The sequence below is a fragment of the Pseudomonas sp. LS2P72 genome (assembly GCF_054897865.1).
This window is the reverse complement of record NZ_CM142708.1, coordinates 5418872-5476542: the sequence shown is the minus strand read 5'-3', so window position 1 is coordinate 5476542 and position 57671 is coordinate 5418872. Positions and strand designations below refer to the sequence as shown.

Below are 57671 nucleotides of genomic sequence, written 5' to 3'. Positions count from 1 at the left end.
ATGCGCGCGCAAAACGGGCTTGAGCCTTTCGCACTTCGTTGTCGCGTTTATTACGAGGACACCGATGCGGGCGGCATCGTGTATTACGTTAATTACCTCAAGTTTATGGAACGGGCTCGAACCGAGCGGCTCCGGGAGCTGGGCTTTGCCCAGTCCCAGCTTGCAGGCGAGGACCTGTTGTTCGTCGTGCATTCCAGCGAAGCGCGCTACCACGCGCCGGCGCGACTGGATGACGAACTGCTGGTAAGCGCTGAAGTAATCGAATTGAACCGTGTCAGCCTGCGCTTCAAGCAGCAGGTCAGGCGAGCCACGGATAATGCGCTGCTCTGCGAAGGGCAGTTTCTGGTGGCCTGTGTGCGCACTGAAAGTTTAAAACCCCGGGCCATTCCCGAAGCTCTACGTGCGGCCTTTGCCGACGTGAGCGGCGCGGGTACACACTCAAAGCAGGAGATAAAGCGTGGAAGCTAACGTCGTCGACCATTCCTCCATGTGGAGCCTGGTCAGCAATGCCAGTATCGTGGTGCAACTGGTAATGCTGATCCTGGTAGCCGCATCGGTGACCTCATGGATCATGATCTTTCAGCGCAGCAACCTGCTGCGCGCCGGTCGACGCGCCCTGGAGAGCTTTGAAGAGCGCTTCTGGTCGGGTATCGACCTGTCCAAACTCTACCGTCAGGCCGGCAGCAACCCTGATCCGGATTCGGGCGTAGAGCAGATCTTCCGTGCCGGTTTCAAGGAATTCTCCCGTCTGCGCCAGCAGCCAGGCGTTGACCCGGAAGCGGTCATGGAAGGCGTGGCCCGTGCCATGCGCGTCGCCATTTCCCGCGAAGAAGAAAAGCTCGAGCAGAGCCTGCCGTTCCTCGCGACCGTAGGTTCCGTCAGCCCGTACATCGGTCTGTTCGGTACCGTCTGGGGGATCATGAACTCCTTCCGTGGTCTGGCCACTGCCCAGCAAGCAACCCTGGCCACTGTGGCTCCAGGTATCGCCGAGGCACTGATTGCAACCGCGATCGGTCTGTTCGCCGCCATCCCGGCCGTTATCGCTTACAACCGTTTTGCTGCTCGCAGTGAAACCCTGCTGGGCCGTTACTACACCTTCGCCGATGAATTCCAGGCGATCCTGCACCGCAAAGTGCACACCAGCGAAGAATAAGCAGGTAATTTCCAATGGCTTTAATCGCTCGAGCTCGCAAAAAGCGCAAGCCGGTTGCCGAGATGAACGTGGTGCCTTACATCGACGTGATGTTGGTACTGCTGGTCATCTTCATGGTGACCGCGCCGATGCTCAATCAGGGCGTGAAAGTTGATCTGCCCAAGGTTTCCAGCGAAGCCTTGCCGCAGGACAACAACACCCAGGTCCTGACCATTTCGATCAAGGCTGACAAGACCTACTACTGGAACCTTGGCAGCGAAGTCGACACTGAAAAGCAACAGGACAAGGCCATGACCTTGCCGCAGATGACTGACGCCGTGACCAAGATCATTCGCGCCGGCACTGAAGGTGGCAAGCGTACCCAGGTGTTCATCCGCGGCGACAAGACCGTCGACTACGGTTCCGTCATGGGCGCCATGGGCGGGTTGCAGAAAGCCGGGGTCGGTAATGTTGGCTTGATTACCGAGGCACCCTGATGCAGCAAATGCGAGAGCCGTCCGCCTCGGAAAGCTACTTCTGGCCTAGTGTCTGGGCGCTTGTCTTGCACGTGCTGGTTTTCGGCATGCTGTTTGTCAGTTTTGCCTTCACGCCCGAACTGCCGCCGGCCAAGCCGATTGTCCAGGCGACCCTGTACCAACTGAAATCGAAAAGTCAGGCGACCACCCAGACCAATCAGAAGATTGCGGGTGAGGCGAAGAAATCCGCCGCGCGCCAGACCGAAGTCGAACAGATGGAACAGAAAAAGATCGAACAGGAAGCGATCAAAGCCGCGGAACAAAAGAAGGAAGATGCGGCTCAAAAAGCCGAAGAATCCAAAAAGGCCGACGAGACGAAGAAAGCGGAAGAGGCTAAAAAGGCTGATGAAGCCAAGAAAGCCGATGAAGCGAAGAAGACCGCCGAAGCTAAAAAGGCCGAAGAGAAACAATTGGCTGATATAGCCAAGAAGAAGTCTGAAGAAGAAGCCAAGAAAGCAGCTGAAGAAGAGGCCAAGAAAGCGGCCGCTGAAGAAGCGAAGAAAAAGATCGTCGAAGACGCGAAGAAGAAAGCCGCGGAAGACGCCAAGAAGAAATCTGAAGCTGAAGACGCGAAGAAGAAAGTCGCGGAAGACGCGAAGAAGAAAGCTGCTGCCGATGCTGCGAAGAAAAAATCGCAGGAAGCAGCACGTAAATCCGCCGAAGAGAAAAAGGCTCAGGCCTTGGCAGATTTGCTTTCCGACACGCCGCAGCGTCAGCAGGCCTTGGCGGATGAGCAGGGTGACGAAGTCGCCGGTAGTTTCGATGATCTGATCCGTGCTCGTGCAGCGGAAGGCTGGGCTCGTCCACCTTCGGCCCGTAAAGGCATGACAGTCGTTTTGCAAATCGGCATGTTGCCGGACGGTACGTTGACTTCGGTCAGTGTGGCCAAGTCCAGTGGCGATGGTCCGTTTGACGCTTCGGCAGTAGCAGCAGTGAAGAATATTGGACGTTTGACAGAAATGCAGGGAATGAAGCCGAGCGATTTCGCTCCGTATCGTTCATTCAAGATGACATTCACACCTGAGGATCTAGCCTTGTGAGAAACCTTCTTCGAGGAATGCTTGTCGTTATCTGCTGCATGGCAGGCATAGCGGCAGCAGATGAAAAAAACATTCTGGTCACCAGCGGCAGTGATCGGGCCACCCCGATCGCAGTCGTTCCGTTTGGCAACCAGGGCGGCAGCGTGCTGCCGGATGACATGGCCGAAATCATCGGTAACGACCTGCGCAACTCGGGTTACTACTCGCCGATTCCAAAACAGAACATGATCAGCCAGCCAAGCCAGGCCAGCGAAATCATCTTCCGTGACTTCAAGGCGCTGGGCGCCCAGTACGTCATGGTCGGCAGCATTGCTCCTGCGGGCGGTCGCCTGCAGGTTCAATACGCACTGTTCAACGTCGCCACCGAGCAGCAAGTGCTGACCGGCAGCGTGTCGGGCAGCGTCGATCAACTGCGCGACATGTCGCACTACATCGCGGACCAGTCGTTCGAAAAACTCACCGGTATCAAAGGTGCGTTCTCGACTCGTCTGCTGTACGTGACGGCCGAGCGTTTCTCCGAGAAGAACACTCGCTACACGCTGCAACGTTCGGACTATGACGGTGCCCGTGCCGTGACCCTGCTGCAATCGCGCGAGCCGATCCTGTCGCCGCGTTTCGCACCGGACGGCAAGCGTATCGCTTATGTGTCGTTCGAGCAGAAGCGTCCGCGTATCTTCATGCAGAACATCGACACCGGTCGCCGTGAGCAGATCACCAACTTCGAAGGCCTGAATGGCGCGCCAGCCTGGTCGCCTGATGGCAATCGTCTGGCATTCGTACTGTCGAAAGATGGCAACCCGGACATCTACGTGATGAACCTGGGTTCGCGTCAGATCACTCGCGTCACCAACGGTCCTGGCATCAACACCGAACCGTTCTGGGGCAAGGATGGTTCGACCATCTACTTCACCTCGGACCGTGGCGGCAAGCCGCAGATCTACAAAACCAGCGCAGGCGGTGGTGGTGCGGAACGTGTGACCTTTATCGGTAACTACAACGCCAACCCTAAGCTTTCGGCCGATGAAAAGACCCTGGTGATGATCCATCGTCAGGAAGGCTTCACTAATTTCAAGGTGGCGGCCCAGGATTTGCAGCGCGGTAGTGTAAAGATCCTCACTGATAGCACTCTGGACGAGTCGCCTACTGTCGCGCCCAACGGCACCATGGTAATCTACGCCACCCGCCAGCAGGGCCGGGGAGTCTTGATGCTCGTGTCCATTAATGGACGCGTAAGGCTCCCGCTTCCTACCGCTCAAGGCGAAGTCAGAGAACCTTCCTGGTCCCCTTACCTGAACTGACGCGGCGCTACACGTTGTACTTAACACATTGGGGTTCATTAGGAGTTTTACGATGGAAATGCTGAAGTTTGGTAAATTTGCTGCGCTGGCTCTGGCCATGGCTGTAGCTGTAGGTTGCTCGTCCAAAGGCGGCGACAATGCCGGTGAAGGCGCTGTAGATCCAAACGCTGGTTACGGCGCAAACACTGGTGCAGTTGACGGCTCCCTGAGCGAAGAAGCTGCACTGCGCGCAATCACCACTTTCTACTTCGAATACGACAGTTCGGACCTGAAGCCAGAAGCCATGCGCGCTCTGGACGTTCACGCCAAGGACCTGAAAGCAAACGGCGCTCGCGTTGTTCTGGAAGGCAACACCGACGAACGTGGTACTCGTGAGTACAACATGGCACTGGGCGAGCGTCGTGCGAAAGCCGTTCAGCGTTACCTGGTACTGCAAGGTGTTTCCCCAGCTCAGCTGGAACTGGTTTCCTACGGCGAAGAGCGTGCAGTTGCTACCGGCAACGACGAGCAGTCCTGGGCTCAAAACCGTCGCGTCGAACTGCGTAAGTAATTCGTCATGCGAACGTGCCGTCGTGCTGTAACTGTTTTGGCTCTCAGCCTCGCACCGCTTGCGGTGTGGGCTGCGGTTCCTGTGGTCGATAACGACTCCGGCTATACCAATAGCGGGACTAGTAATCCGCCTGCAGGTTACGGTACGAACGGCGCCTATGCCGGGGGAGGGGTTTCGGCCCCTGTCTCGGCACAGGGCGAGCTGTTCAACCAACTGCAATCAATGCAGGAGCAGATCTCGCGCCAACAAGGCATCATCGAAGTTCTGCAAAATGATGTAGCGCGCATGAAGCAAGAGAACCTGGAGCGATATCAGGATCTTGATCGGCGCATAGGAACCGGCGTTGCACCAGCCGCGACTCCTGAGAATTCTTCCTCCGGTGGCAGTTTGAATGCCCCCGGTGCAGCAGCGGGGGCAGCCGCAGGAGCGGCAGCCGCTCAAGCACCCGCCGCGGGTGGCGAGCCGGCTGATCCGGCGAAGGAAAAACTGTATTACGATGCAGCCTTCGACCTGATCAAAGCCAAGGATTTCGACAAGGCCAGCCAGGCTTTTGCCGCTTTCCTGCGCAAATACCCGAACAGCCAGTATGCGGGTAATGCCCAGTACTGGTTGGGCGAAGTGAACCTGGCCAAAGGCGATCTGCAAGGTGCAGGTCAGGCGTTTGCCAAGGTTTCGCAACTGTATCCCAAGCATCCAAAAGTACCTGATTCGCTGTACAAGCTGGCTGATGTAGAGCGTCGCCTTGGTCATCCCGACAAGGTCAAAGGCATTCTGCAACAGGTCGTGTCCCAGTACCCGGGCACTTCCGCCGCTCAGTTGGCCCAGCGTGATCTGCAAAAGATGTAAGGTTGCTTGACCTGTTTCGAAGAAACCCGCGCTTGTCGCGGGTTTTTTCGTTAGAATTCACGCCCTTTTTATGAAACACGCTTTTCGGGATCTGCGCGTTGGCGGGGTTCCTTGAAGTGCCTGACGGAGGCGGACAGCCTGTTTAGCTGTTATGCCCGTGGCGACTATGCAAGACACATTGAGAATCACCGAAGTTTTCTACTCGTTGCAGGGTGAAACGCGGACTGCCGGGCTGCCCACTGTTTTTGTGCGCTTGACCGGTTGCCCATTGCGTTGCCAATATTGCGACAGCGCTTATGCTTTCACTGGCGGCACCATTCGCACGCTCGACGACATCCTCGAGCAAGTGGCCGGTTTTCGTCCGCGTTATGTCTGTGTCACCGGCGGCGAACCGCTGGCACAACCCAACGCTATCCCATTGCTCAAGCAGTTGTGTGACGCCGGTTATGAGGTCTCGCTGGAAACCAGCGGTGCCTTGGATATCTCGGCGATCGATCCACGGGTCAGTCGCGTCGTCGACCTGAAAACCCCGGGTTCGAAAGAAGCCCACCGCAACCGCTACGAGAACATCGAACTGCTCACGCGCAACGATCAGGTGAAGTTCGTCATCTGCTCGCGGGAAGACTACGACTGGGCTGTATCCAAGCTGATTCAGTACGGTCTGGATCAACGTGCGGGTGAAGTCCTGTTCTCGCCAAGTCACCATGACCTTAATGCTCGGGATCTGGCTGACTGGGTGGTGGCGGACAACCTGCCAGTGCGCCTGCAACTGCAGCTGCATAAATATCTTTGGAATGACGAGCCGGGGCGCTGAAATGACTGAACAACTGAACACTACCGAAAAACGTGCAGTCATTCTGCTGTCCGGCGGCCTCGACTCCGCAACCGTTGTGGCCATGGCTCGCGCTGAAGGCTACAGCTGCTACACCATGAGCTTCGATTACGGTCAGCGGTCTCACGCCGAATTGCACGCCGCCGAACGTGTTGCGCGCGACCTGGGTGTAATCGAACACAAGGTGATCGGTCTGAACCTGAACGGTATGGGCGGCTCGGCACTGACTGACAGCAGCATCGACATTCCGGAGGAGCTGGGGGAGGGCATTCCAGTCACTTACGTGCCGGCGCGCAACACGGTATTTTTGTCGCTGGCGTTAGGCTGGGCTGAAGTACTCGGTGCCCGCGACATCTTCATCGGTGTCAACGCGGTGGATTACTCCGGTTACCCGGATTGCCGTCCCGAGTTCATTGAGTCCTTCGAGCGCATGGCCAATTTGGCGACCAAGGCCGGTGTAGAGGGGAATGGTTTCCGCATTCAGGCGCCATTGCAGAACCTGAGCAAGGCGCAGATCGTCCAGGCGGGCGTGAAGCTGGGCGTCGATTATGGTCTGACTGTTTCCTGCTATCAGGCCGACGATAATGGCCGTGCATGCGGCAAATGCGACAGCTGCCGACTGCGTGCAGAAGGCTTCGCGGCGGCCGGAATCAGCGACCCAACACCTTATTTTTGATTTATTTCAAATTAGGTGTTGAATAGTCCTTAAAAATCAGTATTATACGCGCCACCACACAGCGGGTCGTTAGCTCAGTTGGTAGAGCAGTTGGCTTTTAACCAATTGGTCGTAGGTTCGAATCCCACACGACCCACCATTTTTGTAGCAGTTTTAAAAGTCTGGAAGGCCCACGCAAGTGAGGATTTCCGGATTTTTTTTTGCCCGCGATTTGAGCTCGCCCAGTTCCGGGCTGCAACCCGTGACGCAGGTCAGAATCATCTTTTGCATCCACGGGATATTCTGTAGCCTTGCGCAGCTTCAACGTTGTCCGTGCCTGATGATACTCACTCTCCCGGCGGTACCCTGAAGGGTCCAGAGCCGGGTGTATACTCGACTTTCGCGCGAAAGCGCCTGCAGGTCTTGCGAACATGACGCAGATTTCCGAACGCCTTCTGGTTCAAGCCCACCTCGACGCCAAACAGCCCAAACCGCTGACTGCCGAGGAGGAGGCCTATTACCGTACCGCCATCGCTGCCGAGCTCAAGGCTCAGGACGCGGTGCTGGTTGCTCACTTCTATTGCGATCCGGTCATTCAGGCCCTGGCCGAAGAAACCGGTGGTTGCGTCTCCGACTCGCTGGAGATGGCTCGCTTCGGCAGTGCTCACCCGGCCAAAACCGTGGTGGTCGCCGGTGTGAAGTTCATGGGCGAGACCGCCAAAATCCTCAACCCTGAAAAACGCATCCTGATGCCGACCCTGGAAGCGACCTGCTCGCTGGACCTGGGTTGCCCGGTGGACGAGTTCTCGGCGTTCTGCGATCAGCACCCGGAACGTACCGTGGTGGTGTATGCCAACACCTCGGCGGCGGTCAAAGCCCGGGCGGATTGGGTGGTGACGTCAAGCTGCGCGCTGGAGATCGTCGAAAGCCTGATGGATAACGGCGAAACCATTATCTGGGGCCCGGACAAACACCTGGGCACTTACATCCAGCGCCAGACTGGCGCAGACATGCTGCTGTGGGACGGTGCCTGCATCGTTCACGAAGAGTTCAAGTCCAAGCAGCTCGAAGACATGAAAGCGCTGTACCCGGACGCAGCAATTCTGGTGCATCCGGAATCGCCGACGTCGGTGATCGAGTTGGCGGATGCCGTCGGCTCCACCAGTCAGTTGATTGCGGCAGCGCAAAGTCTGCCAAACAAGACCTTTATCGTCGCCACTGATCGCGGCATCTTCTACAAGATGCAGCAGCTGTGCCCGGACAAGGTCTTCATCGAAGCGCCAACGGCCGGTAACGGCGCAGCCTGCCGCAGTTGCGCACATTGCCCGTGGATGGCGATGAATACCCTTGAGCGCACGCTCAAGAGCTTGAAGGAAGGGACTAACGAGATCTTTGTCGATCCTGCGTTGATTCCACAGGCGATTCGGCCGCTCAAGCGCATGCTCGATTTCACACAGGCAGCGCGAATGAAATTGGCCGGCAACGCCTGAGATCTTTCAGATAAGTCACAGAACCTGTGGGAGCGAGCCTGCTCGCGAATAGGGAGTATCAGTCGACATTAATGTTTACTGATACACCGCATTCGCGAGCAGGCTCACTCCCACAGTGGTTTTCGTATGGCTGAACTACTTGGTCTTCTTTGGAATGCGAACAAGCTGAGTATTGGAGTAGATGTCATGCCAGCTGCGTTTCTGTTTGTCGAACAGCGACCAGAAGAAACCCAGCCCGACGCACAGCAAGGACGCGATCGACACCACAAAGCGCAGCAACGCCTGCCACAGGCTGATGGATGAGCCGTCGGCGTTTTGCACGCGTATGCACCAGACCTGCATGCCCAGGGTCTGGCCGGACCAAGTCCAGAACTTGGCGAAGAAGCCGAACAGCACAAACAGCAGCACCGTTGAGAGCAATGGATCGCCGTCCAGCGCGCCGGCTTCGGTCAGGGTGCGCATTTTGTTTTCGCCGAGGATCGCCATCTGGATCATCTTGTAAATGCCGCTGGTGACGATCAGCAGGGCGGTACACAACAAGAAGTCGTAGAACATCGCTGCCAGGCGACGACCCAGGGTGGCGGCGGGAAAGTCGCCCTGGGGTTGGAGCAGGTGTTTCGACATGGCAGCCTCTGGACGGAAAAAAGAAGCCATTTTACGGATTTACGCGCACAAAAAAGCCCCTGATATCAGCATCAGGGGCTTTTTCGTTACAGAAGATCAGGCTTCTGCTTGTACTTCGTCAGCCTGCATGCCTTTCTGGCCTTGCACAGCAACGAAAGTCACTTTCTGGCCTTCTTTCAGGCTCTTGAAGCCGTTGCCCTGAATAGCGCGGAAATGCACGAACAGATCCGGACCGCTTTCTGGAGTGATAAAACCAAAACCTTTCTCGTCGTTAAACCACTTGACGGTACCGCTCTGACGTGTGGACATTTCTTATTCCTTTGACGCAAAAAATTAATGACAGCCTCCTTCTTATGAAAGAGTACTGGGGCTGGTTGCAGGAAAGTAAGAAGACGTCGAACGGGATGTAGCTAACTTGTAGGCTACTGCCCAGGTCACGATTCCAAGCGACCCATGCAAACACAGTGAACAAACTCTACGCCAACTACGGGAGAAAAAACAAGCCCCGTGGAGGGCCCGGATTTGCTCGTGTTGATGCCGTTCGGCGGCAACTAGCGTTGGCTTATGCGATAGAAGTGTTCAATTGTTTTCGATCGTTATAAGTCAAGTTCGTAATCGAAGGCCTGCACTGTTTTATGGCGGTTGCGTTACATTAGTGCGCTGTTAACGCAACCGCGTTACTTATAGAAACAGTCAATCAGCCGCGGTAGTAGCGTTGTGGAACAAATGGCATTTTGCTTACAAGCAAAGGCACCTTTTTCCCACGAACAATCGCCCATACGGGCGTATCGAGCGCGATGTAAGCACTGTCGACGTAACCCATCGCCAAAGGACCACCCAGGGTCGGACCGAAACCACCGCTGCAAACCGCACCAATGATGTCGCCTGCTTCATTGACGATCTCTGCGCCTTCGCGCACCGGCGTGCGTTCCTGAGGCAACAGGCCAACGCGTTTGCGGCTGACCCCGGCTTGTTGCTGTCCGAACACGGTTTCAGCGCCTGGGAAGCCGCCGGCACGTGCGCCATCAGCGCGACGAGGCTTGGAGATGGCCCACAGCAGGCTCGCTTCGATCGGGGTGGTCTCGGTGTTCATGTCATGGCCGTAGAGGCACAGACCGGCTTCCAGGCGCAGGGAGTCGCGAGCGCCAAGGCCGATGGCCGCCACTTCAGGTTCGGCCAGCAGGGCGCGAGCCAGGGCTTCGGCGTTGGCGGCCGGCACGGAGATTTCGTAACCGTCTTCACCGGTGTAGCCCGAACGGCTGACAAAGCAATCCACACCCAGCAGTTTTACGCGGGCGAATTGCATGAAGGTCATCTTCGCCACTTCAGGTGCCAGGCGCGCGAGTACGGTGACGGCAGCCGGACCTTGCAGCGCCAGCAGGGCGCGTTCTTCGAACAGCGGCTCGATGGTGCACTGGTCGCCGATGTGCTTGCGCAGATGCGCCAGGTCCTGGTCCTTGCAGGCGGCGTTGACCACCAGGAACAGTTCGTCGTTACCCAGGTTGGCGACCATCAGGTCGTCGAGGATGCCGCCGGTCTCGTTGGTGAACATCGCGTAACGCTGCATGCCCACCGGCAGGTCGATGATGTCCACCGGCACCAGGCTTTCCAGCGCCTTGGCGGCATTGGCGCCGGTCAAGCGGATCTGGCCCATGTGCGAGACATCGAACAGCCCGGCCTGATCACGGGTGTGCTGGTGTTCTTTCATCACGCCCAGCGGGTATTGCACCGGCATGTCGTAGCCGGCAAACGGCACCATGCGGGCGCCGAGTTCGATGTGCAGTGCGTGCAGCGGGGTTTTCGACAACTGTTCGGTGGACATATTCAGCTCCTGAAAAAGTGTGCGGATGGGTGTAAACATCAGCACTCGATAATGTTGACCGCCAAACCGCCACGGGCGGTTTCCTTGTATTTGCTTTTCATGTCAGCGCCGGTCTGGCGCATGGTGCGGATGACTTTGTCGAGGGAGACGAAGTGCTGACCGTCGCCGCGCAGGGCCATGCGCACCGCATTGATTGCCTTCACCGAGCCCATGGCGTTGCGCTCGATGCAAGGCACTTGCACCAGCCCGCCAATCGGGTCGCAGGTCAGGCCGAGGTTGTGTTCCATGCCGATTTCGGCGGCGTTTTCCACTTGCTGCACGGTGCCGCCGAGGACTTCGCACAAGGCACCGGCGGCCATGGAACAGGCCACGCCGACTTCACCCTGACAGCCGACTTCAGCTCCGGAGATCGAGGCGTTTTCTTTATAGAGAATGCCGATCGCGGCCGCGGTCAGCAGAAAACGTACGACGCCGTCTTCGTTGGCGCCGGGGATGAAGCGCATGTAGTAATGCAAAACAGCCGGGACGATCCCTGCCGCACCGTTAGTGGGAGCCGTCACCACGCGCCCGCCGTTGGCGTTTTCTTCGTTGACAGCCAGTGCGTAGAGGTTGACCCAGTCGAGCACCGACAGCGGATCGCGCAGGGACGATTCCGGATTCTTGCACAGTTGCCGATGCAGCGCGGCCGCCCGACGTTTGACCTTCAAACCACCGGGCAAGATCCCTTCGTTGCGGCAACCGGCGGCGACGCAGTCTTGCATCACTTGCCAGATGTTCAGCAGGCCGGCGCGGGTTTCCGCTTCCGGGCGCCAGGCGCTTTCGTTGGTCAGCATCACCTGGCTGATAGACAAGCCGTAGGTGGCGCAGTGACTGAGCAAGTCCTTGGCGCTTTTGAACGGGAAGGTCAGTGGCGTGGCGTCTTCGACGATGCGGTCGGCGCCGGCGGCGTCTTCATCGACCACAAAACCACCGCCGACCGAGTAGTACTCGCGGCTGCGGATTTGTATGCCTGCCGCATCGAAGGCGCGAAATATCATGCCGTTGGGGTGATAGGCCAACGGTTTGCGGATCATCGCCAAATGTTCTTTCTCATTGAACGCAATGCTGTGTTCGCCGAGCAGGTTCAAGCGACCATTGCCACGAATCTCTTGCAGACGGGCGGCGACGGTTTCTGTGTTCACGGTGTCCGGGTGTTCGCCTTCCAGGCCCAGCAACACAGCCTTGTCGCTGCCGTGGCCTTTACCGGTGGCGCCGAGTGATCCGTAGAGCTCGACTTTGACGCAGGTGGTCGCGGCCAGCAGCCCTTCACGGCGCAAACCTTCGGCGAAACGTGCCGCAGCACGCATCGGGCCGACGGTGTGGGAACTGGAGGGGCCGATGCCAATCTTGAACAGGTCGAACACGCTTAAAGACATGGTTGTTCTCCGGTTTCTTGTTATAGGTGCAACGCGAACCCGTAGGAGCAAAGCTTGCTCGCGATAGCCGTTACGCGGTCTATCTGATGAACCGCGTCATCGTTCATCGCGAGCAAGCTTTGCTCCTACAGGTGTATGCGGTGTTCTTGAAAGAGGGGGCGAGTAAACCGCCCCCTTATTCGTTTAAGCGTAGCTTTCGATCGACGGGCAGGCGCAGATCAGGTTGCGGTCGCCGAACACGTTGTCGACGCGACCGACCGGTGGCCAGTACTTGCCTTCGATCAGCGACGCAACCGGATACACCGCTTGCTCACGACTGTACGGATGCGTCCACTCGCCGACGATTTCCGCCGCGGTGTGCGGGGCGTTTTTCAGCGGGTTGTCGTCCTTGTCCAGGCTGCCGTTTTCCACCGCGCGGATTTCTTCGCGGATGCGGATCATGGCGTCGCAGAAGCGGTCCAGTTCTTCCTTGGATTCGCTTTCGGTCGGCTCGATCATCAGCGTGCCGGCGACCGGGAACGACATGGTTGGGGCGTGGAAGCCGAAGTCGATCAAGCGCTTGGCGACGTCATCGACGCTGATGCCGCTGCTGTCTTTCAATGGGCGCAGATCGAGGATGCATTCGTGCGCCACCAGGCCGTTGCTGCCGGTGTACAGCACCGGGTAGTGCTCTTCGAGGCGACGGGAAATGTAGTTGGCATTGAGGATCGCCAGTTGCGAAGCGCGCTTCAGACCGGCGCCACCCATCATCCGAATGTACATCCAGGTGATCGGCAAAATGCTTGCGCTGCCGAACGGTGCCGCGCAGACCGCGCCTTCCTTGCGCTCCATTTGCGCGTGGCCCGGAAGGAATGGCGTCAGGTGCGACTTGACGCCAATCGGGCCGACGCCCGGGCCGCCACCGCCGTGGGGGATGCAGAAGGTTTTGTGCAGGTTCAGGTGCGACACGTCGCCGCCGAACTTGCCTGGGGCGCAGAGGCCGACCATCGCGTTCATGTTGGCGCCGTCGATGTACACCTGGCCGCCGTGGTCGTGAATGATGCCGCAGATTTCGCGGATGCCTTCTTCGAACACGCCGTGGGTCGACGGGTAGGTGATCATCAATGCCGCGAGGTGTTCGCGGTGCTCGATGGCCTTGGCCCGCAGGTCTTCGATGTCGACGTTGCCGCGGGCATCGCACGCGGTGACGACCACGCGCATGCCGGCCATGTTGGCGGTGGCCGGGTTGGTGCCGTGGGCCGAGGACGGGATCAGGCAGATGTCGCGACGGTCTTCGCCACGGCTCTGGTGGTAGGCGCGAATCGCCAGCAGGCCGGCGTATTCACCCTGGGAACCGGCGTTCGGTTGCAGCGAGATCGCGTCGTACCCGGTGGCGGCGCAGAGCATCGCTTCCAGTTCATCGGTCAGCTGCTGGTACCCGGCGCTTTGCTCGGCCGGGGCGAACGGGTGCAGGGCACCGAACTCGGCCCAGGTCACCGGGATCATTTCGCTGGCGGCGTTGAGTTTCATGGTGCAGGAACCCAGCGGGATCATGGTGCGATCCAGCGCCAGGTCCTTGTCGGCGAGCTTGCGCAGGTAGCGCATCAGCTCGGTTTCCGAATGATAACGGTTGAACACCGGGTGGCTGAGGATCGGCGACTGGCGCACCAATTCGGCCGGGATCGTGCTTTGAACGGTGGCCGCCAATGCGGCGAAGTCCGGCAGGGTTTGGCCGTCGGCCAGCAGGGCCCACAGGGTTTCCACGTCGGCTGGCGAGGTGGTTTCGTCGAGGGACAGGCCCAGACGTTCAGCATCGACGACGCGCAGGTTGATCTGTTGGGCGCGCGCCTTCTCGTGTAATGCGGCGGTTTGCGCGCCGGTCTTGATCGTCAACGTGTCGAAAAAGCTGGTTTGTTCAACTTGCAAACCAAGGGCGCTCAAGCCTTGAGCCAGAATCGCGGTCAGGTGATGCACGCGATTGGCGATCTGGGTCAGGCCTTTCGGGCCGTGGTACACGGCGTACATGCTGGCGATGTTGGCCAGCAAGACCTGCGCGGTGCAGATGTTGCTGGTGGCCTTCTCGCGACGGATATGTTGCTCGCGGGTCTGCATCGCCAGGCGCAGGGCCGGCTTGCCGAAACGGTCCACGGAGACGCCGACCAGACGGCCCGGCATGTCGCGCTTGAACGCATCCTTGGTGGAGAAATACGCCGCATGCGGGCCACCGAAGCCCAGCGGCACGCCGAAACGTTGTGCGCTGCCGATGGCCACGTCGGCGCCGAACTCGCCCGGCGGGGTCAGCACGGTCAGGGCCAGCAGGTCGGCGGCGACCGCCACCAAGGCGTTGGCGGCGTGGAAGCGTTCGGTCAGTGCGCGGTAGTCGAACACGTCACCGTTGCTCGCCGGATATTGCAGCAGGGCGCCGAAGAACGGCGTCACGTCGCTCAGTTCACGCTCGTCGCCCACCACCACGTCGATGCCCAGCGGCTCGGCCCGGGTGCGCAGCACGTCGAGGGTTTGCGGGTGGCAATGCACCGAGGCGAAGAACGCGTGGCTGCCCTTGTTCTTGCTCAGGCGTTTGCAGAAGGTCATGGCTTCGGCGGCGGCAGTGGCTTCGTCCAGCAGCGAGGCGTTGGCGATCGGCAGGCCGGTCAGGTCACTGATCAGGGTCTGGAAGTTCAGCAGCGCTTCGAGACGGCCCTGGGAAATTTCCGGTTGGTACGGGGTGTAGGCGGTGTACCAGGCCGGGTTTTCCAGCAGGTTGCGCAGGATCGGCGACGGCGTGTGGGTGCCGTAGTAGCCCTGGCCGATGTAGGTCTTGAACAGCTGGTTTTTGCCGGCGATGGACTTGATCAAGGCCAGGGCATCGGCTTCGCTCAGGCCGTCTTCGAGGCCGAGGACGCTGGTGCCCTTGATGCTGTCGGGAATGACGCTGGCGCTCAGGGCTTCCAGGGAATCGAAGCCCAGGCTGTTGAGCATGGCTTGCTCGTCGCCGGCACGCGGGCCGATGTGGCGGGCGATGAATTCGTTGGCAGTGGTCAGGCTTACTTGGGTCATGTCAGCGCTCCTCAGGCTTCGGCGTTGGCTTTGATCAGACGGTCGTAGGCGTCTTGATCCAGCAGTTTGGCGACAGCCGATGCATCGGTTGGCTGGAAGCGGAAGAACCAGCCTTCGCCCAGCGGATCTTCGTTGACCAGTTCAGGGCTGCTGTCCAGCGCCGGGTTCACTTCCAGCACTTCACCGTCCAGCGGCATGTACACGCCGCTCGCGGCTTTTACCGATTCCACGGTGGCGGCTTCAGCGCCTTTGTCGTAGGACTGCAGCTCAGGCAGTTGTACGAAAACCACGTCGCCCAGGGCGTTCTGTGCGAAAGCGGTGATGCCGACTGTGACAGTGCCGTCAGTTTCGGTACGCAGCCATTCGTGATCTTCAGTAAAACGCAACTCGCTCATGGAAACTCCTAAGGGGGCCAGACTCGTCTGGTGGACGCGATTGAATGCTTGGGCAAAAGCCCTGCTTTATGAGCGGTTACTAAGCAAAATCGCGGCCAATGTTTTTTTATTGTTAAAAATCAACAATTTATATGTTTATTCGAGGTGCGAGGATTTGCTGGCTGTAGCGAAATCGCTACAGCACGAGGTGGAGAAAAAAGCCTAAGTGGATCAAAGCCTTGCACAGCGGTGATCGGGAAGGGGTGTAGCGATATCGTTCCGCTGTAGCGCTTTCAGTACAGATGGAGGTCGTTTTTGAGCGCGGTTTAACGTTCAACATAGAATCCTGTAGGAGCCGAGCTTGCTCGCGATGGCGGTATGTCAGTCAACATTGATTTCGACTGATACCCCGCCATCGCGAGCAAGCTCGGCTCCTACAGGGTTCTATGGTGTTAGGTGGATTGTGTTTCAGCCGCAAGGCTCACGGCTTATTGGGAATGCCGTACTTGCGCAACCGATGGGCAATCGCCGTGTGAGAGGTTTGCAGGCGGCTGGCCAGTTGGCGGGTCGAGGGGTAGCTGACGTAGAGTTTTTCCAGCAGGGTTTTTTCGAACTCTTCCATTGCCTGTTCGAGGCTATCGACGTCGCTGTCACTCTGACGCGCCACGGAGGTGCCTGCGATATCGAGGTCGCCAATGTCCACCAGGCTGCTTTCGCAAATGGCGGCGGCGCGGAAAATCACGTTCTGCAGTTGCCGCACATTGCCTGGCCAGCGATTGCCCAGCAGGGCCGGATAGGTGCCGGGCGCCAGACGGCAGACCGGGCGCTGAATCTGCGCGCAGGCCTGCTGCATGAAGTAGCGGGCCAGCAGCAAGATGTCCTGGCCGCGTTCGCGCAGGGGCGGGACTTCGACGTTGAGGACGTTGAGGCGATAGAAGAGGTCTTCACGGAACGAGCCTTCGCTGACCATTTTTTCCAGATCGCGGTGCGTGGCGCTGAGGATCCGCACGTTGACCTTCACCTCACGATCCCCGCCCACCCGGCGGAAGCTGCCGTCGTTCAAGAAGCGCAGCAATTTTGCCTGCAAGTACGGCGACATCTCGCCGATCTCATCGAGAAACACCGTGCCCTGGTTGGCCAGTTCCATCAGCCCCGGTTTGCCGCCCCGTTGTGCGCCGGTGAAGGCGCCGGGGGCGTAGCCGAACAGTTCGCTTTCGGCGAGGTTCTCCGGCAATGCCGCGCAGTTCAGCGCCAAAAATGGCGAACTGTGCCGAGCGCTGATGGCGTGGCAGGCACGGGCCACCAGTTCTTTGCCAGTGCCGGTCTCGCCCTGGATCAACAACGGCGCATCAAGGGCCGCAACACGTTGGGCGCGGGCCTTGAGGGTACGAATCGCCGGGGACTCACCGAGCATCGCATCGAAACCTTCGGCATGGTCGTGGTGCAGCGCCGACAGGCGTTCGCCGATGCGGTTGGGTTGATACAGGGTCAGCAGGGCGCCGGCATCGGTAATCGGTGTGGCGTCCAGCAGCAACGTCTGGCCGTTGACGGTGACTTCCCGCAGCGGCAGGCGGAAGCCGTTTTCCAGCAGGGCTTCGAGCAGTGCGGGGTCGGCGAACAGGTCGGCGATGCTTTCGCCGTCAGGTTCGCGACCATACAACGCAATCAGTGCCGGGTTGGCCAGCAGCACCTTGCCGGCACTGTCCAGCGCCAAAACCGGGTCGGTCATGGCCGCGAGCAACGCATCAAGCTGCAGGTGCCGACGCTGGCCGGGAAGAATGTCGACCACCGTCACCGCTTGCACACCGCGCACGCTGAACAACGCATCGCGCAGCTCTTCGAGGACTTCCGGGCTCAGGGTCGGGGCGTCGATGTAGACGTTGGGCGGAACCATTTCCACCGCATCCAGATTGAGATTGCGCCCACCGAGCAGGGCCAGGACTTCCTGGGTAATGCCGACGCGGTCGATGAAGCTGACGTGGATACGCATGGGGCGTTTTTTGGGTTCTGGAGTGCGGAGGGTGGCAAGTATGCCTTGGAGGAGGGCTGGGGTGAAATATTGAGATTTATGGTGGATTTGAAAGGCACCCCTCACCCCAGCCCTCTCCCCAGTGGGGAGAGGGGGAAAAGGGGGCAGATTGGGGGCTTTTCAAAACCTGCGTTCGACTTGATATCTCAGGTCGATGTAACTCGAAAGAACAACTCGGTCAGTCCACTCGCCCCCTTGGGGCGGTCCGACGTTTCGGGAGGGTTAGGTGAGGGGGGCTCAGATTCGATCCAGATGTTCAGGTTTGACCGGGTCGCCGGATTTGACGTCGAGCTGCGCCCGCACATCTTCAAACATGGCGTCGTACTCCTTGTGTATCGAGCCGATACTGGCCTCTTTGGGCATCCCGTACTTCTGCGCGATGCGCGTGGCATGGCGGGCGAAGTCGAAGGCCTGATCCTTGGGCAGGAAGAATTCTTCCTTCAGATCCTTGTCCCCAACCGTGCCATGCATCTTGAACAGCATGCCTTCGCCTTCCTTGGGATCCTGGCTGAGTGCATATTCGATGTGCAGGTTGTAACCGTAATCGTCCTTGGTCAGCGCGTGGCGCTCGATGTGCAGGTGACCGGGCTCGAACATAGCCATTTAGCGTTTCTCCTTCAAAAAGGTATTGAATCAGGGCAGACCTCAGGCCTGCCCTCGGAGTTTCTTTTATTGATAGCTTATCCGGGTGTCGTCGTGTCCGAGAGTGGACCGATCACCGCGACTTTTCCAGTCTGTAATCGGAGGCGTTATGAAGGTGCTGCTGGAGTACTCACCGCCCTATGACTGGTCGGCGATGCTGGGGTTCTTGTCGGCGCGGGCGATTGTCGGAATCGAGGTTGTGGTTGATGGCGTTTACTCGCGCAGCATCGGGTTGAATGGTGTTCACGGCACGTTTTCGATCAAGCCCGCAGCGCCGGATGCACTTGAAGTGACACTGGATTTTCCTGATTCAACGGCGGTGCCAGAGATCATCGCGCGGCTGCGGCGGATGTTTGATGTGGATGCGGACCTGGCAACGATTCATCGGCAACTGGCAGTTGATCCCTTGATGGCGCGTTTGATTGCCGAACGTCCGGGGTTGCGGGTGCCGGGGGCGTGGGATGGTCTGGAGTTGGCGATTCGTGCGGTGTTGGGACAGCAGATCAGCGTGGGCGCGGCGATTAAACTGGCGGGGAAACTGGTGGCGCAGCATGGCGAGCCGTTGGCTTCGTCGTTGCCCGGCGTGACCCATGTGTTTCCTCAGGCTGCCGCTCTGGCGTTGGTGGATCTGTCAACGTTGGGGATGCCGAAAAGCCGTGGTCGAACCCTGTCGGGTGTGGCTCAGGCGTTGCTCGATGATCCTTTATTGTTTGAGCCAGATCGGGAGGACGGCGTTGCGCGGCTGCTGGCGTTGCACGGAATCGGTGACTGGACGGCGCAATACATTGCTTTGCGGCAGTTGCGCGATCCGGATGCGTTTCCAAGCGGGGATGTGGGGTTGATCAATGCGCTGAAGGCGCTAGAAGGTGAGGCGGTGACGGCTCGGCAATTGTTGCAGCGTGCTGAAGCGTGGCGACCTTATCGAGGCTATGCGGCGCAGGTGCTTTGGACTTCTTTGAATAGGGTTGATTGATGAGGATGTGATCGGCTTGAAATCGACCCCTCACCCCAGCCCTCTCCCCACGGGGGAGAGGGGAAAGGGAGCCGATCTTCATGCTTTTCAAAACCTGAGTTCGACTTGATTTCTCAGGTCGATGTACCTCCAAAAACACGTCGGTCAGTCCCCTCTCCCCACGGGGGAGAGGGGGAAAGGGAGCCGATCTTCATGCTTTTCAAACCTGAGTTCGACTCGATTTCTCAGGTCGATGTACCTCCAGGAACAACTCGGTCAGTCCCCTCTACCCCCTGGGGAGAGGGTTAGGGTGAGGGGTGGATCCACTGCGCACGATGCGCTCCCAATTCAGAAGCCGGAAGTGTCCACTGCAAAGGCGTCCCCGTAATCTTCAGTGGCACATGAAGTCGATGCGCCGGTCCCCAGGGCGTCTGCTCAACCAACAGCCCTTGATCGTTGGCATCCTCCGTCCGCAACGGCTCATCTGCTCCCGGGCCGTTTTCAATCAGCAACTTCGCCGTACGCGCCAACGACAGCCGCGCCGATCCGCTACGCCCCAACAATCGAATCGCACTGGCCGCCATCAAATACCCGGTGGCATGATCGAGCGCTTGCAAGGGCAATGGCGTCGGTTTGTCCGCGCGTTTTCGCTGCATACCGGCGTCGGCGATTCCGCTGCTCATTTGCACCAGGCTGTCGAAGCCGCGGCGGTTCTGCCACGGGCCGCTCCAACCGTAGGCATTGAGGCTGACGTCGATCAGGCCGGGCGCCAGTTTCTGGCGTTCGGCGACGCCGTAACCCAGGCGTTCCAGTGCGTCGGCGCGGTAGCCGTGGAGCAGGATGTCAGCGTCCTTGAGCAGGCTTTCGAACACTGCGCGATCAGTCTTGTCGTGAAGGTCCAGGCGCGCGCAGCGTTTGCCCAAGGTGACTTCCGGCACCACGCCGGGTTCGTTCCAGGTCGGTGGGTCGATGCGCAAGACGTCGGCGCCGAGGCCTGCCAGGAAACGGCTGGCGATCGGTCCGGCGAGCACTCGAGTCAAATCCAGCACCTTGATTCCGGCCAACGGTTGCGCCACCGAGCCTCGCCATGGTTTCGCGTTCTGGCGGCTGTTTTCAGCAAACTGAATCAGTGGCTCGGCGTTCACAGCCTGACCTTGAGGGTGCGCCTGCCATTGCGCCCAGCTACGCATCTCGGCAGCGCAGCCACCGGCATCAACCACGGCTTGCTCCAGATCACTTTTGGTCCATTGAGCAACCTTGCTCGCCATCGCTGCACGGTCGGCACAGGTGCCCAGAACAGTTTCGGCAGCGGCGCGGTGATGGGGCGCGTTGGTGTGCAGGCGGATCCATCCGTCTTTGGCCGCGTAGTCACCGGCGACGGGGTCCCAGAGCGGTGGGACGCTCCAGCCTATCGGGCGGATAGAAGTGGCGAACCAAAAGGAGGCCAGGCGCCGGTCGACCTCAAGGCTGGGTAAGCGACCGGTTTGTTGCTGCAACCATTCGCTGACAGCCTGGCCGGCAGCGGCAATGCTGGCGCACGCCAGGTCGGTGACGGCAAACGCCGAGGGCAGGGCGCCGCTCGAGGTGAACTTGACCTGGGTGTGAGGCAAGCCGAGTGCGGCTTGAATGGACGTGAGTAAATCAGTCATCGAAGGCCCTCCGGAACGAGAGCCCGAGCATAGATCAAATTAGATGACAGGTCGGATGAAACCTGTGGGAGCGACGGTGCGACGATTCGACCTGCTCGCGAAGGCGGTGTGTCAGGCAACATCTCTGTTGGATGTGACATCGCCTTCGCGAGCAGGCTCGCTCCCACAGGGGATTTAAGGTGCTTTTTTACACCCGAAACTGATCCATCAATTTCATCTGGTGGGTGGTCAGCGAGTTGAGATGGCTGCTGATCTGCGCCGATTCGGTGGCCTGGCCGGTCAGGGTTTCGGTGACGGTGCGGATCGCCGAGACGTTGCGGTTGACCTCTTCGGCCACGGCGCTTTGCTGTTCGGCGGCGCTGGCGATTTGCAGGTTCATGTCGCTGATGACCGTCACCGCGTCGCTGATTTTGCTCAAGGCCTGCACCGCTTGCTGAATCTGCCCGGCGTTGCTGTGGGCCTGGGTCTGGCTCGAATGCATGGTCGCCACCACGCCGCGAGTACCGGTCTGGATGCGCTCGATCACGATGCGGATTTCTTCGACCGAATCTTGCGTACGTTTGGCCAGGTTGCGTACTTCATCGGCGACCACTGCAAACCCGCGTCCGCTCTCGCCGGCACGCGCCGCTTCAATCGCCGCGTTGAGCGCCAGCAGGTTGGTTTGTTCGGCGATGCTGCGAATTACTTCCAGCACCGAGCCGATCTGCTCGCTGTTGACCGCCAGTGCTTCGACTTCGGTCACTGCCTTACTGACTTCGTCGGCCAATTGATTGATGTCGCGGGTGCTGCGTTCGATGATCTGCATGCCGTCGCGGGCCGACTGATCGGCACCCTTGGCCGCGTTAGCCGCGTTCGACGCACTGTTGGCGACGTCGTGGGCGGTGGCGCTCATTTCGTTGGACGCGGTGGCGACCTGGTCGATTTCGCGGAACTGCACCTGCATGCCTTCGCTGGTCTGGCGGGCGATTTCCGAAGACTGGTCGGCGGTGCCGCGTGCGTCGGTGATGCTCTGCTTGATCTGCGCGATGGTCGGTTGCAGCTTGTCGAGGAAACGGTTGAACCAGCTCACCAGTTCGCCCAGCTCGTCTTTCTTGCTGTAGTGCAGACGCTGCGTCAGGTCGCCGTCGCCGCTGGCAATTGCCTTGAGCATCTCGGCCACGCTGTTGATCGGCCGGGTCACGCCGGACGCCGTGAGCCAGATCAGCAACAGCCCGACCAGGCCGGCAATCACCGCCACCAACACGGCTTTGATCGTGCCGCTTTGCTGGGCGTCGTCGAGTACGGTTTGCAGCTTCACCGAGTCGGCCAGCAGCACTTGTTTAGGAAGGTCGATCACCACGCCCCAGGCCTTGGACTCGGCAATCGGACTGACCGGGTACACCGCACGGATCAGGTCGCCCTGTTCGAGAATCTTTGGCGTGCCAGCGCTGAGCAATTGCAGAACGTCCTTGCCGTCTGCGCCCAGGGTGTCGCCGATGCTTTTGCCGACCTTACTCGCGTCCACGCTGTAACCGGCGAGTACGCCGCTGCCGGAGACGATCAGCATGTGCCCGGCGCTGTTGAACAGGGCACGTTGGGAGTCGACCGCCGCGGCTTGCAGCGCGTCGAGGGCGATGTCCACACCGACCACGCCGATGGATTTGCCATCCACCAGCAGCGGTACGGAAATGGTGGTCATCAGCATTTCCTTGCCGGCGACGGTATCGGCATACGGGTCGAGCAGGCAGGTGCGCTTGCTGTCGCGAGGGCAGGTGTACCAGCTGTTATAGGGGGTGCCGCTGACGCTCAAGGTGGTTTTGGTCATGTCGTCTTCGACCATGATCGTGTTGATCCCGACACCGCCGGCACGGCTCCAGTAGCTGGCGAAACGACCGGCTTCGTTGGACTGGCGAGCCGCATCGTTGGCGAATTCGCTGTCCTTGCCGTCGAGGCCATTGGGCTCGAATGCCAGCCAGATGCCGAGCACTTTGCTGTTGCGTTCGAAGGCGGTTTTCAGGCTCTGGTTCAACTCTTCACGCAGGGCACCGGCATCAAGGGAGCGCGTGCTCGCCATGTTGCGCATGTCCTTGATCTGATCGGCCAGGGCGGTCACCACCAACAGGCTTTCACCGAAGGTTTTCTGCACCCGCACCGCTTGCTCGGCGGCCTTGGCCTGGAGCAGGTTCTGCACGCTGGCAGTGAGCATCTTGCTGCTGGAAGCGCTGACCAGTTCATCGTTCTGATCGGTCTGGTAGATGTTCATGCCGACGATCAGGACGACCACGCCCAGCAGGCACAGACCGGACAGCAGGACGATTTTCAGGCGGATGGAGAGAGAGTCGAACATAGGACGAGCTCGCGAATGGATGAGGTGTTGGCTGTGAGTCGGGATCGACCCAGTTCGCCAAGTCCATTCAGCGCCATTTAATACACATCGGCGTGGGCGGAGGTTGCATGAATGCGAAGCCGACGAACGGTAGCAGGTGAACGTTTGCGCAGGAAAATGCCCTGAAAAGGGCAGAAATTCAGCAGATTGTCGGCAACGATTCCGGCCGCGACCAGATCCACAGATTGCCCATGGTCATGCCGGCAATCGCCAGATAGATCGGCCAGCCATGATCGAGCATCACCAGCATCAACCCGGCGCACAGCACCATGCTGACGGTGGCGCTGACTTTGGCTCGGCGGGCGATGATTTTGCCGTTGCGCCAGTTGCGCAGGATGGAACCGAACAGCCGATGGTTTTCCAGCCAGGCGCTCAGGCGCGGCGAACTTTTAGTCGCGGCCCAGGCGGCCAGCAGGATGAACTCGGTGGTCGGCAGGCCCGGTACGACGATGGCGATCAGACCGATGCCCAGGCTGATGTAGGCCAGGAGACCGAAGAGGATTCGGGCGAGTTTTGAGGAGGAAAGGTGAGGCATTGGGCTCAAGTTGCGCGACTAAGGCTTGTTCGGGATCGTGGAGGCGCACTCGGTCCCTTGTAGGAGTGAGCCTGCTCGCGATAGCGGTGGGTCGGGCGGCAATGATGTCCACTGACACTCCGTCATCGCGAGCAGGCTCACTCCTACAGGGGGGATGTGTTACTTCAGGCGAGTTCGGGGGTGGAGGCGTAGGCCTGTTCCAGCAGCACGGTGAAGCGGTTGAACGCGTCGATAGCGCCTTTATCCAGCTCGGCTTCTTCTTGTGCGTTGAGTTTCAGCCCGTCGAGGGTTTTGACGAAGCGCTTCCAGCCTTCAGCGCGGCCACCGGCCGGTTCACCGAGATGACGAGCGCCGAAGGTTTCGCTTAACCCAAGACCCACGGCTCGCTTGATCAGGAACGCCGCGCCAAGTTTCGAACCTTCCGAAACGAACAGCCAACCCAGCGCCTCTGCTTTGGTTGGGTTCTTCACCGCACCGGCGACGGGTGCTGGAACTTCAGTTGCCAGGTCAGCCAGGTCAGCTTTGGCCGCTTCAGCACGGCAGCGATCTGGCAGGTCCGGGACAATGGCGGTCAATTCGGCATCGTTGTACAGCGACACCAGTTCCGACTGAAACAAATACTGAGCCACCACGAAACGCGCGAAGTTGGCCTGGGTTTCGAACGGTGCGTGGGCTTTGACCAAGGCATCCAGCTTGGTGTGAGGCTCGTTTGTGATCTGGTTCAAACGTTGCGAACGCAGAGCTACGAGTTGAGCAGTGTCCTGAGTGGTCATGAGAAGTCCTTGAGTAAAAGAGGCGCTTGGTAACGAGACGAATAAGAAGGCGCCTGACAGTAAAAAAACCTCACTGCGCCACTTCTATAAAGCAGCGCAGTGAGGTGGCAGGGTCAGATATCCCAGACCAGATTGATCGCGAAGTTGCGACCCGGTTGGGTCAGGCGATCGAGGTTGGCCGGTTGGGTGACCGAGGCTTCGCCGACGCTGTCGTAACCGCGCACGTCATCCCACTGCCAGTACTTCTTGTTGGTCAGGTTGTACAAACCGGCGTTGACGGTTACGTCGTCGGTCACCTTGTAGAATCCGGCCAGGTCGAGCACGCCATAGCCCGGGGTCTTGAACTGGGTGCTGGTGCCGTCCGGAGTTTTGAAGCTGGTGCTGTCGACGCGGGTTTTGCGCTTGACCACTGTCCAGCTCAACAGGGCGCCGTAGTTGTCCTGGTCGTAACCCAGACCGAACACGCCAGTCAGCGGGTTGATGCTGTTCAGCGGCTGGCCGTTGTCATCGTTACGGCCATACAGGTAGGCCACCGAGCCTTGGGTGTAGAGACCGGTCGGGGCGCCGAAGCTGTCGAGGTTCAGGCGACCCTTCAGCTCCAGGCCTTTGATGGTGGCGTGCGCGATGTTGTTGCTCTGGAAGGTGGTCTCGGTGTAGCCGGGCGTGATGGCGTTCTCGTCGATGAAGTCGCGGTATTTGTTGTAGAACACCGCCACATCGAAAGTGCCTGCCTCGAACTGGCCGCGCAGGCCGGTTTCATAGCTCTTGCTCTTTTCCGGTTCCAGGTCGGGATTTGGCGCGACCTGATAACCGCCGGCCAGGTTTTCAAAGCGACCGTACAGCGCCTTGGCGGTCGGCGTGCGGAAGCCTTCTGCGTACTGGCCATACCAGGTGTAGTGGTCGTTGAAACTATAGGTGGTGCCGAATTTTGGCGACAGACGATGCCAGGTCTTCGTCTTGTCACTCACCACGCCGTTGCCGCTCTGGTCGGCGGTGACCAGGAACTCGTCTGTGATGTGCGGCTTGAGTTCGGTGTAGTCGTAGCGTGCGCCGGGCAGGAACGTCCAGTTGCCCCAGCTGATCTGATCCTGGGCGAACAGGCTGTAGCTGTTGATGGTCGGGTCCGGGAAGTCGCTGGCGGGTTTCAGGGTATCGGCGGCGCTGGCGGCACCGATGACCCGGCAAGCGCCGGCCACGGTCAGGCAGGTGCCGCTACCGGTGCGCAGGCCGGTGACTTTGTCCTGTTTAATGGTGGTGCCATAGGTGACGCGATGGTCGGTGTCGGCGATGGCAAACGACTTGTCAGCCTGGGCATCGAACACCCATTGGCGATCCTTGTAGGTGGTATCGCGGTTGCGCAGCACCGTGCGCGACGGCGCGTAGATTTCTTCGGTGCTCTGGTCGGTCTTGGCGATCTGGTAATTCAGCGTCCACTTGATGTTGTCAGCCAGGACGCTGTCCAGGCCGAAGCTGTGTTCCAGGCCGAAGCGTTCGCGGGTGACGGTGTCGTTGCCGGTACGGGATTTATAGAAGCCGAAACCGCGTCCTGCGTTGAACGGACCGCCCACTGCGCTCAGTTGGTTGGTGTCGCGGTCATCCTTGTAGTGCTCGTAAGTCAGGCCGAAGCGCGCATCGTCGGCGTAATCCCAGCCCAGTTTGGCCAGCACGTTGGTGGTGCGCACGTCCTCGGGGTTGGCCTCGGTGCGGTTCAGGCCGGTGCCGCCGGTTTCGCCGTAGGACTCTGTTTCATGACCATTGCGCTGACTCAAGTGCAACAGGCCGTCGAAGTCGCCGGTGCGACCGGCCACCGTGCCGGAGGTCAACCAGCTGTCGTCGGCCGAGCTGTAGCCGGTTTTCAGGCGTGCGCCGACATCCTTGCCCGGTTTGATGATGTCGTCCGGGTCCAGCGTGTAGTAGCTGACCGCGCCGCCGATGGCGTTGCTGCCGTAAAGCACGGATGCCGGGCCGCGCAGAATCTCGACGCGCTTGACGATTTCGGGGTCGACGTAGTTGCGGTTGGTCTGCGCGTAAGGGCCGTTGAAGAAGCTGTCGGGCACCTGCACGCCGTCGATCTGGGTCAGTACGCGGTCGCCGTCGATACCGCGGATGTTGTAGCCCGTGAGACCGGCGCGTTGACCGGCGCCGCCCACCGAAACACCGGGCTCGTAGCGCACCAGATCCTTGATGGTATTGACGTTGTTGCGGTCCAGCTCTTCGCGGGTGTGGACGGTGACAGTGCTCGGCACGCTGTTCACGTCCTGTTCCTGGCGGGTGGCGCTAATGGTCACTTGGTCCAGGTTGAGCGCGTTACTGTTGCTGCGCTTCTCCAGCACGATGTTGTTGGTGCTCAGTTTGCGATAGCTCAGGTTGGTCCCCACCAACAGGCGATCGAGGGCTTTCTCTGGCGGCAGCGAACCCCGTACGCCCGGCGAGGCCACGCCTTCCGCCAGTTCTGCCGGCAAGCCGACTTGCCATCCGGTCACGGCGGTAAAGGCATTGAGCGCCGAGACCAGCGACTGCTGAGGGATGGCGAACGCGTAATCGCCCATGTTACGGGTCGGTTGCTCTGCAGCGGTGGCGGCGCAGAGCTGCGCGCTGCCGGCCATCAGGATGGCAGCGGTCAGCAGCGACAGCACGCGAGAAGGTGAAGAAGGTTGGCGGGTAAGGCGAGAGGACATCGATAGCGCTCCGTGTCGCACGAATCTTTATAGGTGCTGATCCGAATCAGTAGATGCGAATCAATTGCATTGGCTATAACGAGACGTACGGGGGGTAGCTATCGAGTAAAAATAATTCTCATTTAGTTCAAAATCACCAGCGCCGGGAATTCCTGGAGCCGCGCCGAGGTGATGTGGGCCAGAGAACGGACCACGTCCAACGGCTGGTCGAGGCGGTAATTGCCGGTGACGGCGATGTCGGCCAACTGCTCGTTGTTGTTGATGATCCAGCCTGGGTAGTAACGACGCAGCTCTGCCAGCACCTGGCTTAGCGGGCAGTTTTCAAACACCAGGCGACCCTGGACCCACGCCAGGTCAGTCGCGGCATCGAGTTTGGCGGGGCGATCGAAACCGTTGGGGCCGATGCGAATGCTTTCTCCGGCGGACAAACGAATTCGCGCGTCATCGCGGGTTGCTCGCAAGTCGACATCCCCACGCTGCACCTGAACCTGTGCCACACCGTCCAGATAACGCACCGCAAACGCGGTGTTCCGAACGCTGGCCTTGACCGGCCCGGCGTCGATTTCCAGCGGCTGGCCGCGATTGGCCGCGACCTCGAAAAACGCCTCGCCCTGATACAAGCGGGCCACGCGCTGTTGATCATTGATGGTGCTGGAGAACGCCGAATTGGTATTGAGCAGGACCTTCGAGCCGTCCTCCAGTTGCAGGCGCTGGCGTTCACCGACCACGGTCAGGTGATCAGCCTGCAGGCGAATCGGCAGATTGCTGAAGCTGAACAAACCGAGGATCAGCACGGCGGCGGTGGCCAAGGGTTTCCAGTGCGGGCGCAGGCGCGACAGGACGGTCACTTTCGGCGGCCGGGCGGCCAGGCTTTGCGCGCATTGCACGACTTGCGGGCCCTCCCAGATCGCCTGAGCCTTGGCGAACGCCTCGGCATGCAACGGATGGACGGCCAGCCAGGCGTGAAACTGTCGGGTTTGTTCCTCGCTCGGACTGTCCAGCACGATCAGCCAGTCCAGGGCCTGTTCCATCGCGCTAGCTGGGTCCCGCGCCGGGGAGGGCGGAAGGGAACGGTGGATGTCCGTCACGGTGTTTCCTCGGCAGTGTCTTGGCACCGCTGTTTTTTTAGTGAAGCTTGAAAGTGGGGCAAGGGTAGCAAAGCCCGATAGTCAGTGCAGGTCATCCTCATACATAGAGAATTAACCTACAGATTCAGTCGCCGTTTAACCGTTCGGCCACGCCGATGCAGATCGCCATGATCAATTTCAGCTCCTTTTGCACGGTGCTCAATGACACGCCAAGCTTCTCGGCGATCTCCAGATAGCTGTGCCCGTGCAGACGACTGAGGATGAAAATCTGCTGCTGACGGGCGCTGAGTTCATTGAGGCTCACGTTCAAGCGCTCGAGCAATTGTTCGGCATGGGCGGCGTCCTCGGCACTGCTGGCAGGGGCGGCGATGCTTTCCACCACGTCCAGCGGCACGTCGTCGAGCATCGTGCGGGACTGGATGCGCCGCGCACGCAAATGGTCCAGCGCCAGGTTGCGGGCGGTCTGGAAAACGAACGGTTCAAGGTGATCGACGGCCCGTTCACTGAGCGCCCGGGTCACTCGCAGGTAGGTCTCCTGCAGGAGGTCTTCGGCGGTGCTGTGATTGTTGACCATCCGCTCCAACGTGCGCAGCAGAGAGACTCGCTGGGCGATGAAGACGTGATTGAAGCGAGATTGACTCACGGGAGGACCTGATCCATTTCGAGCGAATGATAATGCTTATCATCCGCTCGAGTGGTCAAGTATTGATTTGTGAAGCTGATTTTCGAAGGGCTAGGCGCGGCCCAGCAGATAGGTCGCGTAATCGGGGATCCGATGTTCGTGTGCCTGTTCCATCATCGGGCTGCTGAGCAGGTAGTCGGCGCTGCATTCGTTGCAGGCGACGGGAATGTTCCAGACCGCCGCGACGCGCAACAACGCCTTGATGTCCGGGTCGTGGGGCTGTGGTTCGAACGGGTCCCAGAAGAACACCAGCATGTCGACCCGCTGCTCGGCGATGCGCGCACCGAGTTGCTGGTCGCCACCCAACGGACCGCTGATCATGCTCTCCACCGGCAAATCCAGGCGTTGTTGCAACAACAACCCGGTGGTGCCGGTGGCGACCAGTTCATGCTGTGCGAGCCTGTCTTTCTGCCGCTCGGCCCAGTCCAGCAAAAACACCTTGCAGTGGTCATGGGCGACCAAGGCAATACGCTTGCGCGCTGCCATGGTCTTTTGCGTGAAGCTGATACCGATCATGGTTTATTCCACAGGCGATTTTCGAGGCTGATTCTGAGGGCGTCATCGCCTGTAGGAGCGAGGCTTGCCCGCGAACCAAGCGGCGCGATGTATCTGTTAGACCGCGTCATCGTTCTTCGCCGGCAAGCCTGGCTCCTACAGAGTCGGGTACGGCGCAACAGGCACAGAGTTATTCAGCGTTGCACAGCGCCAGGCAGTTATCGAGCATGCGGTTGGAGAAGCCCCATTCGTTGTCGTACCAGGCCAGCACCTTGAGCAGCTTGCCGCTGGACTTGGTGTGGTTGGCGTCAAAGATCGACGACAGCGGGTTGTGGTTGAAGTCGCTGGAGACCAGCGGCAGGGTGTTGTAACCGAGAATCTTCGAGTGCTGGCTGGCTTCTCTCAGCAGCGCGTTCACTTCATCGGCCGACGCTTCGCGCTTGAGTTGCACGGTCAGGTCCACCAGCGACACATTGATCACCGGCACACGCACCGACATGCCGGTCAGTTTGCCCGCCAGTTCCGGCAGCACCAGACCGACTGCTTCAGCCGCGCCGGTTTTGCTCGGGATCATGTTCTGGGTGGCCGAACGCGCACGATACGGATCGACATGATAGACGTCGGTCAGGTGCTGATCGTTGGTGTAGGCGTGAATAGTGGTCATCAGACCGCTTTCGATCCCCAGCTCGCGGTGCAACACCTGGGCCACCGGGGCCAGGCAGTTGGTGGTGCACGACGCATTGGAAATAATCTGGTGCGATTGGCGCAGAATGTCGTGGTTAACGCCATACACCACCGTGGCGTCGGCGCCTTTGGCCGGGGCCGAGATGATCACTTTGCGTGCGCCGGCCGTAATATGCGCGGCGGCTTTGGCGCGGTCGGTGAACAAACCGGTGCATTCGAATACGACGTCGATCTGCTCGGCAGCCCACGGCAACTCGGCCGGGTTGCGAATGGCGCTGACAGAAATACGGTCACCGTTGACGGTCAGGGTTTCCAGATCGTGCTGGACATCGGCATCGAACGTGCCGTGAACAGTGTCGTACTTGAGCAGGTGAGCGTTCATCGCGCTGTCGCCCAGGTCATTGATGGCAACGATCTGCAGATCCTGGCGATACCCTTGGGTATACAGTGCGCGCAGGACGTTACGGCCAATTCGGCCAAAACCATTGATTGCGATTCGAAGAGTCATTTAACAGGGCCGCCATCGTTTTGTTGTTGGAATTACAAGATTATTCGCATAAAAATAGAAAACAAGCCTTTTTAATGGCAATATTTTGTTCAATCTACAACGAGTGACCTGAATCAACTGGTCCGACCGATCAAGAAAACCGTCTGTCATCCCATCGACAACGGCTTTTGATCAGCATAGACAATCAGGGTCGCCACATCCGTTAGCCTGGAGTTCTAAACATGCATCCCCGCGTCCTTGAGGTCACCGAACGGCTTATCGCCCGTAGCCGCGCCACGCGTGAGGCTTACCTTGCACTGATTCGTGGTGCTGCCAGCGACGGTCCCATGCGCGGCAAGCTGCAATGCGCCAACTTCGCCCACGGCGTGGCCGGTTGCGGCACCGACGACAAGAACAGTCTGCGGATGATGAACTCCGCGAACATTGCGATTGTTTCGTCCTATAACGACATGCTCTCGGCGCACCAGCCGTACGAAGTCTTTCCTGAACAGATCAAAAAAGCCCTGCGCGAAATCGGCTCCGTCGGTCAGTTCGCCGGCGGCACCCCCGCCATGTGCGATGGCGTGACCCAAGGCGAACCGGGCATGGAACTGAGCCTGCCGAGCCGCGAAGTGATTGCGCTGTCCACCGCTGTGGCGCTGTCCCACAACATGTTCGACGGCGCGCTGATGCTCGGCATCTGCGACAAAATCGTGCCGGGCCTGATGATGGGCGCACTGCGTTTCGGTCATCTGCCGACGATCTTCGTGCCGGGCGGGCCGATGGTTTCGGGCATTTCCAACAAGCAGAAAGCCGACGTGCGCCAGCGCTATGCCGAAGGCAAGGCCAGCCGCGAAGAGCTGCTGGAATCGGAGATGAAGTCCTACCACAGCCCGGGTACTTGCACCTTTTACGGCACCGCCAACACTAACCAACTGCTGATGGAAGTCATGGGCCTGCACTTGCCGGGCGCCTCGTTCGTCAACCCGAACACCCCGTTGCGTGATGCCCTGACCCGCGAAGCAGCGCATCAAGTCACGCGTCTGACCAAACAGAGTGGCGACTTCATGCCGATCGGCGAAATCGTCGACGAGCGTTCGCTGGTCAACTCCATCGTGGCCCTGCACGCCACCGGCGGCTCGACCAACCACACCTTGCACATGCCAGCGATCGCCATGGCGGCAGGCATTCAACTGACCTGGCAGGACATGGCCGACCTCTCCGAGGTGGTGCCGACCCTGAGCCACGTCTACCCGAACGGCAAAGCCGACATCAACCACTTCCAGGCGGCGGGCGGCATGTCGTTCCTGATCCGCGAACTGCTGGAAGCCGGGCTGCTGCACGAAAACGTCAACACGGTGCTGGGCCACGGCCTGAGCCGCTACACCATGGAACCGTTCCTCGAAAACGGCGAACTGGTCTGGCGCGAAGGCCCGATCGAAAGCCTCGACGAAACCATCCTGCGTCCGGTGGCGCGTGCGTTCTCGCCAGAGGGCGGCTTGCGGGTGATGGAAGGCAACCTCGGCCGCGGTGTCATGAAAGTGTCCGCCGTTGCTTTGGAAAACCAGGTCGTCGAAGCACCAGCCATGGTGTTCCAGGATCAACAGGACTTGGCTGATGCGTTCAAGGCCGGTTTGCTTGAGAAGGATTTCGTCGCCGTGATGCGCTTCCAGGGCCCGCGTTCCAACGGCATGCCGGAGCTGCACAAGATGACGCCGTTCCTCGGGGTTCTGCAGGATCGCGGTTTCAAAGTGGCGCTGGTCACCGACGGGCGCATGTCCGGTGCGTCGGGGAAAATCCCGGCGGCGATTCACGTCAGCCCCGAAGCGTATGTGGGCGGCGCTTTGGCGCGGGTGCAAGAGGGCGATATCATCCGCGTCGATGGCGTCAAAGGCACTCTGGAGCTTAAGGTGGACGCCGACGAATTCGCAGCGCGCGAACCTGCCAAAGGCCTTTTGGGCAATAACATTGGCAGCGGGCGCGAACTGTTTGGTTTCATGCGCATGGCCTTCAGCTCCGCAGAGCAGGGCGCCAGCGCCTTTACTTCTGCCCTGGAGACGCTTAATTGAAACTGGCTTTGGTCGGTGACATCGGTGGGACCAACGCACGTTTTGCGTTGTGGAAAAACCAGCAGCTGGAATCGGTCCAGGTGCTGGCGACGGCCGATCACGCCAGCCCGGAAGAGGCGATTGCCCTCTTCCTGAGCGGGCTTGGCCTGGCGCCGGGTTCGATCGGTTCGGTGTGCCTGTCGGTGGCCGGCCCGGTGAGCGGCGATGAATTCAAGTTCACCAACAATCACTGGCGACTCAGCCGCAAGGGTTTCTGCCAGACCTTGCAGGTGGATCAACTGTTGCTGGTCAACGACTTCTCGGCAATGGCGCTGGGCATGACCCGTTTGCAGCCGGACGAGTTTCGGGTGGTCTGCGAAGGCACGCCGGAACCGTTGCGGCCGGCGGTGGTGATCGGCCCGGGGACTGGCCTCGGTGTCGGCACGTTGCTGGATCTGGGCGAAGGTCGTTTCGCCGCGTTGCCGGGGGAGGGCGGTCACGTCGATTTGCCGTTGAGCAGTCCGCGAGAAACTCAGTTGTGGCAGCACATCTTCAATGAGATCGGCCATGTCAGCGCTGAAACAGCGTTGAGCGGCAGCGGTTTGCCGCGGGTCTATCGGGCGATTTGTGCGGTGGACGGTCATGAACCGGTGCTGGATTCCCCCGAGTCGATTACCGCTGCCGGTCTGGCCGGCGATCCGATTGCCCTGGAAGTACTGGAGCAGTTCTGCTGCTGGCTGGGGCGTGTGGCCGGCAACAACGTGCTGACCACCGGTGCGCGTGGTGGTGTGTACATCGTCGGCGGGGTGATTCCGCGGTTTGCCGATTTCTTCATCGAAAGCGGTTTCGCCCGGTGCTTTGCCGACAAGGGCTGCATGAGCGATTACTTCAAAGGCATCCCGGTGTGGCTGGTGACGGCGCCGTATTCCGGCCTGGTTGGCGCGGGTGTGGCGCTGGATCAGGCCTGAGACCGAGTCGCCTTCATCGCGAGCAAGCTTTGCTCCTACAGATTTTCGGTGTTCACGTGACCGCCGCCATCCTGTAGGAGCCGAGCTTGCTCGCGATGGGGCCATGACAGACAGCATAGATTTACGCACGATCAGGCATAATCCGCCCAATTCAAACAACAAGGATGCCGCCCCTGTGAGCTCAGTCAACAGGTCGATTTTGTTGGTCGATGACGATCAAGAGATACGCGAGTTGCTGGACACCTACCTGACCCGCGCCGGTTTTCAGGTTCGTACCACGCCCGACGGTGCAGGCTTTCGTCAGGCGATGAACGAGGCGCCGAGCGATCTGGTGATCCTCGACGTAATGCTGCCGGACGAAGACGGCTTCAGCCTCTGCCGCTGGATCCGTCAGCACCCGCGTCAGGCTCAGGTGCCGATCATCATGCTCACGGCCAGCTCCGACGAGGCCGACCGCGTCATCGGTCTGGAATTGGGCGCCGACGATTACCTTGGCAAACCCTTCAGCCCGCGTGAGTTGCAGGCGCGTATCAAAGCCCTGTTGCGTCGCGCGCAGTTCGGTCAGGAACGTTCCGGCAGTGAAGTGCTGGCCTTCGATGACTGGCGGCTGGACATGGTCAGCCATCGCCTGTTCCACATCGACGGCGAAGAAGTGATTCTCTCCGGCGCCGATTTCGCGCTGCTGAAACTGTTCCTCGATCACCCTCAGGAAATTCTCGACCGCGACACCATCGGCAACGCCACCCGTGGTCGTGATTTGATGCCGCTGGATCGTATCGTCGACATGGCCGTCAGCCGTTTGCGCCAGCGCCTGCGCGACACCGAAAAACCACCGCGGCTGATCCGTACCGTGCGCGGCAGCGGCTACCAACTGGCCGCCAATGTGGTTGCCAGCAATGGCCACTGAGTTTTTCCGCAAGCTCGCGGCACGGATTCCCGTGCCACGTTCGCTGCTCGGTCGGATGTTGCTGCTGACGCTGTTGGCGGTGCTGTTCGCCCAGACGCTGTCGAGCGTGATCTGGGTCTCGCAACTGCGCGCCACGCAGCTTGAAGGCCTGGTCACCAGCGCCCGTAGCCTCGCTCATTCGATGACGGCCAGCGTCAGTTACTTCCGCTCTCTGCCGGTCGCGTTTCGGCCATTGGTACTCGACCAGTTGCGCAGCATGGGCGGCACCCGTTTTGTGGTGACGCTCAATGACAAACCCTTGGGCATGGAAGTGCTGCCGATCACCCCACGCAAGCAAGCCGTGCTCAAAGCAGTGGACGAAGTGCTGCGCCAGTCTCTGGGCCAGGACACGGATATCTCGGTGACATTCGTCAGCCCCGAAGACCTGCGGATCTTCAACGGCGGCCTGAAACTCGATGAATTGCCACGCTCCTGGGCGCACTACGCGTTGACCCTGGAGCCGGTGAACCCGCCGGTATTGGTCACGCAAATCCAGATGGCGCCGGGCGAGTGGCTGTACATCGCCTCGCTGTTGCCCGAGCCCTACACCAGTCTTGAAGAACAAGGCCTGCCGGCGCAGCAGGTCTGGTTCATCGTGCTCACCAGCGGTTTTTTGCTGTTGTTCATCGGCCTGCTGGTGCACTGGCAGAGCCGGCCACTCAAGCGCTTGGCGCGGGCAGCACGGGACATGTCCCTCGGCGCGGAAGTCGAGCCAGTGGCGGAGGGCGGTGGCAGTGAAGTGGTTGAGGTCGGCCGCGCCTTCAATGCAATGCGCGAACGCATCAGCCGTTACCTGACCGAGCGCAGCCAGTTGTTCAGCGCGATTTCCCATGACCTGCGCACGCCGATTACCCGCTTGCGGTTGCGGGTTGAATTGCTCGAAGACGAAACGCTGCAAGCCAAGTTCGGCCGTGATCTGGATGAGCTGGAGCTGCTGGTCAAAGGCGCGCTGCAATGCGTGAAAGACACTGACATCCATGAAAACATCGAACCGGTGGACCTCAATCACGTGCTTGATTGTCTGGTGGAGCCGTATCTGGCGCCCAACGGCAATGGTCGCGTTACTCAGCAAGGGCGTGCGCTGGCGGCGTATCCGGGGAAGCCGCTGGCGCTCAAGCGTTGCATCGGCAACCTGATCGACAATGCTCTGAAGTATGGGCAGAAAGCGCATTTGCACATTGATGACGACCAGAGTGCGTTCATCCTGCATGTGGACGATGAAGGGCCGGGTGTGCCGGAACAGCGGATGGAACAGGTATTCGAACCGCACTTCCGCCTGGCCGGGCAGCAGCAGGGTTATGGGTTGGGGTTGGGGATTGCGCGCAATATTGCGCATAGCCATGGGGGGGAGGTCAGCCTGCAGAATTTGCGTGAGGGTGGGTTGCGGGTGACGTTGCAGCTGCCTCGTAGTGTTGATTAGTTAGACCGCGTCGCGCCCATCGCGAGCAGGCTCGCTCCCACATTGGATTTGTGTACGACGCATCTCCCCTGTGGGAGCGAGCCTGCTCGCGATGGCGTCAGACCATTCAACGCATTCCTCAGGCTGAGTGTCACAAAGCGGTGACATAACTCGCCCCCTTCGTTACAAGCCCGCCACTGCCCGTTGTTTAGACTGCCCCCAGTCATAACAACAAAAAAGGCACCCCATGGACACCTTCCAACCCGCTTTCAGCAGTTGGCTGAACGCCCCCGCCCATCAGCAATGGCTCGCCAACGAAGGACTGCGCCTGCTGGCGTTTGCCAAGGCTTCAAAGCTTGCCGAAGGTTTCGGCAATCTTGATGAAAAGGGCTGCCTGCCGGCCAGCGCCCAAGCCGAAACCATGAACACCGCGCGCATGACCCACAGCTTCGCCATGGCCCACATTCAGGGCTTGCCGGGTTTCGCCGAGCTGGTGGATCACGGCATCAAAGCCCTCAGCGGCCCATTGCGTGACGCCGAACACGGCGGCTGGTTCGCTGCCCCCGAACATCGCGACGGCAACACCGACAAAGCCGCTTACCTGCACGCCTTCGTCGCGCTAGCCGCCAGTTCTGCGGTCGTCGCTCAGCGTCCCGGCGCGCAGGCCTTGCTCGACGATGCGATCCACATCATCGACGTGCATTTCTGGTGCGAGGAGGAGGGCGCGATGCGTGAATCCTTCAACCGCGACTGGAGCGTCGAGGAAGCCTATCGCGGCGCCAACAGCAACATGCACGCCACCGAAGCCTTTCTCGCGTTGGCCGATGTCACCGAAGAGAACCGCTGGCTGTGCCGCGCCCAGCGCATTGTCGAGCGCGTGATCCACGGTCACGCCGCCGCCAACGATTACCTGGTGGTCGAGCATTTCGACCGCGACTGGCAACCCTTGCGCGAATACAACCATGCCAACCCGGCCGATGGTTTTCGCCCCTACGGCACCACGCCGGGCCACGGTTTCGAATGGGCCCGGTTGATGCTGCATCTCGAAGCGGCGCGGGTTAAGGCCGGGATGCTGACGCCGGGCTGGCTCGCCAGCGACGCGCAGAAACTCTTCGACCACAACTGCCGTCACGGCTGGGATGTCGACGGGGCGCCGGGGATTGTCTACACCCTTGATTGGGATAATCGCGCCGTGGTTCGCCATCGTCTGCACTGGACCCATTGCGAAGCCAGCGCCGCCGCCAGTGCGCTGCTTAAACGCACAGGCGATGCGCAATACGAAAGCTGGTACCGACTATTTTGGGAATTCTGCGACAGCCATTTCATCGACCGCGAAAGCGGCGGCTGGCGCCACGAACTCGATCCGCAGAACCGCCCGAGCGCCGATATCTGGGCTGGTAAGCCTGATCTTTATCACGCCTGGCAAGCCGTATTGATCCCGCGATTGCCTCTGGCGCCGAGCATGGCAACTGCCCTGGCACAGTTATCCCAGAGCGCTCCTGTGTAACCATGTGGTGACATTCGAACGTCCCTTCGTTACCTGCGAGGGGATCACTCCTGTTTAAAATCCTATGCAGCGCAAGCACCAGACTTGCATGCATAACAACAAGAAAGGTACTACTAGATGAATGCGATCTCTCGCCTCGCTACTGTCATTTCTCTCGCCTCACTGCTTCCCCTGTCTGCATTCCCGCTGAGTACGCTTGCCGCCGATTCCAAAGGTTCGGTGGAAGTCGTTCACTGGTGGACCTCTGGTGGTGAAAAGGCCGCGGTCGATGTCCTGAAGGCTCAAGTCGAAAAAGACGGCTTCACCTGGAAGGACGGCGCAGTCGCCGGTGGCGGCGGTTCCACTGCCATGACCGTACTCAAAAGCCGCGCCGTCGCCGGTAACCCGCCGGGCGTTGCACAGATCAAAGGTCCGGACATCCAGGAGTGGGGCAGCACTGGCCTGCTCAGCACCGATACCCTGAAAGACGTTGCCAAGTCCGAAGGCTGGGATGGCCTGCTGTCGAAGAAAGTCTCCGACACCGTCAAGTACGAAGGTGACTACGTCGCCGTGCCGGTGAACATTCACCGCGTCAACTGGCTGTGGATCAACCCGGAAGTCTTCAAGAAAGCCGGGATCGAAAAAGCCCCTACAACCCTCGAAGAATTCTATGCCGCCGGCGACAAGCTGAAAGCCGCAGGCTTCATCGCGCTTGCCCACGGTGGCCAGCCTTGGCAGGACAGCACCGTGTTTGAAGACGTGGTGCTCTCGGTCATGGGCGCTGACGGTTACAAGAAAGCCCTGGTAGACCTGGATCAGAAAACCCTCTCGGGCGCCGAGATGACCAAGTCGTTCACCGAGCTTAAAAAACTCACCGGCTACATGGACCCGAACCGCGCCGGGCGTGACTGGAACATCGCGGCCGCCGACGTCATCAATGGCAAGGCCGGCATGCAGATGATGGGCGACTGGGCCAAGAGCGAATGGACCGCTGCCAAGAAAGTAGCGGGCAAGGACTACCAGTGCGTGCCGTTCCCGGGCACCGAAAAAGCCTTCACCTACAACATCGATTCCCTGGCCGTGTTCAAGCTCAAGGCTGATCGCAAAGGCGACATCGCCGCTCAGCAAGACCTGGCCAAGGTCGCTCTGGGTAAAGACTTCCAGAAAGTCTTCAGCATCAACAAAGGCTCGATCCCGGTGCGTACCGACATGCTTAACGACATGAGCGGTCTGGGCTTCGATTCCTGCGCTCAAGCGGCTGCCAAGGATTTCCTTGCAGACGAGAAGACTGGCGGCCTGCAACCGAGCATGGCGCACAACATGGCCACTTCCCTGGCCGTGCAGGGCGCGATCTTCGATGTGGTGACCAACTTCATGAACGACAAGAACGCTGACCCGGCCAAGGCCAGCGCCCAACTGGCATCGGCCGTCAAAGCCGCCCAGTAATTCCAGACATCGAGTGACCCTGTAGGAGCAAGGCTTGCCCGCGATAGCTGACTGACATTCAACACAGATGTCGTCTGTTACACCGCTATCGCGAGCAAGCTCGGCTCCTACAAGGGATCGCCGTGCCGATTCCATTTCTCTTCACCTGGATTATCCCGATGAGCTCTGTGGCGGTTTTCAGCAAAGCCTCACCGTTCGACGCACTGCAGCGCTGGCTCCCCAAACTGGTTTTGGCGCCAAGCATGCTGATCGTCCTGGTTGGTTTTTACGGTTACATCCTCTGGACATTCGTTCTGTCCTTCACCAATTCCAGCTTCATGCCGAGCTACAAATGGGTCGGTCTGCAGCAATACATCCGTCTGATGGACAACGATCGCTGGTGGGTCGCGAGCAAAAACCTCGCGGTCTTCGGCGGCATGTTCATCGGCATCAGCCTGGTGCTCGGCGTGTTCCTCGCGGTGCTGCTGGATCAGCGCATTCGCAAGGAAGGCTTCATCCGCACCGTTTACCTGTACCCGATGGCGCTCTCGATGATCGTCACCGGTACCGCGTGGAAATGGCTGCTCAACCCAGGTCTGGGCCTGGACAAAATGCTGCGTGACTGGGGCTGGGAAGGCTTCCGTCTCGACTGGCTGGTGGATCAGGATCGCGTGGTCTATTGCCTGGTGATCGCCGCCGTATGGCAAGCCTCCGGGTTTGTGATGGCGATGTTCCTGGCCGGCCTTCGCGGTGTTGATCAATCGATCATCCGTGCCGCGCAAGTCGACGGTGCGAGCCTGCCGACCATCTACCTGAAGATCGTATTGCCGAGCCTGCGCCCGGTGTTCTTCAGCGCCTTCATGATCCTCGCGCACATCGCGATCAAGAGCTTCGACCTGGTGGCGGCAATGACCGCTGGCGGTCCGGGCTACTCGTCCGACCTGCCGGCGATGTTCATGTATTCCTTCACCTTCAGCCGTGGCCAGATGGGCATTGGTTCGGCGAGCGCCATGATGATGCTCGGCGCGATCCTGGCGATTCTGGTGCCGTACCTGTACTCCGAATTGCGAGGCAAACGCCATGAGTAATCAACTCGGAAAACCGGCGATCAGTTTCAGTCGCATCGCGATCTACGCAACTTTGTTGCTGGCCGCCGCGATCTACCTGATCCCGCTGGTGGTGATGCTGCTGACCAGTTTCAAATCGCCGGAAGACATCCGCACCGGCAACCTGCTGAGCTGGCCGCAAGTGATTGACGGCATCGGCTGGATCAAGGCCTGGGACAGTGTCGGCAGCTACTTCTGGAACTCGGTGAAAATCACCGTGCCGGCGGTACTGATCTCTACGTTCATCGGTGCCATGAACGGCTATGTGCTGTCGATGTGGCGCTTCCGGGGTTCGCAGCTGTTCTTCGGTCTGCTGCTGTTCGGCTGCTTTCTGCCGTTCCAGACCGTGCTGCTGCCAGCCTCGTTCACTCTCGGCAAGATCGGTTTGGCCAACACCACCACTGGTTTGGTGCTGGTGCACGTGGTCTACGGCCTGGCGTTCACCACGCTGTTCTTCCGCAACTACTACGTGAGCATTCCGGATGCGCTGGTCAAGGCTGCACGGCTTGATGGCGCGGGCTTCTTCACGATTTTCTGGAAGATCCTGCTGCCGATGTCGATCCCGATCGTGATGGTCTGCCTGATCTGGCAGTTCACCCAGATCTGGAATGACTTCCTGTTCGGCGTGGTCTTCGCCAGTGGCGATGCCCAGCCGATTACCGTGGCCCTGAACAACCTGGTCAACACCAGCACCGGGGCCAAGGAATACAACGTTGATATGGCCGCCGCGATGATCGCCGGGCTGCCGACACTGCTGGTCTACATATTCGCTGGCAAGTATTTCCTGCGTGGGCTGACGTCCGGCGCGGTCAAGGGGTAGAACAATGGCAACTCTCGAATTACGCAACGTCAACAAGACCTACGGCGCCGGTTTGCCGGACACCCTGAAAAACATCGAACTGAAGATCGATGACGGTGAGTTCCTGATCTTGGTCGGTCCTTCGGGCTGCGGTAAATCCACGCTGATGAACTGCATCGCCGGTCTGGAAAACATCAGTGGCGGCGCCATCCTGGTGGACGACGCCGACATCAGCGGCATGAGCCCGAAAGATCGCGACATCGCCATGGTGTTCCAGTCCTACGCGCTGTACCCGACGATGAGCGTGCGCGACAACATCGCATTCGGCCTGAAGATTCGCAAAATGCCGGCCGCCGAAATCGACGAAGAAGTCGCTCGCGTGGCCAAGCTGTTGCAGATCGAACATTTGCTCAGCCGCAAACCCGGCCAGCTCTCCGGTGGTCAGCAACAGCGCGTGGCGATGGGCCGTGCCCTGGCGCGGCGGCCGAAGATTTACCTGTTCGACGAGCCGCTGTCCAACCTCGACGCCAAGCTGCGCGTCGAGATGCGCACCGAAATGAAACTGATGCACCAGCGCCTGAAAACCACCACGGTCTACGTGACTCACGACCAGATCGAAGCCATGACCCTGGGCGACAAAGTGGCGGTGATGAAGGACGGGATCATTCAGCAATTCGGCACGCCGAAAGACATCTACAACAACCCGGCCAACCTGTTCGTCGCGAGCTTCATCGGTTCGCCGCCGATGAACTTCATCCCCCTGCGTTTGCAGCGCAAGGACGGTCGTCTGGTGGCGCTGCTTGATAGTGGCCAGGCGCGCTGCGAATTGCCATTGGGCATGCAGGACGCCGGTCTTGAAGACCGCGAAGTGATCCTCGGCATGCGCCCGGAGCAGATCGTTTTGGCGGGCAGCGAGCCGAACGGTTTGCCGATCATTCGCGCCGAAGTCCAGGTCACCGAACCGACCGGTCCCGACACCCTGGTGTTCGTCAATCTCAACGAAACCAAAGTTTGCTGCCGTCTGGCGCCGGACGTTGCACCGGCCGTGGGCGAGACCCTGACCCTGCAATTCGATCCATCGAAAGTGCTGTTGTTCGATGCCAAGACCGGTGAGCGCCTGGGGGTGGCCGGTCAGTCTAAAACCGAGACTCACAGTGCCAACGTAGCTCAGTTCAAAGGCCGCTGAAGAACAAAGTGTGGGAGCGGGCTTTTGTGGCGAGGGGATTTAGCGAAACGTCGCACCGCCCCGTTGGACTGCGCAGCAGTCCCATTCTTTGGGGGTACTTCGTACCCCAACGGGGATAAATCCCCTCGCCACAAAGCTCGCTTCCGTAGGGGATGTCACCGCGTTAAATAAAAACAGTTAATAACAATAAAACGAGGATGTAGGGATGAAGAAGAACAACAACGCTCAGCTTATCTGTCAGTTGTCAGCCGTTGCGGCAATGATGCTGGCCGGTAGCGTGCACGCGGCTGACGCGTTCAGCGCCGATTCCGAATGGATGACCGGTGATTGGGGTGGCGAGCGGACCAGGCTGATCGAGCAGGGTATCGACATCAAGATGGACTACGTCGGTGAAGTGGGCGCCAACCTCCACGGCGGGTTTAATGATGACAAGACTGCGCGTTACGCCGACCAGTTTGGTCTGGGCGTGGCGCTGGACCTGCAAAAACTGTGGGGTTGGGATAACACCCAGGCCAAGATCCAGCTCACCAACCGTAACGGTGAGAACATCTCCAATGACCGTGTCGGCGACCCGCGTGCCGGCACTTTGAGTTCGTCCCAGGAAGTCTACGGTCGTGGCCATATGGTCCGTCTGACCCAATTGTGGATCAAGCACCAGTTCCTCGACGGCAAACTGGACGTCAAGGCCGGTTACTTCGGCGAAGGCGAGGACTTCAACACCTTCCCGTGCGAGTTCCAGAACCTGGCGTTCTGCGGTTCCCAAGCGGGTAACTGGGCCACCAACATCTGGTACAACTGGCCGGTCATGCAGGCTGCGGTCCGCGTGAAGTACAACATCTCGCCTGAGTTCTATGCGCAGATCGGTGCGTACAACCAGAACCCGTCGCAACTGGAGCACGGTAACGGCTTCAAGCTCAGCGGCAGTGGTACCAAGGGTACGGTCTTGCCAGTCGAACTGGTCTGGTTGCCGAACCCTGGCAACCTGCCGGGCGAATACCGTGTCGGTTACTACAAAAGCACGGCCAACGCCGATGACGTCCGCAAGGATGCCGACGGCAATGATGCTGCAACCAGCGGTAACGCCTATCGCAGCCACGATAGCAAGCACGGTTACTGGTTTGTGGCGCAGCAGCAACTCACCACCCATAACGGTGACGCGTCCCGCGGTCTGAACATCGCAGCCAACGCCACTTTCCACGACAAGGACACCAACTTCGTCGACAACTACCAGTCGCTGATGTTTGTGTACAAGGGCCCGTTCGATGCACGTCCAAAAGATGACATGGGCATCGGTTTCGCCCGTATCCATGTCAACGATGACGTGAAGAAAAACGCCGAGCTGGTCAACGCCTCCAATGGTGTCACCGAGTACGAGGATCCACTGTTCTCGCCGCTTCGTAGCACCGAGTACAACTACGAGATCAACTACGGCTTCCACGTTACCAACTGGCTGACCGTGCGTCCTAACCTGCAATACATCACTCACCCGGGTGGTGTTGATGAAGTCGACAACGCACTGGTCGCTGGCCTGAAAATTCAGTCGGTGTTCTAACGTTGTTGCGATAAGCTCCTCTCTATGTGCGCATTTTTGCGGACAGCCCAGGCTGTCCGCTTTTTTTTGGGGGGCGGCGCACCCCGGGTGACAGTTGATTTTCAGGACCGTGGCACATGCATGAGCATCCGCTACAACGCTTCTTCAAATCCTTGCGCGAGCGTCCGGTGTTTGCGTGGGAGCGCTATCAGAAGCGCGACGTGCTGGTGATCGACCATCCGCTGTGTCAGGCGGTGTTCAGTCGGCAGGGTGCGCAGTTGCTGCACTTTCAGCCAAAGGGTCAGAAACCCTGGCTCTGGTGCGCGGCGAAGTGGCCGCAGGTCGGCGCGATTCGTGGCGGCGTTCCGGTGTGCTGGCCGTGGTATGGCCGTCATCCGAGCGAAAACGCGTGGCCGTCCCATGGCTGGGCACGGCTGATCGACTGGAAGCTGCTGGACAGCAGCAGTGACGACGATGGCGTGCGCTTGCACTGGCAACTCCAGTTGTGCGACTGGCAAGTGGACTTGCGCGCGCACTTGGGCGAACGCATGGATTTACGCCTGAGCACCGAGCATCAGGACAGCCTGCCGTGCCAATTGAGTCAGGCATTGCATGCGTATTGGCGTATTGGCGACGTCGGTGAGATAGCGCTGTCTGGGCTCGACGGGGCGCAGGGTTACGACCAGTTGAACCGGCAGATTTGTCATCAGGAAGGCGAATTGCGGGTAGAGGGTGGCTGTCAGCGGGTGTTCCAGCATGACGGCGAATTACAGATCAAGGACCACGCCTGGCAGCGCGAGTTGTGCATCGATACCGGTGACCACGCGGACACGGTGGTCTGGCATCCGGGCTCACGGCCGTTGCTGGGGGTGAGCTGGAACGAGATATCGGAGTTTGTGTGTGTGGAAGCCGCGAGTGGCGGGAACGATAGCCTGAGCCTGGCGCCGGGGGAGAGGGCGCATTTGAGCTTGCAGGCGCGGGTGGGGATCTAAACCTGGATTTAGCAGTGCTGCGGCTGCCGCCATCGCGAGCAGGCTCGCTCCCACAGGGGTATGCATTCCAAATGTGGGAGCGAGCCTGCTCGCGATGGCGGCGGAACAGCCAATAGTGCTGTCGACCTAGTTGAACTCATCCCCAATCGGATACCGACTGGCATTCAGGCTTTCCTTGATCTTGCGCAAATGCGGCTGGAAATCCACGCCTCGGCGCAAGGTCATGCCGGTAGCGAGCACGTCCAGCACGGTCAGCTGAATGATCCGCGACGTCATCGGCATATAGATGTCGGTGTCTTCCGGCAGCGGAATGTTCAGGCTCAACGTGCTGGCCTTGGCCAGTGGCGAACCCTCGGCCGTCAGGCCCAGTACCGAAGCACCGTTTTCCCGGGCAATACGCGCCACTTCCACCAGTTCGCGGGTACGGCCGGTGTAGGAAATGATCACGAATAACTCGCCGGTGTGCGCCACCGACGCAATCATGCGCTGCATCAGCACGTCGGCATGGGCGGTGACCGCCAGGTTGAAGCGGAAGAACTTGTGCTGCGCATCCAGCGCCACCGGGGCCGAGGCGCCGAGGCCGAAGAAGTGGATCTGCCGGGCCTGGATCAGCAAGTCGACGGCGCGGCTGATCAGGTTCGGGTCAAGCGCCTGCAACGCGCTGTCCAAAGAGGCGATGGCGCTGCCGAAAATCTTTTTGGTATACGCTTCCGGATTGTCGTCAGCCTCGACCGCACGACTGACATACGCCGCGCCGCTGGCCAGGCTCTGGGCCAATTGAAGCTTGAGTTCCGGGTAGCCGCTGACGCCGAACGAGCGGCAGAAACGGTTGACCGTCGGCTCGCTGACCTTTGAGGCCTGGGCGAGTGCCGCGATGCTGAACCGGGTGGCCTGCTGTGGGTTGAGCAGGATCACTTCGGCGACTTTGCGTTCTGCCTTGTTCAGGTCTTCGAGGCGATTCTGGATCTGTTCCAGTAAATTTCGCACGCGGTCCATATGGTTTCCTTGGTTCGCCTACAAGAGTGCTCTGCGATGCAAACAAGCGTGTTGCTATGCAAATTGGGCCTTTGATGCGGCCCCAAGCGGTGGCCTATCCTACTGATGGCTCCGACCGTCCACCACTCGGAATCTGTTTTTTGCGAAAATGTTGTGGTTATTACTACATTTTCCCTTGAGTGATGCCTTGAAAAAAGGTATTTGTAGCTTAACTTGATAAAAGAACAAACATCATGCCTTCGATTACGGTTGAACCGTGCACCTTTGCCTTGTTCGGCGCCCTCGGCGATCTGGCCCTGCGCAAGCTGTTTCCTGCCCTTTATCAGCTCGATGGCGCAGGCCTCTTGCACGAGGACACGCGAATTATCGCGCTGGCCCGTGAGCCTGGCAGCGAGCAGCAGCATTTGGCGTTCATCGCCTCCGAGCTGCGCCGCTACGTCGTCGCCAAAGAGCTGGACGAAGCCGTGGTCGAACGCTTCCTGGCCCGCCTGAGTTACCTGCACGTCGACTTCCTCAAGGCTGACGATTACGTCGCCCTGGCCGAATTGGCCGGCAGCGCCCAGCGGGTGATTGCCTACTTCGCGACACCGGCCGCCGTTTACGGCGCGATCTGCGAGAACCTGTCGAAGGTCGGCCTGACCGAAAACACCCGCGTGGTGCTGGAAAAACCCATCGGTTCGGACCTCGAATCCTCGCGCAAGGTGAACGACGCCGTGGCGCAGTTCTTCCCGGAGAACCGCACCTACCGCATCGATCACTATCTGGGCAAAGAAACCGTCCAGAACCTGATCGCCCTGCGTTTCGCCAACAGCCTGTTCGAAACCCAGTGGAACCAGAATTATATCTCCCACGTGGAAATCACCGTGGCCGAGAAAGTCGGGATCGAAGGTCGCTGGGGTTACTTCGACAAGGCCGGCCAGCTGCGGGACATGATCCAGAATCACCTGCTGCAACTGCTCTGCCTGATCGCCATGGACCCGCCGGCCGACCTGTCCGCCGACAGCATCCGTGACGAGAAAGTCAAAGTGCTCAAGGCACTGGCACCGATCAGCCCGGAAGGCCTGACCACTCAGGTGGTGCGCGGTCAGTACATCGCCGGTTACAGCGAAGGCAAATCGGTTCCCGGTTACCTGGAAGAGCCGAACTCCAACACCCAGAGCGACACCGAAACCTTCGTTGCGCTGCGTGCCGATATCCGCAACTGGCGTTGGGCCGGCGTGCCGTTTTACCTGCGTACCGGCAAGCGCATGCCGCAGAAGCTGTCGCAGATCGTCATCCACTTCAAGGAACCGTCCCACTACATCTTCGCTCCCGAGCAGCGCTTGCAGATCAGCAACAAGCTGATTATCCGCCTGCAACCGGACGAAGGCATTTCCTTGCGCGTGATGACCAAAGAACAAGGCCTGGACAAGGGCATGCAGCTGCGCAGCGGTCCGTTGCAGCTGAATTTTTCCGACACTTATCGCAGCGCACGGATCCCCGATGCCTACGAGCGGTTGTTGCTGGAAGTGATGCGCGGCAATCAGAACCTGTTTGTCCGTAAAGATGAAATCGAAGCCGCGTGGAAGTGGTGTGACCAGTTGATCGCCGGGTGGAAAAAATCCGGTGATGCGCCCAAGCCGTACGCGGCCGGGTCGTGGGGGCCGATGAGCTCCATTGCATTGATCACGCGGGATGGGAGGTCGTGGTATGGCGATATCTGAATTGAAACTGCCACAGGGCGTCAGCGCCCATGCGTTCAAAAGCCCGGTGCTGCTGGCCGAAGGCTTGGCGCTGAATGTGGCCAAGCAACTGAGTGACGCGATCGACGCGCGCGGCACCGCGACCTTGGTGGTTTCCGGTGGACGCAGCCCGGTGGCGTTTTTCCAGCACCTCGCCAAGCAGACCTTGGACTGGTCCAAGGTTGTCGTCACCCTGGCCGACGAGCGCTGGGTACCGGTTGAACACGCTGACAGCAATGCCGGTCTGCTCAAGCGTTACCTGTTGCAAGGCCCGGCGGCCAAGGCTCAGTTCCTGAGTCTGTACAGCGCGACTGCCAACCTTGAGCTGGCGGCCGAACAGGCCGATCGCTTGCTCGCGGAATTGCCGCCAATCGACGTGCTGATACTCGGCATGGGCGACGACGGTCACACCGCCTCGCTGTTCCCCAACAGCCCGAACCTGAGCGATGCCTTGAAAGCCGACGGCACACGTCGCTGCTACCCGATGCTGGCGCCGACCGTGCCGCATCAGCGCCTGACCATGAGCCGCGCGCTGCTGGCCTCGGCCAAAACCACCGTTCTGTCGATTTCCGGTCAGTCCAAACTGACCACTCTGAGTGCCGCATTGGCCGGTGACGATGTCGCCGCCATGCCGATTCGCGCGTTTCTGCAACCTACGTTAGAGATTTACTGGTGCCCATGAGCCAAGGAACAGCCGCTATGACAACCCCATCCCCGACCGTTTCCATGGCGGACAAAGTTGCCCTGATCGACAGCCTCTGCGCGAAGGCGCGGATCTTGCCGGTGATCACCATCGCTCGCGAGCAGGACATCCTGCCGCTGGCCGACGCCCTCGCGGCCGGTGGCCTGACCGCCCTGGAAGTGACCTTGCGTTCACAGTTCGGCCTCAAGGCTATCCAGATTCTGCGCGAGCAACGCCCGGAACTGGTGACCGGTGCCGGTACTGTGCTGGATCGCAACATGCTGGCGGCTGCCGAAGCGGCCGGTTCGCAGTTCATCGTCACGCCGGGCATCACCCGTGACCTGCTCGAAGCCAGCGTCAACAGCCCGATTCCGCTGTTGCCAGGCATCAGCAACGCCTCCGGCATCATGGAAGGCTATGGCCTGGGATATCGCCGCTTCAAGCTGTTCCCGGCGGAAGTCAGCGGCGGCGTCGCGGCTATCAAAGCCCTCGGCGGCCCGTTCGGCGAAGTGAAATTCTGCCCGACTGGCGGCGTCAGCCCGGCCAACATCAAGAGCTACATGGCGTTGAAAAACGTGATGTGCGTGGGCGGTAGCTGGATGCTTGATCCCGAGTGGATCAAGAACGGCGACTGGGCCCGCATTCAGGAATGCACCGCCGAGGCATTGGCGCTGCTGGACTGATCGGCTTTTACCAAACACTTCGTTGTGTGTTCTACGGCTTTACGGTGCGCTTGGTCGGTGCACCGTTTTTTTTGCCTGCAAAAAACTGTAGGAGCATGGCTTGCCCGCGATGAACGATGACGCGGAGTATCTGTTAAACCGCATCGTCGCCATCGCGGGCAAGCCATGCTCCTACAGAAACGATGCGATACATAGTTACCGCATCTCGCTGCTCGTCCAGCGTTAACCTGCGTTCTTCTTATGGAAGAGAGAACGTCATGGACGACAACACTCCGGTTTCACCCGCATCAGCGGTGTATCTGCTTTCACCCGAACAGATCGCCGGTCCTTATTTTCGAAATCCGAAATTGATCAGAAAAAACATCAGCGAAGGCATGGATGGCATCCCCTTGGTGCTGAGGCTGACGATCGTCGATGCCATGACCGGTCAACCGGTGACTGACGCGTTAGTGGATATCTGGCACTGCAACGCGCGCGGTGCGTATTCCGGTTGGAGCAAGGTCAATCCGGACAAGGAAGTCGACGTTGATGACATCGGTTCGATCCCGCGCACTGACGACGACACTTACCTGCGAGGCGGGCAATTTACGGACAATAACGGCATCGTGCGGTTTACCACGATCTATCCGGGATTCTACGCCGGCCGTGCCCTGCACATTCACGTCGTGGTACGCATTATGGAAGGCAACAACTACCTGGAAGAGCGGCATGTTGCCTGGGTCGGTCAGCTCTACTTTCCCGAGGTGGCCTCGCGCTCGGTACTCAACGCCAGGGAGTACCGCGGTCGAGCCGTTTCGCCGCTGACCAACGATCAAGACTTTTTCTATGAAAACATGGGCGGCGAAGCTTCGACCTTGAACGTTCACACCCTGAGTCGAGACTCGAATAAAGACGGCTACTTCGGGCACACGACCATCGGCATCGACACATTCGCGGTATCGACGCAGATCAAGCCCGAGGACTTCGACAAACACACCGTGTGACGTCAGCGCAGTTCGGTCAACGCCCGGGCCAGTAGATCCATGTCTGCACCCGTGGTGGTAAGCCCCGGGGTTATGCGAATGCACGGACCACTCGCAGCACCACTGCGCGCCACTGTAAACAGGTTGTAGTCCTTGAGCAGTCGCTCGACCATCACCTGTTGATCGGCATGCCGGGTAAAACGCATCGAGGTGATGCCGCAATACAGGCGCGGGTCGTCCGGGGTCATGACTTCGATTCCCGGCAACTCGCGTACCGCGCGCACCCAGCGGTTGCGCAGGTAATTGAGTCGAGCGCCCTTGGCGGCGGAACCGCCCATGGCCCGATGTTCCTCGAACACCAGCGGCAGGGTCAGCAGCGCCGGGATATTGGGCGTGCTGTACGGCGTGCGGGCGCGAATGTCGGTGACCGGGAAATGCATCTCGCCCATGTCCGGGTCGATGTCGGCCAGGCGCTCGGGGGCGATGTAAATAAAGCCCAGAGTCAGCGGTGCACCGATCCATTTGTGCAGGTTGTAGCCAGCAAAGGCGATGCCCAGTTTATCGAGATTGAACTCGAACTGGCCGAGCGCATGGGCGCCGTCGAGGATCACGTCGATCCCATGTTCCCTGGCGGCTGCGGCAATGGCCTGCACCGGCATCACCAGTCCGGTGCGATGGGTGACGTGGGTCAGGGCCATCAGTTTTAATCGCGGATAACGCACGAAGGCTTCGCGGTAAGTGGCCAGCAAACTGTCGAAACTGGCGGGGTGCGAGTGTTCGATCTCGACCACCTCGACACCGCGATGACGTGCCAGCCAACGCATGGCGCCTTTGACCGTGTCGTATTCCAGATCACAGATCAGCACCTGATCGCCCGGCGTCAGACGGTTGTAGTTGCGGATCAGCGATTGCAGACCGTCCGAAGCGTTGCGGGTGAGGGCGACTGTGTCGGCGGGTACGCCCATCAGCTCGGCGAGTTGTTTGCGAATCTCCAGGCTTTCGCCCAGTTCGAAGCGTTGTCGCACATGCACCGAGTTGCTGCGGTTGATCAGTTCGATATTGCGTTGATACTCCTCGACCACGGTGCGCGACATGCGCCCGAAGTACCCGTTTTCGAGGTTGACCGGGCCGGGTTCAACCGCGTATCGGTCGGCAAAGATTCGCCAGAAGGCTTCATCACGGGCGCGGCGGGTGTTATCGGGCATGGGCTACTCAATCAGGGGCCAGGTCTGGGTGTCAGGTCAGTGGCGAGGGGCGGGTTTGCCATGTTTGGCGCGCAGCGGTTCGAGCAGCTCGGACAGGCCGTTGTGATCGATTTCCTGCATCAAGGCCAACAAGCCGCCGAGTTCGCCATGGGGGAAACCTTCCCGGGCGAACCAGTTCAGGTATTGGCCGGGGAGGTCGGCAATGATCCGGCCCTTGTATTTGCCGAAGGGCATTTCACGGGTAATCAACAGTTCGAGTTTTTCAGGGTTCATCAATCAGTCGTCTTGATTCAAACAGTCTGGAAAATACAGGCATTCTGCATGCAGGCCAAATGACAGATCATGCAAAAAAAGCGGATGCAGATTTCGCGTTAAACGATAAGTAATTGAAATATAAGTAGTAAGTAGTCAGTTCAAAGCTGGCATGCAGGGTGCAATACCTATTGCATCTCTCATCAACCCGCGAGGAACTGAAAATGACCGACATGAATAAAGAAGCCATCTCTGTACTCAACGACCTGATTGAAACCAGCAAAGACGGTCAGGAAGGGTTCAAGACTTGCGCTGAAGACATCAAACACCCAGAACTGAAATCCGTGTTCATGCAGCGTTCCGCCGACTGCGCCACTGCGGCTTCCGAACTGCAAGCGCAGGTCCGTTCACTAGGCGGCGATCCGGAAACCTCTACCAGTGTCAGCGGTGACATGCACCGTCGCTGGGTCGACGTGAAAGCGATGTTCACCGGCAAGGATGAAGAAGCCGTGCTGAACGAAGCCGAACGCGGTGAAGACCATGCACTGAAGGCTTACAAAGAAGCCATCGAAAAAATCAACAAATACAACCTGGTGGGCATTCGTGACCTGGTTGAACGTCAGTACCACGGCGTGCAACGCAATCACGATCAGGTAAAAGCCCTGCGTAACCAGGCTCGCGCACGCTCGTAAGCGTTGTTTGTCTGTCAAAAACGCCAGCCAGTCTGGCGTTTTTTTTGTCCGGGAATTAGCACTGGACGGATGTTAGTTAGCTAGCTAATAATTTGTTTATCAAGTGACTGAACCGATCCCGACTATCGTTAAATCGTCTTTCCAAGAGTCCATTACGTGCCAATCACCCTGCAAGCTTTGTTTGCGCCTGACCGCCGCGCTTTACAGTTCGCAATCAAGACCTTGATCGGTGGCGGCCTGGCGCTGTGGCTGGCATTACGCTGGGGCCTGGAACAACCGGCCTGGGCGTTGATGACGGCGTTCATCGTCGCCCAGCCCTTGTCCGGGATGGTGGTGCAGAAGGGCTTGGCGCGGTTGCTGGGGACGTTGGTCGGGACGATCATGTCCGTGGTATTCATGGGGTTGTTTGCCCAGACGCCTTGGCTGTTTTTGTTGGCGTTGGCGTTATGGCTGGGACTGTGTACGGCGAGTTCGACCTTGCTGCGCAGCGCCTGGTCCTATTCGTTCGTGCTGGCCGGTTACACGGTGGCGATCATCGCGCTGCCGGCCATTACCCATCCGCTGACGGTGTTCGATCAAGCCGTGGCTCGCTGCACGGAAATCTGCCTGGGCATCCTTTGCGCCACCGCCGCCAGTGCGTTGCTCTGGCCGATGCGGGTCGAGCGGCAACTGGCGGATCAGGCGCGGGAAGCGTGGCAAAGCGGTATGAACGCCGCGCGTGCGACCCTGGCCGGTGATGGTCAGGCGCGAAAAGGCTTGCTGGAAATCCTCGGGAGAATCGTCGCCGTCGATGCCCAACGCGAGCATGCCTGGTTCGAAGGTGACCTGGGACGGCAACGAGCCCGCGCAATCAGCGGCTTGAGCCAAAAGCTGTTGATGCTGCTGCGCATCGCCCGTTCGGTGCGCCGCCAGTGGAAGCAACTGGAACCCCAGGAAGCCGAGCAACTGTTGCCCTGGATGGCCGAGGTTCAAGAGGCACTCGCTGGCTCCAATACCGCCACTCTCCAGGTTTTGCGACCGAGATTGCTCGATGCATCCCACGATCTGCACATCAGCTCCGCGCAGAGCTACTGCCTGGTCCGTTTCACCTTGCTGATCGATACCGCCATGGCAGCGACTGCAGCGTTGAAAGCGGTGGAGGAGGGCAAGGAAACGGTGGATCCACCAAGAACCCTGACACCGCACCGCGACCTGTCATTGGCGTTGATTTTCGGTACCCGAAGCGCGCTGGCCTTTCTGGTGCTCTCGTGCTTTTGGCTGGCGACGGCCTGGCCTGCCGCTTCGGGTGCGCTGGTGTTGACGTGTGTGGTTTGCAGTCTGTTCGCCAGCCGCGAGAACGGTGCGCAAATCGGCATGAGTTTCCTGCGCGGGATCCTGTTGGCGATTCCCGCGGCGTTTTTCGTCGGGCAGATTCTGCTGCCGCAATGGAGTGGATTTGCGTTGCTGTGCGTGGGCATGGGCGTGCCGTTGTTTCTCGGTGCATTGGGCATGGCCAAACCGCAGATCGGCGCCACGGCCACCTCGTTTTGTCTGCACTTCATTGTGTTGGTATCGCCGCTCAACACGATGAAGTTTGACGTCGCCACCTTTTTCAACAGCGCTCAGGCCATGCTGGTGGGTGTTGGCGCCGCCGTGCTGGCGTTCCATTTGTTGATCCTGCGCAACCCGACGTGGCATGGCCGACGTTTGCTGGCGGCCACCCTCGACGATCTGGTGCGCCTGACCCGGCGCAATCTGCGCGGTGCCGAAAGCTGGTTTGGCGGGCGCATGGCTGACCGCTTGCTGCAATTGGCGCGGCACTATCCCGAGTTGCCGGAACCGGCGCGCAGTCGCTGGGACGATGGCCTGCTCGGCCTGGACATCGGCGACGAATTGCTGCATTTGCGTTTGAGTCTGGCGGTGGCGCAGGCGCCGGTCAGTGCGCCTCAGCGGCGTTATCTCGAACAGCTGGAAAAAATCCTCGAACAAGGCCCGGCCGGCAGTCGCGCCGAGGCGTTGGCGCAGCCGAGCGAAGAGTTCTTGAAGACTTTGTACGCGTTGCCTCCCAGCGATGCAGTGAAACTGGCCCAAGGCGCGGTGCTGCAATTGCAAAGCAGCTGGCGCGCCTGGTGCCGTCAACAGGAGCAAAGCCATGGGCTTGCGTGAGTGGTCGGTGGGTGGCGTGCTGCTCAGTCCGTTTCTGATTTATGTGCTGCTGGCGCTGCTCGTCACTGGAGCCTTGCGCATGCTTTTGCGCCTGACGCCGGTGGGCCGCTGGATCTGGCACGAAGCATTGTTTGATTGCGCCTTGTACGTCTGTGTATTGACCATGATCACCGTCGTCCTCGGACCTTTATAAGGAGTTGAAAATGCGTACACCCATACGTGTCGCGGTGACCTTGTGCCTGGTGGCGGCGGCGATATTTGCCGGCATCCATTTGTGGCAGTACTACATGCTTACGCCGTGGACTCGGGATGCGCGGATCCGTGCTGATGTGGTGGTAATCGCGCCAGACGTTTCGGGTTGGGTGCGTGAGCTCAAGGCTTTTGATAACCAGCAGGTCAAAGCTGGTGATTTATTGCTGAGCATTGATCGCGACCGTTTCGAAGCGGCGCTGGAGAAAGCCCAGGCGGTGGTGCAGACCCGTCAGCAGCAGCTCAATCTGCGTGAACATGAAGCCAGCCGCCGCGCTGCCCTCGGGCCGCAGGCAATCAGTGCCGAGCTACGCGAGAACGCGCAAATCAACGCCGGGGTCGCCCGTGGCGAACTGCGTGAAGCCCAGGCCGAAGCCAAGGTTGCGCAACTCAACCTCGCGCGCAGTCAGGTCCATGCGCCGCGCAATGGTCACATCACCAACCTGCGCCTGGCCGAAGGCAACTACGTGAATGCCGGGCAATCGGTGATGGCGTTGATCGACGATTCGACTTTCTATGTGCAGGCCTATTTCGAGGAAACCAAACTGCCACGGATTCGTGTTGGCGATCCGGTGAAGATCTGGTTGATGAGCGCGGGGGAGGCATTGCAGGGGCATGTGGAAAGCATCAGTCGCGGGATTACCGATCGCAATACCACGCCGGACGGGCAGTTGCTGGCAGAGGTCGAGCCGACGTTTAACTGGGTGAGGCTGGCGCAGAGGATTCCGGTACGGATCAAGATTGATCAGTTGCCGGAAGGGATGAATTTGAGTTCGGGGATGACGGCGAGTGTGCAGGTTGGGGAGGGTGAGCGGTCGCGGTGAGTTTTAGATCTTTATCTGGCTTTAGAACCACCCCTCACCCCAGCCCTCTCCCCACGGGGGAGAGGGGGAAAGGGAGCTGATCTCGGTTGTTTTCAGAGCCTGAGTTCGACTTGGAATTGCAGGTCGCAGTAGCTCGTCCAAACACCTCGGTCAGTCCCCTCTACCCCTTGGGGCGGTCCGACGTTTCGGGAGGGTTAGGGTGAGGGGTGGATTCAACTGACACCCCTCCCCGAATCAGCCGATGCTGATTGCCGGCAGCTTAGGTAACGTTACGGTCTGCTGCTTGCGCGGCGCCAGAATCTCCGCCTCACCATCCACTACCAACTCATCGCGCTGGTTAAACACGCGAGTGGCAATCCGCACACGAAACTTCGGCAGCTTCTCGAGAATCTCCAGACGCACGGTCAGCGTGTCGCCGATCTTTACCGGCTTCTGAAAGCTCATTTGCTGACCGATATAAATAGTCCCCGGCCCGGGCAACTCGCAGGCAACGGCAGCGCTGATCAGCGCACCGCTGAACATGCCGTGAGCAATGCGCTCCTTGAACATGGTGCCGGCGGCGAATTCAGCGTCCAGGTGCACCGGGTTGTGGTCGCCGGACATCGCGGCGAACAACTGAATGTCGCGCTCTTCGACCGTCTTGCTGTAGCTGGCGGTCTGGCCGACTTCAAGGGCTTCGTAAGGGGTGTTGGTAACCTGGGTCATCTGTTTCAATTCCTGTCACGAATAAATAAATTCAAAAAAACTATTCCGACCTGGGTGGTCGACGGTGGCTCAGCGCCTGGGCGATCCAGCTCAACACGTCATTGATCACTTCATCGCGGTTGCTCTCGTTGAACAGTTCATGCCGAGCCTGCGGGTAAATAGTCAGTTGCAGGCTCTGGCTGCCGGCAGCGCGTAGCGCATGGGCCAGATCTTTCAGACGCTTGCCATCGCTTACCGGATCACATTCACCGCCGATGACCAGCAACGGCAGGCCCGGATCAATCTGAGCGAGATTGGACGCTTTGCTGATTTGCTGCAACCCACCGAGCAAATCGATCCACAGTTGATTGGTGCAGCGAAATCCGCAGAGCGGGTCGTTGGCGTACAGGTCGACCTGGGCCGGGTCGCGGCTGAGCCAGTCGAACCGCGTGCGTACCGGTTTGAATTTCTTGTTGAACGAACCGAAGGACAGCCATTCGATCAGTGCGCTGCGACCCTTCGGGCCCTGGCGCAAACGTTCCAGCCGCGCAATCTGCCGCGCTGCGCGATAGAGTGCCACCGGCTGGAAGTTCGACCCGCTGAGAACGGCCCCATGCAGGCTGGCGCTGTGGTGCAGCAGATAAGCCTGGGCGATGTAGCTGCCCATGCTGTGACCGAGCAGCACGATCGGCACGCCCGGATGTTGTTGGCCGATGTGCTGGTTGAGGCTCGCCAGGTCGCCGACCACCTTGCACCAACCGTCATCGTCGGCGAAATGGCCGAGAGTCCCGTTTTCGGCAGTTTTGCCATGTCCACGCAGGTCCGGCGCATACACGCCGTAGCCCTGATCACAGAATTTTTCCGCCAGACGCGTGTAGCGGCCACCGTGTTCCGCCATGCCGTGGGCCAGCAGGATCACTGCTTTTAAAGGCGCGGCAGGCAGCCACTGGTTGACGAAGAGGCGGCTGCGGTCGCTCGCGGTCAGCCAGAAAGTGTCGTGGATCATGGCGGTTCCTTTGCATAGGGCTGCATATGGCATGGGCGTCGTTGCATTGTATAGCGCATCCAAAGCGTGCCGTCTGATCAGGCCACGCCGTGGCAGCAAGATTCACACGATCAATGTCGACCGTGCGCATATTTGCCTGATTCGCCATAGCTGCTAGTGTCCGTGGAGCCCCGCTTTTCGCTCCTGGTTTTGAAGAAGGACAGAAAAGCGGCCCCGGATAGGTTCAGGTAAAGAGGACAAGAACAATGCAACCTGATTTCTGGAATGACAAACGCCCGGCCGGCGTGCCCCTGGACATCGATCAAGGGGCCTATAAGTCGGTAATCGAGGTGTTCGAGCGTTCCTGCAAGAAATTTGCTGACCGCCCGGCATTCAGCAACATGGGCGTAACCCTGACCTATGCCGAACTGGAACGCTACAGCGCAGCGTTTGCCGGTTACCTGCAAGCCCACACCGACCTGGCGCCGGGGGATCGCATCGCGGTGCAGATGCCCAACGTCCTGCATTACCCGATTGCCGTGTTCGGAGCCTTGCGCGCCGGGCTGGTCGTGGTCAACACCAACCCGCTGTACACCGCGCGGGAGATGCGTCATCAGTTCAAGGACTCCGGTGCCCGGGCGCTGGTGTACCTCAACATGTTCGGGCAGAAAGTCCAGGAAGTGCTGCCCGACACCGACATCCAGTACCTGATCGAAGCGAAAATGGGCGACATGATGCCCACCGCCAAGGGCTGGCTGGTCAATACGGTGGTGAGCAAGGTCAAGAAGATGGTCCCGGCGTACTCCTTGCCGCAGGCCACTTCTTTCAAGAGTGCGCTGCGCCTGGGCCGGGGCCTGGGCATCAAGCCGCTGCACGCCAGTCTCGACGACATCGCCGTGTTGCAATACACCGGCGGCACCACCGGCCTGGCCAAGGGCGCGATGCTGACCCATGGCAACCTGGTGGCCAACATGCAGCAAGTGCGGGCGTGTCTGG

At 59.6% G+C, this 57671-nt stretch carries 52 protein-coding genes, 1 tRNA gene and 2 pseudogenes (1 of these 55 cut by a window edge); 32 read left to right on the top strand and 23 right to left on the bottom strand.

Annotation, left to right across the window (positions count from 1 at the left end; translation table 11 throughout):
• The 11 genes from ybgC to nadA all read left to right on the top strand — a co-directional run bounded on the left by ybgC (position 1) and on the right by nadA (position 8379).
• The gene (gene ybgC, locus ACYZUA_RS25265) at positions 1–468 is read left to right on the top strand and encodes a tol-pal system-associated acyl-CoA thioesterase (protein WP_084318967.1); all 468 of its coding nucleotides are present in this window, start codon (positions 1–3) and stop codon (positions 466–468) included.
• Positions 458–1153 carry a protein TolQ gene (gene tolQ / locus ACYZUA_RS25260; protein ID WP_008147369.1) on the top strand — a complete coding sequence of 232 codons (696 nt, stop codon included), beginning with the start codon at positions 458–460 and terminating at the stop codon, positions 1151–1153. Before ybgC ends, tolQ begins: the two co-directional genes overlap by 11 nt.
• A 23-nt stretch (positions 1154–1176) precedes the next feature.
• Entirely contained in the window at positions 1177–1629 is a 453-nt protein-coding gene (gene tolR, locus ACYZUA_RS25255) for a protein TolR (protein ID WP_161807482.1), read from the top strand.
• Positions 1629–2708 carry a cell envelope integrity protein TolA gene (gene tolA / locus ACYZUA_RS25250; RefSeq protein ID WP_461961053.1) on the top strand — a complete coding sequence of 360 codons (1080 nt, stop codon included), beginning with the start codon at positions 1629–1631 and terminating at the stop codon, positions 2706–2708. Before tolR ends, tolA begins: the two co-directional genes overlap by 1 nt.
• A 17-nt stretch (positions 2709–2725) precedes the next feature.
• The gene (gene tolB, locus ACYZUA_RS25245; protein ID WP_166675809.1) at positions 2726–4006 is read left to right on the top strand and encodes a Tol-Pal system beta propeller repeat protein TolB; all 1281 of its coding nucleotides are present in this window, start codon (positions 2726–2728) and stop codon (positions 4004–4006) included.
• A gap of 52 nt (positions 4007–4058) precedes the next feature.
• Complete coding sequence (gene pal, locus ACYZUA_RS25240; RefSeq protein ID WP_461961052.1) at positions 4059–4556, top strand: peptidoglycan-associated lipoprotein Pal; 498 nt, start codon at positions 4059–4061, stop codon at positions 4554–4556.
• Positions 4557–4562: 6 nt separating this feature from the next.
• Positions 4563–5402 carry a tol-pal system protein YbgF gene (gene ybgF, locus ACYZUA_RS25235; RefSeq protein WP_461961051.1) on the top strand — a complete coding sequence of 280 codons (840 nt, stop codon included), beginning with the start codon at positions 4563–4565 and terminating at the stop codon, positions 5400–5402.
• 166 nt (positions 5403–5568) lie between these two features.
• Positions 5569–6216 carry a 7-carboxy-7-deazaguanine synthase QueE gene (gene queE, locus ACYZUA_RS25230; RefSeq protein WP_461961050.1) on the top strand — a complete coding sequence of 216 codons (648 nt, stop codon included), beginning with the start codon at positions 5569–5571 and terminating at the stop codon, positions 6214–6216.
• Position 6217: 1 nt separating this feature from the next.
• Positions 6218–6910: a 7-cyano-7-deazaguanine synthase QueC gene (queC, locus tag ACYZUA_RS25225; protein ID WP_461961049.1), complete on the top strand. Its 693-nt coding sequence runs from the start codon at positions 6218–6220 to the stop codon at positions 6908–6910.
• 63 nt (positions 6911–6973) lie between these two features.
• A tRNA-Lys gene (locus ACYZUA_RS25220) sits at positions 6974–7049 on the top strand.
• Between the two features lie 271 nt (positions 7050–7320).
• Positions 7321–8379, top strand: coding sequence for a quinolinate synthase NadA (gene nadA / locus ACYZUA_RS25215; RefSeq protein WP_461961048.1), 1059 nt, complete (start codon positions 7321–7323; stop codon positions 8377–8379).
• Positions 8380–8514: 135 nt separating this feature from the next.
• Here nadA and ACYZUA_RS25210 read toward each other — a convergent pair whose 3' ends face one another.
• From ACYZUA_RS25210 to ACYZUA_RS25175, 8 genes are all read right to left on the bottom strand, one after another.
• Complete coding sequence (locus ACYZUA_RS25210; protein WP_461961047.1) at positions 8515–9003, bottom strand: RDD family protein; 489 nt, start codon at positions 9001–9003, stop codon at positions 8515–8517.
• A gap of 96 nt (positions 9004–9099) precedes the next feature.
• On the bottom strand, positions 9100–9312 hold the full coding sequence (locus ACYZUA_RS25205; protein WP_003227496.1) for a cold-shock protein: 213 nt from the start codon (positions 9310–9312) through the stop codon (positions 9100–9102).
• Positions 9313–9700: 388 nt separating this feature from the next.
• Complete coding sequence (gcvT, locus tag ACYZUA_RS25200) at positions 9701–10825, bottom strand: glycine cleavage system aminomethyltransferase GcvT (RefSeq protein WP_008146923.1); 1125 nt, start codon at positions 10823–10825, stop codon at positions 9701–9703.
• 38 nt (positions 10826–10863) lie between these two features.
• Positions 10864–12240 (bottom strand): L-serine ammonia-lyase, encoded by a 1377-nt coding sequence (locus tag ACYZUA_RS25195; protein WP_461961046.1) that lies wholly within the window; start codon positions 12238–12240, stop codon positions 10864–10866.
• A gap of 183 nt (positions 12241–12423) precedes the next feature.
• Positions 12424–15276: an aminomethyl-transferring glycine dehydrogenase gene (gcvP, locus tag ACYZUA_RS25190; protein ID WP_461961045.1), complete on the bottom strand. Its 2853-nt coding sequence runs from the start codon at positions 15274–15276 to the stop codon at positions 12424–12426.
• An 11-nt stretch (positions 15277–15287) separates the two neighbouring features.
• Positions 15288–15671, bottom strand: a complete 384-nt coding sequence (gene gcvH, locus ACYZUA_RS25185; RefSeq protein ID WP_461961044.1) for a glycine cleavage system protein GcvH — start codon at positions 15669–15671, stop codon at positions 15288–15290.
• 460 nt (positions 15672–16131) lie between these two features.
• Positions 16132–17640: a sigma-54-dependent transcriptional regulator gene (locus tag ACYZUA_RS25180; protein ID WP_461961043.1), complete on the bottom strand. Its 1509-nt coding sequence runs from the start codon at positions 17638–17640 to the stop codon at positions 16132–16134.
• A gap of 276 nt (positions 17641–17916) precedes the next feature.
• The gene (locus ACYZUA_RS25175; protein ID WP_461961042.1) at positions 17917–18282 is read right to left on the bottom strand and encodes a DUF5064 family protein; all 366 of its coding nucleotides are present in this window, start codon (positions 18280–18282) and stop codon (positions 17917–17919) included.
• A gap of 148 nt (positions 18283–18430) precedes the next feature.
• On the opposite strand from ACYZUA_RS25175, the gene ACYZUA_RS25170 reads away from it, so the two are divergent.
• Positions 18431–19294, top strand: coding sequence for a DNA-3-methyladenine glycosylase family protein (locus ACYZUA_RS25170; protein ID WP_461961041.1), 864 nt, complete (start codon positions 18431–18433; stop codon positions 19292–19294).
• 284 nt (positions 19295–19578) lie between these two features.
• Here the strand turns inward: ACYZUA_RS25170 and ACYZUA_RS25165 are convergent, their stop codons facing one another.
• The 10 genes and pseudogenes from ACYZUA_RS25165 to gap all read right to left on the bottom strand — a co-directional run bounded on the left by ACYZUA_RS25165 (position 19579) and on the right by gap (position 30730).
• Positions 19579–20922, bottom strand: a complete 1344-nt coding sequence (locus ACYZUA_RS25165) for a CoA transferase (RefSeq protein WP_461961040.1) — start codon at positions 20920–20922, stop codon at positions 19579–19581.
• A 187-nt stretch (positions 20923–21109) separates the two neighbouring features.
• A pseudogene (locus ACYZUA_RS25160) lies at positions 21110–21637 on the bottom strand (methyl-accepting chemotaxis protein); the annotation flags it as partial.
• A gap of 378 nt (positions 21638–22015) precedes the next feature.
• Positions 22016–22975, bottom strand: a pseudogene (locus tag ACYZUA_RS25155) (methyl-accepting chemotaxis protein); the annotation flags it as partial.
• A 451-nt stretch (positions 22976–23426) separates the two neighbouring features.
• Entirely contained in the window at positions 23427–23822 is a 396-nt protein-coding gene (locus tag ACYZUA_RS25150) for a YbaN family protein (RefSeq protein ID WP_461961039.1), read from the bottom strand.
• A 164-nt stretch (positions 23823–23986) separates the two neighbouring features.
• Complete coding sequence (locus ACYZUA_RS25145) at positions 23987–24595, bottom strand: biliverdin-producing heme oxygenase (RefSeq protein ID WP_461961038.1); 609 nt, start codon at positions 24593–24595, stop codon at positions 23987–23989.
• A 113-nt stretch (positions 24596–24708) separates the two neighbouring features.
• A complete protein-coding gene (locus tag ACYZUA_RS25140) occupies positions 24709–27273 on the bottom strand; it encodes a TonB-dependent receptor (protein ID WP_461961037.1) in 2565 nt (854 codons plus the stop codon).
• A 122-nt stretch (positions 27274–27395) separates the two neighbouring features.
• Complete coding sequence (locus tag ACYZUA_RS25135) at positions 27396–28361, bottom strand: FecR family protein (protein ID WP_461961036.1); 966 nt, start codon at positions 28359–28361, stop codon at positions 27396–27398.
• 124 nt (positions 28362–28485) lie between these two features.
• Positions 28486–29004: an RNA polymerase sigma factor gene (locus tag ACYZUA_RS25130; protein ID WP_461961035.1), complete on the bottom strand. Its 519-nt coding sequence runs from the start codon at positions 29002–29004 to the stop codon at positions 28486–28488.
• 90 nt (positions 29005–29094) lie between these two features.
• Complete coding sequence (locus ACYZUA_RS25125) at positions 29095–29559, bottom strand: methylglyoxal synthase (protein ID WP_008155845.1); 465 nt, start codon at positions 29557–29559, stop codon at positions 29095–29097.
• Between the two features lie 169 nt (positions 29560–29728).
• A complete protein-coding gene (gap, locus tag ACYZUA_RS25120) occupies positions 29729–30730 on the bottom strand; it encodes a type I glyceraldehyde-3-phosphate dehydrogenase (protein ID WP_461961034.1) in 1002 nt (333 codons plus the stop codon).
• A gap of 221 nt (positions 30731–30951) precedes the next feature.
• Between gap and edd the strand changes: the two genes are divergently transcribed.
• The 11 genes from edd to ACYZUA_RS25065 all read left to right on the top strand — a co-directional run bounded on the left by edd (position 30952) and on the right by ACYZUA_RS25065 (position 44595).
• Positions 30952–32778 carry a phosphogluconate dehydratase gene (gene edd, locus ACYZUA_RS25115; RefSeq protein ID WP_046049478.1) on the top strand — a complete coding sequence of 609 codons (1827 nt, stop codon included), beginning with the start codon at positions 30952–30954 and terminating at the stop codon, positions 32776–32778.
• Entirely contained in the window at positions 32775–33725 is a 951-nt protein-coding gene (locus ACYZUA_RS25110) for a glucokinase (protein WP_461961033.1), read from the top strand. The genes edd and ACYZUA_RS25110 overlap by 4 nt, the downstream gene beginning before the upstream one ends.
• A gap of 175 nt (positions 33726–33900) precedes the next feature.
• Positions 33901–34632 carry a response regulator transcription factor gene (locus tag ACYZUA_RS25105; RefSeq protein WP_309677640.1) on the top strand — a complete coding sequence of 244 codons (732 nt, stop codon included), beginning with the start codon at positions 33901–33903 and terminating at the stop codon, positions 34630–34632.
• Positions 34622–36091 (top strand): ATP-binding protein, encoded by a 1470-nt coding sequence (locus tag ACYZUA_RS25100; protein WP_461961032.1) that lies wholly within the window; start codon positions 34622–34624, stop codon positions 36089–36091. Before ACYZUA_RS25105 ends, ACYZUA_RS25100 begins: the two co-directional genes overlap by 11 nt.
• A gap of 226 nt (positions 36092–36317) precedes the next feature.
• The gene (locus tag ACYZUA_RS25095) at positions 36318–37577 is read left to right on the top strand and encodes a D-mannose isomerase (protein ID WP_461961031.1); all 1260 of its coding nucleotides are present in this window, start codon (positions 36318–36320) and stop codon (positions 37575–37577) included.
• A 117-nt stretch (positions 37578–37694) separates the two neighbouring features.
• Positions 37695–39002: an ABC transporter substrate-binding protein gene (locus tag ACYZUA_RS25090; protein WP_461961030.1), complete on the top strand. Its 1308-nt coding sequence runs from the start codon at positions 37695–37697 to the stop codon at positions 39000–39002.
• Positions 39003–39160: 158 nt separating this feature from the next.
• Positions 39161–40069: a carbohydrate ABC transporter permease gene (locus ACYZUA_RS25085; protein ID WP_253550840.1), complete on the top strand. Its 909-nt coding sequence runs from the start codon at positions 39161–39163 to the stop codon at positions 40067–40069.
• Positions 40062–40907: a carbohydrate ABC transporter permease gene (locus ACYZUA_RS25080; RefSeq protein ID WP_007902370.1), complete on the top strand. Its 846-nt coding sequence runs from the start codon at positions 40062–40064 to the stop codon at positions 40905–40907. The genes ACYZUA_RS25085 and ACYZUA_RS25080 overlap by 8 nt, the downstream gene beginning before the upstream one ends.
• A 4-nt stretch (positions 40908–40911) precedes the next feature.
• Positions 40912–42072 (top strand): ABC transporter ATP-binding protein, encoded by a 1161-nt coding sequence (locus ACYZUA_RS25075; protein WP_461961029.1) that lies wholly within the window; start codon positions 40912–40914, stop codon positions 42070–42072.
• A 205-nt stretch (positions 42073–42277) separates the two neighbouring features.
• Positions 42278–43624 carry a carbohydrate porin gene (locus tag ACYZUA_RS25070; protein ID WP_461961028.1) on the top strand — a complete coding sequence of 449 codons (1347 nt, stop codon included), beginning with the start codon at positions 42278–42280 and terminating at the stop codon, positions 43622–43624.
• A gap of 116 nt (positions 43625–43740) precedes the next feature.
• Entirely contained in the window at positions 43741–44595 is an 855-nt protein-coding gene (locus tag ACYZUA_RS25065; RefSeq protein ID WP_461961027.1) for a D-hexose-6-phosphate mutarotase, read from the top strand.
• 126 nt (positions 44596–44721) lie between these two features.
• On the opposite strand, the gene ACYZUA_RS25060 is transcribed toward ACYZUA_RS25065, so the two are convergent.
• Positions 44722–45582 (bottom strand): MurR/RpiR family transcriptional regulator, encoded by an 861-nt coding sequence (locus tag ACYZUA_RS25060; RefSeq protein WP_177318169.1) that lies wholly within the window; start codon positions 45580–45582, stop codon positions 44722–44724.
• A 242-nt stretch (positions 45583–45824) separates the two neighbouring features.
• Between ACYZUA_RS25060 and zwf the strand changes: the two genes are divergently transcribed.
• The 4 genes from zwf to ACYZUA_RS25040 all read left to right on the top strand — a co-directional run bounded on the left by zwf (position 45825) and on the right by ACYZUA_RS25040 (position 49660).
• Positions 45825–47294 (top strand): glucose-6-phosphate dehydrogenase, encoded by a 1470-nt coding sequence (gene zwf / locus ACYZUA_RS25055; RefSeq protein WP_461961026.1) that lies wholly within the window; start codon positions 45825–45827, stop codon positions 47292–47294.
• Complete coding sequence (gene pgl / locus ACYZUA_RS25050) at positions 47281–47994, top strand: 6-phosphogluconolactonase (protein WP_046049489.1); 714 nt, start codon at positions 47281–47283, stop codon at positions 47992–47994. Before zwf ends, pgl begins: the two co-directional genes overlap by 14 nt.
• Before the next feature lie 17 nt (positions 47995–48011).
• Complete coding sequence (locus ACYZUA_RS25045; RefSeq protein WP_008151112.1) at positions 48012–48677, top strand: bifunctional 4-hydroxy-2-oxoglutarate aldolase/2-dehydro-3-deoxy-phosphogluconate aldolase; 666 nt, start codon at positions 48012–48014, stop codon at positions 48675–48677.
• 257 nt (positions 48678–48934) lie between these two features.
• Positions 48935–49660, top strand: a complete 726-nt coding sequence (locus tag ACYZUA_RS25040) for an intradiol ring-cleavage dioxygenase (protein WP_461961025.1) — start codon at positions 48935–48937, stop codon at positions 49658–49660.
• 2 nt (positions 49661–49662) lie between these two features.
• Here the strand turns inward: ACYZUA_RS25040 and ACYZUA_RS25035 are convergent, their stop codons facing one another.
• Both ACYZUA_RS25035 and ACYZUA_RS25030 read right to left on the bottom strand, forming a co-directional pair.
• A complete protein-coding gene (locus tag ACYZUA_RS25035) occupies positions 49663–50844 on the bottom strand; it encodes an aminotransferase class V-fold PLP-dependent enzyme (RefSeq protein ID WP_461961024.1) in 1182 nt (393 codons plus the stop codon).
• Between the two features lie 36 nt (positions 50845–50880).
• The gene (locus tag ACYZUA_RS25030) at positions 50881–51117 is read right to left on the bottom strand and encodes a DUF3820 family protein (RefSeq protein ID WP_007949456.1); all 237 of its coding nucleotides are present in this window, start codon (positions 51115–51117) and stop codon (positions 50881–50883) included.
• 203 nt (positions 51118–51320) lie between these two features.
• Between ACYZUA_RS25030 and ACYZUA_RS25025 the strand changes: the two genes are divergently transcribed.
• The 4 genes from ACYZUA_RS25025 (at position 51321) to ACYZUA_RS25010 (ending at position 55006) form a co-directional block, all read left to right on the top strand.
• A complete protein-coding gene (locus ACYZUA_RS25025; protein ID WP_461961023.1) occupies positions 51321–51788 on the top strand; it encodes a ferritin-like domain-containing protein in 468 nt (155 codons plus the stop codon).
• A 156-nt stretch (positions 51789–51944) separates the two neighbouring features.
• Positions 51945–53933, top strand: a complete 1989-nt coding sequence (locus tag ACYZUA_RS25020; protein WP_461961022.1) for an FUSC family protein — start codon at positions 51945–51947, stop codon at positions 53931–53933.
• Entirely contained in the window at positions 53920–54126 is a 207-nt protein-coding gene (locus ACYZUA_RS25015; RefSeq protein ID WP_461961021.1) for a DUF1656 domain-containing protein, read from the top strand. Before ACYZUA_RS25020 ends, ACYZUA_RS25015 begins: the two co-directional genes overlap by 14 nt.
• Before the next feature lie 10 nt (positions 54127–54136).
• Positions 54137–55006 carry an efflux RND transporter periplasmic adaptor subunit gene (locus tag ACYZUA_RS25010; protein ID WP_461961020.1) on the top strand — a complete coding sequence of 290 codons (870 nt, stop codon included), beginning with the start codon at positions 54137–54139 and terminating at the stop codon, positions 55004–55006.
• A gap of 234 nt (positions 55007–55240) precedes the next feature.
• On the opposite strand, the gene ACYZUA_RS25005 is transcribed toward ACYZUA_RS25010, so the two are convergent.
• Together ACYZUA_RS25005 and ACYZUA_RS25000 are read right to left on the bottom strand one after the other, a co-directional pair.
• Positions 55241–55711 carry a MaoC family dehydratase gene (locus ACYZUA_RS25005; protein WP_046049496.1) on the bottom strand — a complete coding sequence of 157 codons (471 nt, stop codon included), beginning with the start codon at positions 55709–55711 and terminating at the stop codon, positions 55241–55243.
• 40 nt (positions 55712–55751) lie between these two features.
• Complete coding sequence (locus tag ACYZUA_RS25000) at positions 55752–56696, bottom strand: lysophospholipase (protein ID WP_461961019.1); 945 nt, start codon at positions 56694–56696, stop codon at positions 55752–55754.
• A gap of 245 nt (positions 56697–56941) precedes the next feature.
• Here ACYZUA_RS25000 and fadD2 point away from each other — a divergent pair, with 245 nt between their 5' ends.
• Positions 56942–57671: the 5' end (the start) of a long-chain-fatty-acid--CoA ligase FadD2 gene (fadD2, locus tag ACYZUA_RS24995; protein ID WP_461961018.1), read on the top strand. It continues 959 nt past the right edge of the window; the window shows 730 of its 1689 coding nt (coding positions 1–730); the start codon lies at positions 56942–56944; its stop codon lies beyond the right edge, outside the window.

Bases quoted from the DNA above. Each gene is read 5' to 3' on its own strand.
- ACYZUA_RS25095 (WP_461961031.1), top strand. From the start codon at position 36,318: ATGGACACCTTCCAACCCGCTTTCAGCAGTTGGCTGAACGCCCCCGCC.
- ACYZUA_RS25150 (WP_461961039.1), bottom strand. From the start codon at position 23,822: ATGCCTCACCTTTCCTCCTCAAAACTCGCCCGAATCCTCTTCGGTCTC.
- ACYZUA_RS25195 (WP_461961046.1), bottom strand. From the start codon at position 12,240: ATGTCTTTAAGCGTGTTCGACCTGTTCAAGATTGGCATCGGCCCCTCC.
- queC (WP_461961049.1), top strand. From the start codon at position 6,218: ATGACTGAACAACTGAACACTACCGAAAAACGTGCAGTCATTCTGCTG.
- ACYZUA_RS25040 (WP_461961025.1), top strand. From the start codon at position 48,935: ATGGACGACAACACTCCGGTTTCACCCGCATCAGCGGTGTATCTGCTT.
- ACYZUA_RS25030 (WP_007949456.1), bottom strand. From the start codon at position 51,117: ATGAACCCTGAAAAACTCGAACTGTTGATTACCCGTGAAATGCCCTTC.
- ACYZUA_RS25005 (WP_046049496.1), bottom strand. From the start codon at position 55,711: ATGACCCAGGTTACCAACACCCCTTACGAAGCCCTTGAAGTCGGCCAG.
- ACYZUA_RS25075 (WP_461961029.1), top strand. From the start codon at position 40,912: ATGGCAACTCTCGAATTACGCAACGTCAACAAGACCTACGGCGCCGGT.
- ACYZUA_RS25045 (WP_008151112.1), top strand. From the start codon at position 48,012: ATGACAACCCCATCCCCGACCGTTTCCATGGCGGACAAAGTTGCCCTG.
- ACYZUA_RS25080 (WP_007902370.1), top strand. From the start codon at position 40,062: ATGAGTAATCAACTCGGAAAACCGGCGATCAGTTTCAGTCGCATCGCG.
- gcvH (WP_461961044.1), bottom strand. From the start codon at position 15,671: ATGAGCGAGTTGCGTTTTACTGAAGATCACGAATGGCTGCGTACCGAA.
- ACYZUA_RS25025 (WP_461961023.1), top strand. From the start codon at position 51,321: ATGACCGACATGAATAAAGAAGCCATCTCTGTACTCAACGACCTGATT.
- pgl (WP_046049489.1), top strand. From the start codon at position 47,281: ATGGCGATATCTGAATTGAAACTGCCACAGGGCGTCAGCGCCCATGCG.
- ACYZUA_RS25140 (WP_461961037.1), bottom strand. From the start codon at position 27,273: ATGTCCTCTCGCCTTACCCGCCAACCTTCTTCACCTTCTCGCGTGCTG.
- ACYZUA_RS25090 (WP_461961030.1), top strand. From the start codon at position 37,695: ATGAATGCGATCTCTCGCCTCGCTACTGTCATTTCTCTCGCCTCACTG.
- ACYZUA_RS25065 (WP_461961027.1), top strand. From the start codon at position 43,741: ATGCATGAGCATCCGCTACAACGCTTCTTCAAATCCTTGCGCGAGCGT.
- zwf (WP_461961026.1), top strand. From the start codon at position 45,825: ATGCCTTCGATTACGGTTGAACCGTGCACCTTTGCCTTGTTCGGCGCC.
- nadA (WP_461961048.1), top strand. From the start codon at position 7,321: ATGACGCAGATTTCCGAACGCCTTCTGGTTCAAGCCCACCTCGACGCC.
- ACYZUA_RS25085 (WP_253550840.1), top strand. From the start codon at position 39,161: ATGAGCTCTGTGGCGGTTTTCAGCAAAGCCTCACCGTTCGACGCACTG.
- ybgC (WP_084318967.1), top strand. From the start codon at position 1: ATGCGCGCGCAAAACGGGCTTGAGCCTTTCGCACTTCGTTGTCGCGTT.
- queE (WP_461961050.1), top strand. From the start codon at position 5,569: ATGCAAGACACATTGAGAATCACCGAAGTTTTCTACTCGTTGCAGGGT.
- ACYZUA_RS25210 (WP_461961047.1), bottom strand. From the start codon at position 9,003: ATGTCGAAACACCTGCTCCAACCCCAGGGCGACTTTCCCGCCGCCACC.
- ACYZUA_RS25000 (WP_461961019.1), bottom strand. From the start codon at position 56,696: ATGATCCACGACACTTTCTGGCTGACCGCGAGCGACCGCAGCCGCCTC.
- ACYZUA_RS25125 (WP_008155845.1), bottom strand. From the start codon at position 29,559: ATGATCGGTATCAGCTTCACGCAAAAGACCATGGCAGCGCGCAAGCGT.
- gcvT (WP_008146923.1), bottom strand. From the start codon at position 10,825: ATGTCCACCGAACAGTTGTCGAAAACCCCGCTGCACGCACTGCACATC.
- ACYZUA_RS25145 (WP_461961038.1), bottom strand. From the start codon at position 24,595: ATGACCACTCAGGACACTGCTCAACTCGTAGCTCTGCGTTCGCAACGT.
- gap (WP_461961034.1), bottom strand. From the start codon at position 30,730: ATGACTCTTCGAATCGCAATCAATGGTTTTGGCCGAATTGGCCGTAAC.
- ACYZUA_RS25165 (WP_461961040.1), bottom strand. From the start codon at position 20,922: ATGACTGATTTACTCACGTCCATTCAAGCCGCACTCGGCTTGCCTCAC.
- ACYZUA_RS25035 (WP_461961024.1), bottom strand. From the start codon at position 50,844: ATGCCCGATAACACCCGCCGCGCCCGTGATGAAGCCTTCTGGCGAATC.
- ACYZUA_RS25170 (WP_461961041.1), top strand. From the start codon at position 18,431: ATGAAGGTGCTGCTGGAGTACTCACCGCCCTATGACTGGTCGGCGATG.
- ACYZUA_RS25015 (WP_461961021.1), top strand. From the start codon at position 53,920: ATGGGCTTGCGTGAGTGGTCGGTGGGTGGCGTGCTGCTCAGTCCGTTT.
- ybgF (WP_461961051.1), top strand. From the start codon at position 4,563: ATGCGAACGTGCCGTCGTGCTGTAACTGTTTTGGCTCTCAGCCTCGCA.
- tolB (WP_166675809.1), top strand. From the start codon at position 2,726: ATGCTTGTCGTTATCTGCTGCATGGCAGGCATAGCGGCAGCAGATGAA.
- ACYZUA_RS25205 (WP_003227496.1), bottom strand. From the start codon at position 9,312: ATGTCCACACGTCAGAGCGGTACCGTCAAGTGGTTTAACGACGAGAAA.
- ACYZUA_RS25175 (WP_461961042.1), bottom strand. From the start codon at position 18,282: ATGGCTATGTTCGAGCCCGGTCACCTGCACATCGAGCGCCACGCGCTG.
- gcvP (WP_461961045.1), bottom strand. From the start codon at position 15,276: ATGACCCAAGTAAGCCTGACCACTGCCAACGAATTCATCGCCCGCCAC.
- edd (WP_046049478.1), top strand. From the start codon at position 30,952: ATGCATCCCCGCGTCCTTGAGGTCACCGAACGGCTTATCGCCCGTAGC.
- pal (WP_461961052.1), top strand. From the start codon at position 4,059: ATGGAAATGCTGAAGTTTGGTAAATTTGCTGCGCTGGCTCTGGCCATG.
- tolA (WP_461961053.1), top strand. From the start codon at position 1,629: ATGCAGCAAATGCGAGAGCCGTCCGCCTCGGAAAGCTACTTCTGGCCT.
- ACYZUA_RS25100 (WP_461961032.1), top strand. From the start codon at position 34,622: ATGGCCACTGAGTTTTTCCGCAAGCTCGCGGCACGGATTCCCGTGCCA.
- ACYZUA_RS25180 (WP_461961043.1), bottom strand. From the start codon at position 17,640: ATGCGTATCCACGTCAGCTTCATCGACCGCGTCGGCATTACCCAGGAA.
- ACYZUA_RS25010 (WP_461961020.1), top strand. From the start codon at position 54,137: ATGCGTACACCCATACGTGTCGCGGTGACCTTGTGCCTGGTGGCGGCG.
- ACYZUA_RS25070 (WP_461961028.1), top strand. From the start codon at position 42,278: ATGAAGAAGAACAACAACGCTCAGCTTATCTGTCAGTTGTCAGCCGTT.